General features: G+C 69.5%; 54 protein-coding genes and 1 tRNA gene (1 of these 55 running past the window's edge). 20 read left to right on the forward strand and 35 right to left on the reverse strand.

All coding sequences use genetic code 11. From position 1 onward, the window contains the following. From B0I29_RS08520 to mca, 3 genes are all read right to left on the reverse strand, one after another. Positions 1-2,452 carry the 5' portion of a putative bifunctional diguanylate cyclase/phosphodiesterase gene (locus B0I29_RS08520; RefSeq protein WP_245972345.1) on the reverse strand. Its footprint begins 53 nt before the window's first position, so 2,452 of the gene's 2,505 nt are visible here — the first part of the coding sequence; it begins with the start codon at positions 2,450-2,452; the stop codon falls past the left edge of the window. A 238-nt stretch (positions 2,453-2,690) separates the two neighbouring features. Further along, complete coding sequence (locus B0I29_RS08525) at positions 2,691-3,062, reverse strand: hypothetical protein (protein ID WP_375790629.1); 372 nt, start codon at positions 3,060-3,062, stop codon at positions 2,691-2,693. Further along, positions 3,059-3,940, reverse strand: a complete 882-nt coding sequence (gene mca / locus B0I29_RS08530) for a mycothiol conjugate amidase Mca (RefSeq protein WP_111648342.1) — start codon at positions 3,938-3,940, stop codon at positions 3,059-3,061. The genes B0I29_RS08525 and mca overlap by 4 nt, the downstream gene beginning before the upstream one ends. A gap of 111 nt (positions 3,941-4,051) precedes the next feature. Between mca and B0I29_RS08535 the strand changes: the two genes are divergently transcribed. Next, positions 4,052-4,471, forward strand: a complete 420-nt coding sequence (locus B0I29_RS08535; RefSeq protein WP_111648672.1) for a DUF4307 domain-containing protein — start codon at positions 4,052-4,054, stop codon at positions 4,469-4,471. Between the two features lie 154 nt (positions 4,472-4,625). Continuing rightward, a complete protein-coding gene (greA, locus tag B0I29_RS08540; protein WP_111648343.1) occupies positions 4,626-5,120 on the forward strand; it encodes a transcription elongation factor GreA in 495 nt (164 codons plus the stop codon). 74 nt (positions 5,121-5,194) lie between these two features. On the opposite strand, the gene ilvA is transcribed toward greA, so the two are convergent. The 3 genes from ilvA to B0I29_RS08555 are packed head-to-tail and all read right to left on the reverse strand — an operon-like array spanning position 5,195 to position 8,993. Then, positions 5,195-6,436, reverse strand: coding sequence for a threonine ammonia-lyase (ilvA, locus tag B0I29_RS08545; protein ID WP_111648344.1), 1,242 nt, complete (start codon positions 6,434-6,436; stop codon positions 5,195-5,197). A gap of 25 nt (positions 6,437-6,461) precedes the next feature. Further along, complete coding sequence (locus B0I29_RS08550; RefSeq protein WP_111648345.1) at positions 6,462-7,817, reverse strand: amidase; 1,356 nt, start codon at positions 7,815-7,817, stop codon at positions 6,462-6,464. Between the two features lie 24 nt (positions 7,818-7,841). Continuing rightward, positions 7,842-8,993 carry a cystathionine gamma-synthase gene (locus B0I29_RS08555; RefSeq protein WP_111648673.1) on the reverse strand — a complete coding sequence of 384 codons (1,152 nt, stop codon included), beginning with the start codon at positions 8,991-8,993 and terminating at the stop codon, positions 7,842-7,844. A 24-nt stretch (positions 8,994-9,017) separates the two neighbouring features. Between B0I29_RS08555 and B0I29_RS08560 the strand changes: the two genes are divergently transcribed. From B0I29_RS08560 to B0I29_RS08575, 4 genes are all read left to right on the forward strand, one after another. Further along, positions 9,018-9,464, forward strand: a complete 447-nt coding sequence (locus tag B0I29_RS08560) for an HIT family protein (RefSeq protein WP_111648674.1) — start codon at positions 9,018-9,020, stop codon at positions 9,462-9,464. Between the two features lie 2 nt (positions 9,465-9,466). Beyond that, positions 9,467-10,126, forward strand: coding sequence for a peptide-methionine (S)-S-oxide reductase MsrA (gene msrA, locus B0I29_RS08565; protein WP_111648346.1), 660 nt, complete (start codon positions 9,467-9,469; stop codon positions 10,124-10,126). Between the two features lie 73 nt (positions 10,127-10,199). Continuing rightward, positions 10,200-10,523 (forward strand): hypothetical protein, encoded by a 324-nt coding sequence (locus tag B0I29_RS08570; protein WP_111648347.1) that lies wholly within the window; start codon positions 10,200-10,202, stop codon positions 10,521-10,523. A gap of 10 nt (positions 10,524-10,533) precedes the next feature. Then, positions 10,534-11,187 (forward strand): nucleotidyl transferase AbiEii/AbiGii toxin family protein, encoded by a 654-nt coding sequence (locus B0I29_RS08575; RefSeq protein WP_111648348.1) that lies wholly within the window; start codon positions 10,534-10,536, stop codon positions 11,185-11,187. 82 nt (positions 11,188-11,269) lie between these two features. On the opposite strand, the gene B0I29_RS08580 is transcribed toward B0I29_RS08575, so the two are convergent. From B0I29_RS08580 to B0I29_RS08595, 4 genes are all read right to left on the reverse strand, one after another. Beyond that, positions 11,270-11,773 carry a GNAT family N-acetyltransferase gene (locus tag B0I29_RS08580; protein WP_111648349.1) on the reverse strand — a complete coding sequence of 168 codons (504 nt, stop codon included), beginning with the start codon at positions 11,771-11,773 and terminating at the stop codon, positions 11,270-11,272. Positions 11,774-11,855: 82 nt separating this feature from the next. Then, complete coding sequence (locus B0I29_RS08585) at positions 11,856-12,776, reverse strand: ribonuclease Z (protein ID WP_111648350.1); 921 nt, start codon at positions 12,774-12,776, stop codon at positions 11,856-11,858. 287 nt (positions 12,777-13,063) lie between these two features. Then, positions 13,064-13,981: a polyphosphate kinase 2 gene (ppk2, locus tag B0I29_RS08590; protein WP_245972347.1), complete on the reverse strand. Its 918-nt coding sequence runs from the start codon at positions 13,979-13,981 to the stop codon at positions 13,064-13,066. Positions 13,982-14,061: 80 nt separating this feature from the next. Beyond that, positions 14,062-15,501, reverse strand: a complete 1,440-nt coding sequence (locus tag B0I29_RS08595; protein WP_111648352.1) for a CYTH and CHAD domain-containing protein — start codon at positions 15,499-15,501, stop codon at positions 14,062-14,064. 91 nt (positions 15,502-15,592) lie between these two features. On the opposite strand from B0I29_RS08595, the gene B0I29_RS08600 reads away from it, so the two are divergent. Next, on the forward strand, positions 15,593-15,778 hold the full coding sequence (locus tag B0I29_RS08600; RefSeq protein ID WP_111648353.1) for a hypothetical protein: 186 nt from the start codon (positions 15,593-15,595) through the stop codon (positions 15,776-15,778). Positions 15,779-15,782: 4 nt separating this feature from the next. Here the strand turns inward: B0I29_RS08600 and B0I29_RS08605 are convergent, their stop codons facing one another. Beyond that, positions 15,783-16,097: a hypothetical protein gene (locus B0I29_RS08605; protein WP_111648354.1), complete on the reverse strand. Its 315-nt coding sequence runs from the start codon at positions 16,095-16,097 to the stop codon at positions 15,783-15,785. 165 nt (positions 16,098-16,262) lie between these two features. On the opposite strand from B0I29_RS08605, the gene B0I29_RS08610 reads away from it, so the two are divergent. Together B0I29_RS08610 and B0I29_RS08615 are read left to right on the forward strand one after the other, a co-directional pair. Beyond that, positions 16,263-16,880, forward strand: a complete 618-nt coding sequence (locus B0I29_RS08610; protein WP_111648355.1) for a permease-like cell division protein FtsX — start codon at positions 16,263-16,265, stop codon at positions 16,878-16,880. Positions 16,881-16,951: 71 nt separating this feature from the next. Continuing rightward, positions 16,952-17,443, forward strand: coding sequence for a SigE family RNA polymerase sigma factor (locus tag B0I29_RS08615; protein WP_245972349.1), 492 nt, complete (start codon positions 16,952-16,954; stop codon positions 17,441-17,443). 1,282 nt (positions 17,444-18,725) lie between these two features. Here B0I29_RS08615 and B0I29_RS08625 read toward each other — a convergent pair. Both B0I29_RS08625 and B0I29_RS08630 read right to left on the reverse strand, forming a co-directional pair. Then, positions 18,726-20,084: a cystathionine beta-synthase gene (locus B0I29_RS08625; RefSeq protein WP_111648356.1), complete on the reverse strand. Its 1,359-nt coding sequence runs from the start codon at positions 20,082-20,084 to the stop codon at positions 18,726-18,728. 3 nt (positions 20,085-20,087) lie between these two features. Beyond that, positions 20,088-20,432 (reverse strand): YkvA family protein, encoded by a 345-nt coding sequence (locus B0I29_RS08630; protein ID WP_111648357.1) that lies wholly within the window; start codon positions 20,430-20,432, stop codon positions 20,088-20,090. A gap of 146 nt (positions 20,433-20,578) precedes the next feature. On the opposite strand from B0I29_RS08630, the gene B0I29_RS08635 reads away from it, so the two are divergent. The 5 genes from B0I29_RS08635 (at position 20,579) to B0I29_RS08655 (ending at position 27,165) form a co-directional block, all read left to right on the forward strand. After that, a complete protein-coding gene (locus tag B0I29_RS08635; protein ID WP_111648358.1) occupies positions 20,579-21,610 on the forward strand; it encodes an SGNH/GDSL hydrolase family protein in 1,032 nt (343 codons plus the stop codon). 16 nt (positions 21,611-21,626) lie between these two features. Then, on the forward strand, positions 21,627-22,415 hold the full coding sequence (locus B0I29_RS08640; RefSeq protein WP_111648359.1) for an SGNH/GDSL hydrolase family protein: 789 nt from the start codon (positions 21,627-21,629) through the stop codon (positions 22,413-22,415). A 46-nt stretch (positions 22,416-22,461) separates the two neighbouring features. Then, positions 22,462-23,700, forward strand: a complete 1,239-nt coding sequence (locus B0I29_RS08645) for an acetyl-CoA C-acetyltransferase (RefSeq protein ID WP_111648677.1) — start codon at positions 22,462-22,464, stop codon at positions 23,698-23,700. Between the two features lie 160 nt (positions 23,701-23,860). After that, positions 23,861-26,497 carry a helix-turn-helix transcriptional regulator gene (locus B0I29_RS08650; protein ID WP_181557735.1) on the forward strand — a complete coding sequence of 879 codons (2,637 nt, stop codon included), beginning with the start codon at positions 23,861-23,863 and terminating at the stop codon, positions 26,495-26,497. A 152-nt stretch (positions 26,498-26,649) separates the two neighbouring features. Continuing rightward, a complete protein-coding gene (locus B0I29_RS08655) occupies positions 26,650-27,165 on the forward strand; it encodes a GNAT family N-acetyltransferase (protein WP_181557736.1) in 516 nt (171 codons plus the stop codon). A 401-nt stretch (positions 27,166-27,566) separates the two neighbouring features. Here B0I29_RS08655 and B0I29_RS08660 read toward each other — a convergent pair whose 3' ends face one another. The 18 genes from B0I29_RS08660 to eno all read right to left on the reverse strand — a co-directional run bounded on the left by B0I29_RS08660 (position 27,567) and on the right by eno (position 41,988). Continuing rightward, a complete protein-coding gene (locus B0I29_RS08660; protein ID WP_111648362.1) occupies positions 27,567-27,881 on the reverse strand; it encodes a hypothetical protein in 315 nt (104 codons plus the stop codon). Between the two features lie 83 nt (positions 27,882-27,964). Then, the gene (locus tag B0I29_RS08665) at positions 27,965-28,807 is read right to left on the reverse strand and encodes a Bax inhibitor-1/YccA family protein (RefSeq protein WP_111648363.1); all 843 of its coding nucleotides are present in this window, start codon (positions 28,805-28,807) and stop codon (positions 27,965-27,967) included. A gap of 197 nt (positions 28,808-29,004) precedes the next feature. Then, positions 29,005-29,087: transfer RNA gene (locus B0I29_RS08670), tRNA-Leu, on the reverse strand. A 48-nt stretch (positions 29,088-29,135) separates the two neighbouring features. Beyond that, positions 29,136-30,491, reverse strand: a complete 1,356-nt coding sequence (locus B0I29_RS08675) for an NAD(P)/FAD-dependent oxidoreductase (RefSeq protein ID WP_111648364.1) — start codon at positions 30,489-30,491, stop codon at positions 29,136-29,138. An 87-nt stretch (positions 30,492-30,578) separates the two neighbouring features. Continuing rightward, a complete protein-coding gene (locus B0I29_RS08680; RefSeq protein WP_111648365.1) occupies positions 30,579-31,142 on the reverse strand; it encodes a hypothetical protein in 564 nt (187 codons plus the stop codon). Position 31,143: 1 nt separating this feature from the next. After that, positions 31,144-32,454, reverse strand: a complete 1,311-nt coding sequence (locus B0I29_RS08685; RefSeq protein WP_111648366.1) for a DUF58 domain-containing protein — start codon at positions 32,452-32,454, stop codon at positions 31,144-31,146. Next, positions 32,447-33,442: an AAA family ATPase gene (locus B0I29_RS08690; protein ID WP_111648367.1), complete on the reverse strand. Its 996-nt coding sequence runs from the start codon at positions 33,440-33,442 to the stop codon at positions 32,447-32,449. The genes B0I29_RS08685 and B0I29_RS08690 overlap by 8 nt, the downstream gene beginning before the upstream one ends. A gap of 7 nt (positions 33,443-33,449) precedes the next feature. After that, positions 33,450-34,025 (reverse strand): hypothetical protein, encoded by a 576-nt coding sequence (locus B0I29_RS08695; protein WP_111648678.1) that lies wholly within the window; start codon positions 34,023-34,025, stop codon positions 33,450-33,452. Between the two features lie 61 nt (positions 34,026-34,086). Further along, a complete protein-coding gene (locus tag B0I29_RS08700; protein WP_111648368.1) occupies positions 34,087-34,788 on the reverse strand; it encodes a DUF4129 domain-containing protein in 702 nt (233 codons plus the stop codon). Between the two features lie 47 nt (positions 34,789-34,835). After that, positions 34,836-35,588, reverse strand: coding sequence for a uracil-DNA glycosylase (locus B0I29_RS08705; protein WP_111648369.1), 753 nt, complete (start codon positions 35,586-35,588; stop codon positions 34,836-34,838). 70 nt (positions 35,589-35,658) lie between these two features. Then, positions 35,659-36,474, reverse strand: a complete 816-nt coding sequence (locus B0I29_RS45650; RefSeq protein WP_181557737.1) for an LppU/SCO3897 family protein — start codon at positions 36,472-36,474, stop codon at positions 35,659-35,661. A 93-nt stretch (positions 36,475-36,567) separates the two neighbouring features. Continuing rightward, a complete protein-coding gene (locus B0I29_RS08715) occupies positions 36,568-37,584 on the reverse strand; it encodes an HAAS signaling domain-containing protein (protein WP_111648370.1) in 1,017 nt (338 codons plus the stop codon). Next, positions 37,581-37,910: a PadR family transcriptional regulator gene (locus B0I29_RS08720; RefSeq protein ID WP_111648371.1), complete on the reverse strand. Its 330-nt coding sequence runs from the start codon at positions 37,908-37,910 to the stop codon at positions 37,581-37,583. Before B0I29_RS08720 ends, B0I29_RS08715 begins: the two co-directional genes overlap by 4 nt. Positions 37,911-38,111: 201 nt before the next feature. Then, positions 38,112-39,020, reverse strand: coding sequence for a Ppx/GppA phosphatase family protein (locus B0I29_RS08725; protein ID WP_111648372.1), 909 nt, complete (start codon positions 39,018-39,020; stop codon positions 38,112-38,114). Positions 39,021-39,041: 21 nt separating this feature from the next. Then, complete coding sequence (locus tag B0I29_RS08730) at positions 39,042-39,539, reverse strand: amino-acid N-acetyltransferase (RefSeq protein WP_111648373.1); 498 nt, start codon at positions 39,537-39,539, stop codon at positions 39,042-39,044. Further along, entirely contained in the window at positions 39,529-40,047 is a 519-nt protein-coding gene (locus B0I29_RS08735; protein ID WP_111648374.1) for a DUF501 domain-containing protein, read from the reverse strand. The genes B0I29_RS08730 and B0I29_RS08735 overlap by 11 nt, the downstream gene beginning before the upstream one ends. Beyond that, positions 40,047-40,607 (reverse strand): FtsB family cell division protein, encoded by a 561-nt coding sequence (locus B0I29_RS08740; protein WP_111648375.1) that lies wholly within the window; start codon positions 40,605-40,607, stop codon positions 40,047-40,049. The genes B0I29_RS08735 and B0I29_RS08740 overlap by 1 nt, the downstream gene beginning before the upstream one ends. A 97-nt stretch (positions 40,608-40,704) precedes the next feature. Further along, entirely contained in the window at positions 40,705-41,988 is a 1,284-nt protein-coding gene (eno, locus tag B0I29_RS08745; RefSeq protein ID WP_111648376.1) for a phosphopyruvate hydratase, read from the reverse strand. 169 nt (positions 41,989-42,157) lie between these two features. Between eno and B0I29_RS08750 the strand changes: the two genes are divergently transcribed. Continuing rightward, on the forward strand, positions 42,158-42,790 hold the full coding sequence (locus B0I29_RS08750) for a hypothetical protein (protein ID WP_111648377.1): 633 nt from the start codon (positions 42,158-42,160) through the stop codon (positions 42,788-42,790). Between the two features lie 99 nt (positions 42,791-42,889). Continuing rightward, the gene (locus B0I29_RS08755) at positions 42,890-43,546 is read left to right on the forward strand and encodes a hypothetical protein (RefSeq protein ID WP_146616747.1); all 657 of its coding nucleotides are present in this window, start codon (positions 42,890-42,892) and stop codon (positions 43,544-43,546) included. 6 nt (positions 43,547-43,552) lie between these two features. On the opposite strand, the gene B0I29_RS08760 is transcribed toward B0I29_RS08755, so the two are convergent. The 4 genes from B0I29_RS08760 to mfd are packed head-to-tail and all read right to left on the reverse strand — an operon-like array spanning position 43,553 to position 50,529. After that, on the reverse strand, positions 43,553-45,169 hold the full coding sequence (locus tag B0I29_RS08760) for a DUF885 domain-containing protein (RefSeq protein WP_111648379.1): 1,617 nt from the start codon (positions 45,167-45,169) through the stop codon (positions 43,553-43,555). 10 nt (positions 45,170-45,179) lie between these two features. Further along, entirely contained in the window at positions 45,180-46,139 is a 960-nt protein-coding gene (locus B0I29_RS08765; RefSeq protein WP_111648380.1) for a nucleoside triphosphate pyrophosphohydrolase, read from the reverse strand. Further along, a complete protein-coding gene (locus tag B0I29_RS08770; protein ID WP_111648381.1) occupies positions 46,136-46,870 on the reverse strand; it encodes a hypothetical protein in 735 nt (244 codons plus the stop codon). The genes B0I29_RS08765 and B0I29_RS08770 overlap by 4 nt, the downstream gene beginning before the upstream one ends. A gap of 38 nt (positions 46,871-46,908) precedes the next feature. Further along, positions 46,909-50,529, reverse strand: a complete 3,621-nt coding sequence (gene mfd, locus B0I29_RS08775; protein WP_111648382.1) for a transcription-repair coupling factor — start codon at positions 50,527-50,529, stop codon at positions 46,909-46,911. A gap of 207 nt (positions 50,530-50,736) precedes the next feature. Here mfd and B0I29_RS08780 point away from each other — a divergent pair, with 207 nt between their 5' ends. The 4 genes from B0I29_RS08780 to B0I29_RS08795 are packed head-to-tail and all read left to right on the forward strand — an operon-like array spanning position 50,737 to position 57,317. Then, positions 50,737-52,551, forward strand: coding sequence for a hydrogenase maturation protein (locus B0I29_RS08780; RefSeq protein WP_111648383.1), 1,815 nt, complete (start codon positions 50,737-50,739; stop codon positions 52,549-52,551). A 3-nt stretch (positions 52,552-52,554) separates the two neighbouring features. Beyond that, a complete protein-coding gene (locus B0I29_RS08785; RefSeq protein WP_245972351.1) occupies positions 52,555-54,351 on the forward strand; it encodes a glycosyltransferase family 2 protein in 1,797 nt (598 codons plus the stop codon). Next, positions 54,348-56,297, forward strand: coding sequence for a radical copper oxidase GlxA (gene glxA / locus B0I29_RS08790; RefSeq protein ID WP_111648384.1), 1,950 nt, complete (start codon positions 54,348-54,350; stop codon positions 56,295-56,297). Before B0I29_RS08785 ends, glxA begins: the two co-directional genes overlap by 4 nt. A gap of 3 nt (positions 56,298-56,300) precedes the next feature. Next, entirely contained in the window at positions 56,301-57,317 is a 1,017-nt protein-coding gene (locus B0I29_RS08795; protein ID WP_111648385.1) for a glycoside hydrolase family 6 protein, read from the forward strand. The last annotated feature ends 23 nt before the right edge of the window (positions 57,318-57,340 follow it).

Genomic DNA, 57,340 nt, shown 5'->3' on the forward strand with positions numbered 1-57,340 from the left:
TGAGCTGCGTGAGCGCCTGAACGATCTTGTCGGCCGGCATCGGTTTGCAGAAGTGATAGCCCTGCGCGGTCGGGCAGCCCAGCTCGATCAGGGCGGCCCGCTGCTCGATCGTCTCGATGCCCTCGGCGACGACCCGGACGCCGAGACGCGCGCCCAGCTCGACCGCACCGCGTACGACGGCGCCGGCGGCCGGCTTGTCGATCATCTCGTCCACGAACGACCGGTCGATCTTGATTTCGTCGACCGGGATCCGGGTGACCGAGGCAAGCGACGAGAACCCGGTGCCGAAGTCGTCGAGCGACATCTGCACGCCGGAGGAACGCAGCCGGGCCAGCACCTCGTCGACGACCTCCTGCTCACTGACCGCGACCGACTCGGTGATCTCCAGTACGAGGCGGGAGGCCGGCGTCCGATGCCGGCGCAGCGCCTCGGTGACCTGGGCCGGGAACGTCGGGTCGGTGAGGCTGCGCGCCGACACGTTCACCGAGACCGGGATGTTGATGCCGTTCGCCGTCCAGTCGGCGGCCGCGGCGAGCGCCAGGTCGAGCACCCGCCGGGTGAACGGGATGAGCAGCTCGCTGCGTTCCACAGCGGGCAGGAAGGCGCCCGGCGAGAGCTGTCCGCGGCGCGGGTGCCGCCAGCGGACCAGCGCCTCCACACCGGTCGGCGCGGCGGTCACCAGGTCGACGGCGGGCTGCAGGTGCAGCACGATCTGGTCGTCGGCGGCGAACGCGTCCTGGAGCTCGGCGAGCAGCGCCAGGTGGTCGGTGCTGCTGGCGTCCTGACTGCTGTCGTACGTCCCGACGGTGAGACCCAGCTCCTTGGCCCGGCCGACCGCGAGCGAGGCCCGCCGGAGCAGCTCGCTCACCTCGATCCGGCCCGGCTGCTCGGCCACGACACCGACGGTCACCTCGACGGCGAGGCGTACCCCGGCGACCTCCATCGGCAGCCGAAGCTGCTCGACCAGTTCCCGGGCCCGGCGCAGGGCCGGCGGCATCGAGCCACCCACCCGCCCGGCCGGCTCGCCGAGCGCGGCCATTGCCGGGAGCAGCAGCGCGAACTCGTCGTCCCCGGTACGCGCGACCAGCTCAAGCGGCCGGGCCAGCTCGGTGAGCCGTTCCGCGACCAGCCGCAGCACCTCGTCGCCGCCGCGGTGCCCGAGAGTGCGGTTGACCTCGCGGAAGTCCACCACGTCGAGCAGCAGCAGGGCGACGTGCTGACCCCGGTCGACCGAGCGCAGCAGCAGGTCGCCCTGGTCGGCGAAGGCGGACCGGTTGATCAGCCCGGTGAGCCGGTCATGCACCCGATCGTGCGCGGCGCGGGCGTCCAGCTCGGCGATCCGCTGGTGCGCGGCGGCGTCGTGCAACGCCCCGGCCAGCGCTTCCCCGTACGCCACGATGGCCGCCTCGTCCTGCGGCACCGGCATGCTGGGCTCGCCGAGCCAGACGGTGAGCTCACCGACCGGGTGCCCGGCGACCGCCATGCTGCGGGTGATGGCCGGCCCGGATCGGGCGGCGGTGGTGTCGTTCTGCCCGGGGCCGTCCTGCGAGTACCGCCGGTGGCCGCTGCCGAGCCGCACCTCCAGCTCGGCGCGGCGGGCCCCGAAGACGTCCAGGGCGCCGCGCAGCCCGGCCCGGGCCACCTCGGCCTCACTGGCGCCGGGAAGACGGGCGGTGGCGGTCGCGAAGGCCTCCCACATCCGGCGTTCCTCGGCGGCACGCAGGTGGAACCGGTACGTCCGGTGCAGCAGCCAGAGCGCGGGCCCGAAGGCGAGCAGCCAGAGCGGCTCACGGACCAGGGCGAAGACCACGCCGAGCCCGACCAGCACGTTGCCGACGGACATCGGCAGCTTGGCGTAGAGAACCCGGGTGGCGATCCGGCCCGGCGCGGCGTCGCGATGCAGCACCAGCGTGAGCACGACCAGGCCGAACGTGATCAGCAGGTAGGTGGCGGCGCCGGCGACCAGGGCGAGTGGCAGCCGAGCGCCGCCGATCGGGGCGTCGCCGGCCAGCAGCGAGGTGACCAGGGCGGCGCCGGCGACGCCGAGGGTCATCGAAGCGACCAGGTGGACGATCTCGGCCACGTTGCGCAGGCCGGTGAACCAGGCGAGCAGCAGCCAGGCGGCTCCGGTGCCGGCCAGGGTCGCGGCGGGCAGCCAGCCGGCCGGCGCCACGACGAAGCCGACCACCACGGCCGCTTCGGCCCAGCTGACCGAGACCGCGTCCGGTCCGAGACGGAACCGGAGGCCGGCCAGCTGCGCGATGGCCGCGAGGACGGCCGCGACGCAGATGCCGTCGACGGCGGAGAGCGGCCGGCCGGCCGGGCGGCTCACCGGCTGCAGGACGCCGAGCACGACGGCGGCGATGGCGGCCACCACGACGGCGACGGTCAGCAGGCGCACCGGACGCGGGCGGGCCAGCCACGAGGGGTTGTGGAACTGCTCGGCGGTCACGAGACAGTCCCACACAGCGCGTGCACAGGAAGATGCACGTGCAGATGCTTCGCGGAGAGTTCGCGCCGGAAAGGTGTCATCTCGGCGCCCCCTTCCGCGCAGGGTCCAGGGGCCGTATGGCCCCCGGCGGAAGGCTAAATCAATACCGATGAACGCAACAGGGCTTGACGGACCCGAGACCGGCACACTCGGCCCGGACGGGTCGACACCACCGGGTCGGCGCCGGGTGCCCGCGCCGTCAGGCGCGGGCCGCTCCGCCACCTGAGGTGGTGTCACGTTTCTCGTCGTCCACGCCCGCCACCTCGGGTTCCTCCAAGGTCACCGGAGCAGCCGATCGACCCGCTTCGACGTCGCTCGCGGCCGCGGCGCCGGAACGCTCGAGATCAGCATCGAGACGGGCGATCTCCGCCACACGTTCGCGATCGACCGGAGGCGAGAAACTGTCGGGAAGCCGACGAATGCGCTTGTTCATGTTGCGGATCAGCAGAACCGTGGCGACACACATGAGGACGATGAGGAACAGCCCCATCGGTCCGGCCAAGCCGCCCGAACGGGTGTCACCGAAGTTGTTGACAGCGAAGACGTCCACAGCCTCAGCGTACTGCCTCAGTGGGCGTCGACTTTCTCCCGGATGCCCGCGAACAGGTCGGACTCCGGAATCGGGCTGTCCACCAGGGAGCGCGCCAGCTCGAAGTCCTCGGTCGGCCACACCTTCTGCTGCAGCTCCAGCGGGATCTTGAACCAGAACCCGTCCGGGTCGACCTGGGTGGCGTGGGCGCGCAGCGCGTCGTCCCGGATCGAGAAGTAATCACCGCACTCGATCCGGGTGGTGAGCTTGTCGCCGCGGTCCTGCCGGTCGGACGCTTTCTCCAGCCACTCCGTGTACGGCGACTCCAGCCCCGCCGCCAGCATCCCCTCGTGCAGCGCCAGCATCCGCGCCCGGGTCCAGCCGGAGTTGTAGTACAGCTTCGACGGCTGCCACGGCTCGCCCAGCTCCGGGTAGAGCCCCGGGTCGCCGGCCGCGTCGAAGGCGATCACCGACACCTTGTGGCACATGATGTGGTCGGGGTGCGGGTACCCGCCGTTCTCGTCGTACGTCGTCATGACCTGCGGCCGGAACTCGCGGATCAGCTTGATCAGCGGCTTGGCCGCCTCGTGCGGGTCCTGGAGGCCGAAGCAGCCATCGGGCAGCGGCGGCAGCGGGTCACCCTCGGGCAGCCCGGAGTCGACGAAGCCGAGCCAGGCCTGGTCGACGCCGAGGATCTCGCGCGCTTTCACCATCTCGGCTCGGCGGATGTTGGCGATGTCCGCGAGCACCTCGGGCCGGTCCATCTTCGGGTTGAGCACGCTGCCGCGCTCTCCGCCGGTACAGGTCGCGACGAGAACCTGGACCCCCTCGGCGACGTATTTCGCCATGGTGGCGGCGCCCTTGCTCGACTCGTCGTCGGGGTGGGCGTGCACGGTCATCAGGCGCAACTGCTCGGCCACGTTATTACCCTCTCGACCAGGCCTGCCGACGGCGGCCCAGGATCGGCTGCGAAGATGGACTCTGCCATTCTGGCCGATCCCACCGACAACAAACGCACGAGAGGTCGTCAGGTGAGCGAGACGCACGCCACAGCGCCGGTCTTCCCCGCAGGCCGTTACGGCCGCCGCCGGGAAGGTTCACGCCGCCGCTGGCTGCCGATCCTCGTCACCGTGCTGTTCGGCATCGGTGTGGTGGCCCTGTCGCTGCAGTACTACAACAAGTTCGGCGAGGGCGATTACGACCCGCAGATCATCGGCTGGAGCGACCCGACGCCCACCGAGCTGGTCATCCAGTTCCGGGTCCTGCTGCCGGACGACGGCAGTGCCAGCTGCATGCTGCGGGCCCGCGACTACGACGGCTTCGAGGTCGGCCGCCGCGAGGTCGTCGTGCAGGCTCCGCCCGGTGGCGGCTCGGCCGAGGTCAGCGAGTCGGTGCCGACCACCGCGCAGGCTTCCGTGGGCGACGTGATGGGCTGCCGCGCCGGCGGTTGATCCACAAGCTGACGCGATTTCACCTTCCGGGCGGCGCGCATACCGCTGGTAAGCTTGGTGATTCGCTGCGTTGAACATGCTGCTTTTCTCGCGGTGTGTCCTGACCCTGCCCAGTTCTCTCAAGAACTGCCCAGTACCAGCAAGGAGATCGACCGTGCCCAGTTCCGAGGCGCCGAAGACCTGGCTCTCCCAGGACGCTTACGACCGGCTCCAGGCCGAGCTCGACGAGTTGATCGCCAACCGGCCCGCTATAGCCGCGGAGATCAACGCTCGGCGCGAAGAGGGCGACCTCCGCGAGAACGGTGGCTACCACGCGGCCCGCGAGGAGCAGAGCCGCGAGGAGGGCCGGATCCTGTACCTCAAGGAGTTCCTGCGCAACTCCGAGGTGGGCGAGGCCCAGGTCGCCGACTCCGTCACGCCCGGCTCGGTCGTCACCATCTACTTCGACGACGACCAGGCCGACACCGAGACGTTCCTGCTCGGCTCGCGCGAGATCTCCTCCACGACCGACCTCACCGTGTACAGCCCGGAGTCGGCCCTCGGCAAGTCGATCCTGGGCGCCCGCTCCGGCCAGACCGTGACCTACACGGCCCCCAGCGGCGCCGACATCAAGGTCACCGTCGTCAAGTTCGGCGCCTTCGAGGGTTAAAAACCCCTACACGCTTCATCGGGCTCGCGGCGGGATTCCTCCTGCCGCGAGCCCATTTCTGTCCGCAACGGCGGTCAGGGAGTGGCGTCGGCCAGCAGGGCCACTCGGTAACCCGCGTCGCGCAGGGCGCTGATCAGCGCCGACGAGTGGGCCGGCCCGCGGGTCTCGACCGAGAGCGCCACCTCCACCTCGCCGAAGCTGAGCCGGGGGCTCTGCCGGGAGTGCGAGACGTCGACGATGTTCGCCCGCTGCTCGGCGATCTCCCCCAGCAGCCGGGCCAGCTGCCCCGGCCGGTCCGCGCAGCGCACCGCGAGCCGCAGGAACCGCCCGGCCGACGCCAGCCCGTGCTCGATCACCCGGAGCAGCAGCATCGGGTCGATGTTGCCGCCGGAGAGGATCGCCACCACCGGCCCGCCGCGCGGAGGCACATATGCCCCGGTCAGCAGGGCCGCGACAGCCGCCGCACCGGCCGGTTCCACCACGGTCTTGTGGCGTTCCAGCAGGATCAGCAGAGCCGCCGACAGATCCTCGTCGGAGACCGTGACGACCTCGTCGACCAGCTTCTCGACGTGCGCGAACGTGAGGTCGCCGGGACGCAGGACGGCGATGCCGTCCGCGATCGTCGCGCCTGCCGCAAGCTTCTGCGGCGCGCCGGCGGCAAGCGAGGGAGGGTACGCGGCCGCGCCACTGGCCTGGACCCCGATCACCCGGATGTCCGGGCGCAGCGCCTTGGCCGCCACCGCGATGCCGGAGATCAATCCGCCGCCGCCGACCGCCGTGATGATCGTGGCGGCGTCCGGGCACTGTTCCAGGATCTCCAGCGCCACCGTGCCCTGGCCGGCGATCACGTCGGGGTGGTCGAACGGGTGGATCAGGATCGCACCGGTGCTGCGGGCGAAGTCGTGTGCCGCTTCCAAGGCGTCGTCCACGCTGGTCCCGGCGTACTCGACCGCCGCGCCGTACCCCTTGGTGGCCGAGACCTTGGGCAGCGGCGCGCCCTCCGGCATGAAGACCGTGGCCCGGGTGCCGAGCAGGCCCGCCGCGAGCGCCACACCCTGCGCGTGGTTGCCGGCGGAGGCGGCGACCACGCCGCAGGCGCGCTCGTCATCGGAGAGCCGGGCGATCCGGGTGTACGCGCCGCGCACCTTGTACGACCCGGCACGCTGCTGGTTCTCACACTTGAGCCAGACCGGAACCCCGGTGATCTCGGTGAGCGGCCGGGAGGTGATCAGCGGCGTCGTCTTGGCCACGTCGGCCAGCAGTTCGCGGGCGGCTTCGACGTCGGAGAGGGAGAGCAGGTCCAGTGGTGCGGTCATGGGCACCAATCGTGCCACTGCCCTCTCAGACCAGGTTCTGCCGCTGCCAGGGGTTCTGAAGTTCGAACTGCCCGGCCACCGCGAGCAACAGCATCTCCGAGTCCGGCGGGCCCACGAGCTGGACCGCGAGCGGCAGCCCGTCCGGCCGGGAACCGACCGGCACCACGATCGCCGGCAGACCGGAGTAGTTCCACGGTGCCTGGTACGGCGCGTACGCCGCGTTGGCCTGCATGTTCTTCCACCAGGAGATGCCCGAGTACAGCACCGCGGGCGGCGGCGCGGTGGCCAGCGCCGGGGTGAGCAGCAGGTCGATCGAGCGGTCGGCGAAGAACCGGATGCACCGCTCGCGCCACGCGTCCCGCTGCGACTGGCGGACCAGACCGGCCCGCATCGCGGCCTTGCCGAGCGCGATGTGCCGCCGGGTACGCGGCTGCAGGTCCTCGACCGGCAACCCTTCCGAGTTCACATAAGCGCCGGCGAACCAGGTGGCGAGCACCCCGAGCGCCACACCCGCCGGGTACGTCGGGTCGGCGGTGACCGTGTCGTGTCCCGCCGCGGTGAGCAGTTTCGAGGCCGTGGTGACCGCGCCGACGTTCGGCTCATCCGGTTTCACGCCGGCGACCGGTGAGCGCAGCGAGATGCCGACCCGCAGCCGGCCCGGCTCCTTCAGCGTCTGCGGGGTCAGCCCGGCCAGCACCGAGAAGCCCAGGGCGGCGTCGGCGACCGTGCTGGTCAGCACGCCGTTCTCGACCAGGCCGAACCAGTCCTTGTCACCGAAGTCGACAGGCACCACGCCACGGCCCGGCTTGAGCCCGACCAGGCCGCAGCAGGCCGCCGGGATCCGGATCGAGCCGAGTCCGTCGTTGCCCTGCGCGATCGGCACGAGCCCGGCCGCCACCGCGGCCGCCGAGCCACCGGACGATCCGCCAGGGGTCCGCTCCAGGTCCCACGGGTTGCGAGCGGCGCCGCTCGCGTCGTCGCTGGTCGCCCAGAGACCCATCTCCGGCATTTTGGTCACCCCGACCACGACGGCGCCGGCTCCGCGCAGCCTCCGGACCACTTCGTGGTCCTCTTCAGCCACCTCAGGGGTACGCGCAGCAGCGCTGCCGTGCCACGTCGGAAGCCCGGCCACAGCGGTGTTCTCCTTGACCGCCACCGGCACACCGGCCAGCGGAAGGTTCGCCAGGTCCTCCTGGTCGTCAACCTTTTCCGCCTCGGTGATCGCCTCGACGCCACGAACCACCCGGAACGCGCCCAGCTCCGGATCGGAGATGGCGATCTGTTCCAGATGGTCGGCAACGACCTGGGTGGCACTCGCGTCGCCGCGGCGCACCGCACGTGCGATCTGTTTGGCGGTCGCTCCCACCCAGGTCGTCGTCATCGCGCAGATTCTCCAGCGTCGGTCTTATCCGAGTGCCTGCTCGAGGTCGGCGAGCAGATCGTCAACGGTTTCGATGCCGACAGACAGTCGCACGAGATCGGCGGGAACTTCAAGCGCTGAGCCCGCAGCCGACAGATGTGTCATCTGTCCCGGGTGCTCAATGAGCGATTCGACTCCACCGAGCGACTCCGCGAGCACGAAGAGCTTCGCCCGGTTGCAGATCTCGATCGCCTTCTCCGCACCGCCGGCCGCGCGGAACGACACCATGCCGCCGAACCGGCTCATCTGCTTGGCCGCGACCTCGTGCCCGGGGTGCGTGTCCAGACCCGGGTAGAGGACCTGGGACACGGCACGGTGCTCGCTCAGGTAACCGGCGATCCGCTCCGCGTTGTCACAGTGGCGGTCCATGCGTACCCCAAGGGTCTTGATCCCTCGAAGGGTGAGCCACGCGTCGAAGGGGCCGTTCACGCCGCCCATGGCGTTCTGGTGGAAGGCCAGCTCGTCACCGAACCCGGTGTCCGCGGTGATCAGCGCGCCGCCCACCACGTCGGAGTGCCCGCCGATGTACTTGGTCGTCGAGTGGATCACCACGTCGGCGCCGAGGGCGAGCGGCTGCTGCAGGTACGGCGAGGCGAACGTGTTGTCCACGGCGAGCAGCGCGTCGTACTCGTGCGCCAGGCCCGCCAGCAGCGGGATGTCGGCGATGTTGAGCAACGGGTTGGTCGGCGTCTCGGCCCAGATCAGCCGGGTGTGGCCGGGCCGGAACGCGGCACGCACCGCGTCGATGTCGTCCAGCGGCACGGCGGTCCAGTCGAGGCCCCACCGCTCCGCGACCTTCGCGAAGAGGCGGTACGTGCCGCCGTACGCGTCGTTCGGGATCACGACGTGGTCGCCCGGCCGGCAGACCGTACGCAAGAGGGTGTCCTCGGCCGCGAGACCGCTCGCGAAAGCGAGCCCGCGCCGTCCGCCCTCGATCGCCGCGAGGCACTCCTGGAGCGCGTCCCTGGTCGGGTTGCTGGATCGGCTGTACTCGTAACCCAGGCGAGGGGCGCCGACGGCGTCCTGGGCGTACGTGCTGGTCTGGTAGATCGGTGGCACTACCGCGCCGGTCCGCGGATCCGGATCCTGGCCGGCGTGGATGGCAAGGGTGTCGAACCCGTACTGGTTAGCCGTCATGTAGCGCAAGGCTAGTCTCACGTGGTGGCGGACTGCGTGTTCTGTGGCATCGTGGCGGGCACCGTCCCGGCATTCATTGTCGCCTCGGTCCCGGCCGGGGTGGCTTTCCTGGACATTCGCCCGGTTTTCAAGGGTCACGTCCTGGTTGTTCCACGGGCACACGTGGTGCAGCTGGCTGATTTGCCGGCCTCCGAGATACCCGGGTACTTCCGGTTTGTTCAGCTGCTCTCCGTCGCCGTTCCCGCCGCGCTCGGCAGTCAGGGCACCTTCGTCGCGATGAACAACATCGTCTCCCAGTCGGTGCCGCACCTGCACAGCCACGTCGTCCCGCGTACCAAGGGTGATGGTCTGCGTGGGTTTTTCTGGCCGCGCCACAAGTACGCGAGCGATGACGAGGCGGGTTCTTTCGCTTCCAAAGTTGGTAATGAATATCGGTCTCTCGACGTTGCAGAAGGTGGACGAAGGGAGTAACCGTGTTCCTGCGGTTCAAGAAGCTCGACCTGCCCACCGCCGACTCCGCCCTGCCGGGCCGCGACGCCGAGATCCAGGTCGCGTCGACCCACACCGTGCTGGGCACCCCGATGAAGGGCCCCTGGCCGGCCGGGTACGAGACCGCCGTCTTCGGGATGGGCTGTTTCTGGGGCGTGGAGCGCATCTTCTGGCAGCTGCCGGGGGTCCACTCGACCTCAGCCGGCTACGCCGGAGGCTTCACCACCAACCCCACCTATGAGGAGACCTGCTCCGGCACCACCGGGCACACCGAGGCGGTCCAGGTCGTCTACGACCCCAGCAAGATCTCGTACGAGGATCTGCTGAAGGCGTTCTGGGAGAACCACGACCCGACCCAGGGCATGCGCCAGGGCAACGACCGGGGCACCCAGTACCGGTCGGCGATCTACACGACCACCGAGGCGCAGGCGTCCGTGGCGCAGTCGTCGCGGGAGGCCTTCCAGCCGGTGGTGACAGCAGCCGGCCACGGCGCCATCACCACCGAGATCAAGCCGCTGACGAAGTACTACTACGCCGAGGACTACCACCAGCAGTACCTTTCAAGTGATAAAAACCCCAACGGGTACTGCAACCACGGACCGAACGGGATGACCTGCCCGATCGGTGTCGCTCGGACCAACTGATCCGACAGCACGGGACGGGCGCCTCTCCGGAGTCCGTCCCGTGTGACGATGGGGGAGAAGGAGGTGGCTGGAGATGCGCCGATACGCCAAACCCATCGTCGTCGCGGACGATCTCAACCTGTTGCGGGGACGGACGACCGGAGTCATAACCCTGCCGCGTCACCTCGACTGGTCCGGCGCGGCCGACTACGACCTCGACAGCCCTGGCCGGATCGTCGACCTCTACCGCACGGTCCTGATCGAGGCCACCAAACCGGACGATCTCCACAGCTTTCTTGATCGGACGGTCCTGGAAAGGCTATGGCCATCGATCTGGCTCCCGCCGGAACTACGCCGTGCGTGGGAACAGGGCTTCCCCGAGCTCCGGCGGACAGTGTCAGAGGCTCCTGCCGCGTAAGGTCGGCGGTATGGATCCCCGTCACCGCGAGCTGGCCGAGATCGCCCTTCGCGCGGCCGGAGGTGGTTACGGACTCGCGCTCGCCGGTGGCTATGCCGTTCGGGAGCACGGTATGGGTACCCGGCCGAGCGGTGACGTCGACCTGTTCACCGACTGGCAACGCCGCGCCGACTTCCCCGACGCCGCTGATCTCGTCATCCAGGCTCTGACCAACAACGGATTCGTGGTCCACGTCGACGCCCGGGCGGACACCTTCGCCCGGCTGCTGGTGTCCCGGCCCGACGAACCGAACACGGAACCGCAGAAGATGGAGCTTGCAGCCGACTGGCGCGCCCATCCACCGGTGACACTGAGCGTCGGCCCCGTCCTGCACCCAGACGACGCCGTCGGCAACAAGATGGCAGCGCTCTACGGCCGTGCACTCGCCCGCGACTTCCTCGACATCGATGCCGTACTCGCGAGCGGCCGTTACACGAGCGATCAGCTCCTCCGACTGATCGAGGCCGCCGATCCCGGTTTCGATCGCGCGACCTTCGCCGATGTCCTGGGAGCGGCAGACCAGATCAGTGAGGCCGCATTCGCTCCCTACGGCATCGACACGGAATCTCTCCGAATCCTGCGCCAACGATTCGCCGAGTGGCAAAAGGAACTACGGCAGGGATAACGCGCCCTCAGACCTGAACGACAAGCACCAGCAGTACCTGTCCGATCGGCGTGGCCCGCACCAGCTGACGCTCCAGACGGAATCAGAGGGGGTGTGAGTAGCGGAGGTGGGTCACCGGGTGGTCGTTTACCGTGTCGGCTCGGGAGACGCCGTCTGGGCTCCAGCCGCCGCGTTCGTAGAAGCGCCGCGCCACCTCGTTGCCCTCCAGGACCCACAGGACGGCCCGCTTCTCGCCGAAGGATTTCAGGTCGGTCAGGGCCTGGATCATCAGTAGGCGGCCGGCGCCGGTGCCCACCCTCGACGGGTCCAGGTGGATGGCGTACAGCTCGGCCGCGCCGGGAGTCTCGCTCGGGCCCACGTAGCTGAAGCCGATCAGGGCGCCGTTCTCCTCGGCGATCGTCATCCGGTGGGTGTCCTGCTCCCAGCGGTAACGCTCCACCCAGTAGTCGGACATCATCTGTGGGCCGCGGGCTTCGAACGAGGCGGGGTCGACCAGGTCGGCGTAGGCGGATGCCCGGGAACGATGGTGCAGCGCGCCGACGGCGGGCTGATCAGCTTCGGTCGCCGGGCGCAGAGACGCGGTCATGCTGCCGACCGTAGCCCGGCCCGCTCACCACCGGCACGGCCAGCCCCGCCCGCTCACCACCGGCACGGCCCGCCCGGCGCGCTCACGAACGGCGCGGCGGAAGTGGGACGCGCAGCAGGTCCTCGGCTATCACGATCGGGCCGTCGAACTCCTTGCGCGCCTCGTCCAGGAACCGGGTCGAGTCCTGGTAACGCTGCGAGAAATGCGTCAGAACCAGCTTTCGTACGCGTGACTCGCGCGCCACCGAAGCCGCTTGCCCAGCCGTCAGGTGGCCGACCTGGGCTGCCAACGCGGAGTCCTCGTCCAGGAACGTGGACTCGATCACCAGCATGTCCACGTCCTCGGCCAGTGCGTAGACGTTGTCGCACAGGCCGGTGTCCATGATGAAGGCGAAGCTCTGCCCGGGCCGGACCGTGCTGACCTGTTCCAGCGTGACCTCGCCCAGCCGGCCCGCGCGCTGGAGTTCTCCGACCGCCGGGCCGCTGATGCCGTGCTCGGCCAGCAGGGCGGGTAGCAGTCGCCGGGAATCCGGTTCAGCCAGGCGGTACCCGTACGCCTCGATCGAATGTCGAAGTGGCAGCGCCGTGAGGCGCCCCGCTGAGGTCTCCGCGACGAAGGCCGCGTCGCCATCAGAGCCGCTGCCGGCAGAGACCGGGGACGGCACGATCTCGGCGTTGTCCCAGTAGCTCGTGGCGTGCCGGAGCCGGTCGTAGAACTCCTGGCCGCCGGCCGGGTAGTGGACCGTGACCGGATGCGGCACCCGGTCCAGTGAGACGCGCTGCAGGATGCCGGGCAGGCCGAGGCTGTGATCGCCGTGGAAGTGCGTGATGCAGATCCGTTTGAGCGGGGTGACGGCCTGGCCGGCCATCAGCATCTGGCGCTGGGTGCCCTCGCCCGGGTCGAAGAGGATCACCTCGTCGTCCCAGCGCAGGAGGTATCCGTTGTGGTTGCGGTGCCGTGTCGGCACCTGGCTGGCGGTCCCGAGCACGAGTAGTTCACGCATCTCGGAACCCCCGGCGGAAATTAGGCGACCCCCGGGGGATCTTCCACGCTCGCGAACGAACGTGGTCCGGTCGGACAAGGCCGGATCCCCGGGGGTCGGATGGCTGTCTGTTACTCGCCGGGCCGTTGCCACACGGTCTCGACGTTCTCAAGACGAAGCTGTCGAGGACAGCGGCTAGCGGACAGCCACCTCACGAGTCCCGTTGCTATACAACTTCGGACCACCTCCCTTCACGTGTACGGTCACGTTAACCAAGGTCGGCGCCGTCCGCCAACGCTTTTAAATCACTAGAGGCGTGGGAATACACGAGGCGACATTTCGGTGCTCTCCACGACCAGCGAGGCGGGCCCGACGATCTCCGGATCCGGGCGGCCGACGATGTCCGGGTCCTTGCCGGTGTAGTCGAAACGGTTGAGCACGTGCCGCATCGCGGCGACCCGGGCGCGCTTCTTGTCGTTGCTCTTCACCACGGTCCACGGTGCGTCGGCGGTGTCCGTGTAGAAGAACATCGCCTCTTTCGCCTCGGTGTAGTCGTCCCACTTGTCCAGGGACTGCAGGTCCATCGGGGAGAGCTTCCACTGCCGGACCGGGTCGACCTGGCGGATCGCGAAGCGGGTCCGCTGCTCGCCCTGGGTCACCGAGAACCAGAACTTGACCAGGTTCACCCCGGACCGGACGAGCATCCGTTCCAGCTCCGGGGTCTGCCGCATGAACTCCAGGTACTCGGCTCGGGTGCAGAAACCCATCACCCGCTCGACGCCGGCCCGGTTGTACCAGGACCGATCGAAGAGCACGATCTCACCGGCGGACGGCAGGTGCTTGATGTACCGCTGGTAGTACCACTGGGTGCTTTCCTTCTCGTTCGGCTTCTCCAGGGCCACCACCCGGGAGCCGCGCGGGTTCAGGTGCTCCATGAAGCGCTTGATCGTGCCGCCCTTGCCGGCCGCGTCCCGCCCCTCGAAAAGGATCACCAGGCGTTCGCCGGTGTCCTTGCACCAGTTCTGCAGCTTCAGCAACTCGATCTGCAGCAGCCGCTTGTCATGGTCGTAGTCCAGGCGGGGCAACCGCTCTTCGTACGGGTAGTCCTCCCGCCACGTGTCGATCGGTGTGCCGTCCGCATTGATCAGACGCGGGTCGTCGTCCTCGTCGTCGACCACCCGGTAACCGCTCAGTTCGGCGATCGGACCCGCGTAGGGCTGCGTCATCGATTCCTCCGCATGCTCATGATCGTCATGCTCGGGACCGGCCTGTTCGGGATCAACCTGTTCCGGATGAACATCAGTGGTCATGTCTTCGCCAGCCAACGCCGCACCTTCTTGCGCCGTGACGCCCGCACCAGCGCGGGCACCTCCCGCAAGGTCTCCTTACCCACTTGTTCCTGCCGGCCGTACAGCACGCCGAAATAGAAGCTGTCCGGGCCGATCTCGTGCAGGACCTGGCGGGCGATCGTGGAGTCCTGGTGCGCGCCCAGGCCGTCCTGCAGGTCGGTCAACGCCTTCACCAGCTGTTTCGCTGGCTTGCCGTGCTCCGGTTGGATCACCTCGACGGCGTATCGAGCCTTCTTGTAGGTCTTGCGGGCGTCGTGCAGTTCCTCGTCGACACCGCTCTTGGTGGCCGCGTCGAGCTCCTCGTCGGCCTTGCGCAGGATCTTGCGGGTGCGCTCGGCCGGGTCGCCGCCGTTCTGCCGCGGGTGGTCGGCCAGGGTGTCGATGGCGTCCAGCAGAGCGAGGTAGCGGTCTGACTCGAGCGCCTCGGCCAGCTCGTCGAGGCCCTGCGCCACCCGATGCTCCAGGGCGGCGCGGATCCGCTGGGCGGCCGGCTCGAACTCCGGCCCGGACTCCTCGACACCGGCGAGCAGCTTGCCCTCCAGCACCTGCGGGTCGCGGACCGCACCCAGCATCCCGGCCAGCCAGCGCAGCTCGTCACTGGTCGCCGGTCCCTCTTCAGGAAACCAGCGTTTGTACGTCTTCAGCGTGCTGCGGAGCCGCCTGGTCGCCACGCGCATCTTGTGCACACCCTCGGCGTCGCCACGGCGGGCCGGTGGGTCGTACTCAAGGATGGCGTCGCGTTGCTCTCGTGCGTACCGAAGGACGGGGTTGACCTTGGTTTTGACCTTGGCCTTCTCCTTGGCCTCGGTCAGCCTCTCGGCCAGCGCGCGGGAGACCTTGGACGGGCCTGCGGCGAGGGTGGCGCCTGCAGCGAGAAGGGCCTGCTCAACGGCGTCGAGGACGGCGGCGTCACCGTCGACCAGCTCGACCTCGATCTCCTGCCAGGCGCTTTCCTGGCCCTCGGACTCGGCGTGCACCTGGTCCTGTGCGATCAGCGCGAGGGTGCGGCCCTCGCCGTCACGCAGTGGCGTCTCCACCCGGTGCGTGCGCAGGCGGCACACCGGGGCCAGCGGCGCGCGGCGGACCAGCCCGCGCACGATGCTGACGAGCTCGTCGGGAACGGCGTCACCCTCGTGCCCGGAAATCCGGTGTTCGGTACGCCCGGTGCCGTCCCCTGGCGTCTTCAGATGCCAGCCGGCGTCGTTGCCCCCGGCTCGGCGCCGAAGTGTCCGGCGATTTCTCATCAACCGGAGGTCGTCGGTGTCGAAATAGGTGGCGTCGAGATCATGTATCTCGGTGCCGTCCACGCCGGTGATGCCGGCCACCCCGGTCAGCTGCGGAAGTTCGAATGTCGCAGGGACGTCGTACTTGCGTTCGGTCTCGGTGGCGATCTCCACGCGTTAATGGTGCCCCGTTGCGGGCCCCTGACACAGTCAGGTCTCAGGTTCGAATGTCATCGTGGGAAATCCGGCTTGATTGGAGTGTTGTATGGAGAAGCCCGAGCGTCGCCCCGTCTCGCTGTCCGCGTCCCTTGCCGGTCTGCGCCTGATCGGTGCCGGCACCGTCCTCGGCCTGGCACTTACCATCCCCGCGTCGCCGGCTCAGGCCGACTCGCCCCGCCCGCAGCCCGGCCCGGTGGCGGAGCACGAGACGCCCGACTCCCCCGACGAGTGAGTCGTCAGCGCTGGTTGCGGAAATACTCCGCTCGCGCGTAGTTCGCGGTTGCCGCGCCGTAATACATGGTTGCCAGCGACACGTGGAAATTGTTGTTGGTGATCGCGTTCTTCGCGCTCGACGAAGCTGCCCAGCGGATCTCGGCATCGGTCTGATTGATCCCGCGGCGCGCGCAGCGCTGCCGGTTCATCTCCTTGCCGAGTTTCCAGCTCTCCAGCGACTTCTCGGCCTCGCGCATCATCGAGCGAGCCTGCTGGATCATGAACTCGGCCAGTTCCCAGGCGGCTCGCTCGTCCTCGTTGTGAAATCGGGGCGACATGATGACCTCCCGCTCTCCTCGGTAAGAGTGTGAGCGGGATGTCAGGACATGTCGATTCTTTTCGACCGGTGGCGTGAAATGTGGGGCGTGGACTTGCCATGTGACCGATTGCTGTCCCCAGCCTGTCTTTCAGGGGGAGAGAGTCGTCGATGACGGGAGCGGGTCGTGCCGGAGCATTTGAGGGAACTGTTCGATCGGGCGCTCGACGACGAGCCGCTGTTCCCGGACGGTGATTTCGCTCAGCAGACGATGGCTCAGGGCAGGGGGATCCGCCGCCGGCGTCGCGGCCTGGTGATCGGCGGGTCGGTGGCGGCGGCCGTTGTCGCCGTCGTGGCGGTCAGTTTTATCCCGGCGCTGAATCACGCCCCGGCGTTCAACCCCGCGGCGACGCCGGCCGGTCTGGCAGCGCAGGCGCCGGCCGCGACACTGGCGTTGATCGCGCAGGCCGAGCCGCAGTGCACCCTGCCGGCACCTGGCGACCCGACCGATGTCTGGATCTCTCTGCGGCCGGACATCACCGATCCGCAACGCTCGGCCCTCGCCGGGTCGCTGGGCTCCGACGCGCTCGTCCGGGAGATGACCTACGACAGCCCGGAGCAGGCGTACGAAAGATTCAAGGACCTGTGGCGCGACAGCCCGGAGTTCGTCGAAGCCATCGACGAGACGTCGTTGCCCAGCTCGTTCCGGCTCAAGCTGGTCGAGCCGGCCCGGTTCTCGGAATTCGTCGCGAAGTACGCCGAGCGCACCGGCGTCGAATACATCTCCGGCGGGGTGTGCCGGTGAAGCGGCCGGAGCGGGGTGTGCCCGTGAAGCGGCCGGAGCGGGGTGTGCTGATGAGGCGGTCGGAGCGGGCTGTGCGCGACGATGACTTCGCCGCGTTTGTGGCCGCCGCGACACCACGGCTGCGGCGTACCGCGTACCTGATGTGCCGGGACTGGCACCTGGCCCAGGATCTGACTCAGCTGACGCTGGCCCGGATGTACGCGTCCTGGGGCCGGATCTGGGGCACCGCCGACTTGGAGGCGTACAGCCGCCGGGTGCTGATGAACGCGGTCTTCGACCAGCGCAAGCGGCGCAGCAGCGGCGAGGTGGTCTCCGCCGACCTGCCGGAGCGCCCCGGCCACCCGGCGGAGGAGAGCGCGGAACTGCATGTCACGTTGATGCGTGCGTTGTCCACGCTGCCGGTACGGGACCAGGCCATCGTGGTGCTGCGGCACTGGGAGGATCAGAGCGTCGAGAAGGTCGCCGAGATTCTGGACGTCTCCGTCTCGGTGGTGAAGATGCAGAGCATGCGGGCGCTGGCCCGATTGAGGGACCTGCTGGGCGAGGACTTCGTCCGACAGTGAGGGGTCGGCGGTCGGCTTAGGCCGGGCCGCGCACGGTCCTGTGGGTCCTGGAGGGCAACGAGGTAACGCGGTGTGGTGGCAGCGCGTGACCAGGGCGCTCGTAAGGCACCAGTAGTCGACACGCCACGGGCGGCCGTGCCGGAAACTCGTGCGTTTGTGGTCGATCGGACGGCCGAACCGCACAAGATCCACGCGAGCCAAGCAAGCGTGTCGACTTCAGGTTCGATACGCACCCAAACTCGACACGGCCCGGCTGCCCGGCTGCCCTGCGAATGGGTGCGGCATGACGCGGTGCGACACGACGCGATACAACGCGGCACGGTGCGACGCGCGTGAGGGACACGCCTAGAGCGTGAGGGAACGCCCGGGCCGGCAGCGGAGCGCTCTCGCGTGAGGGACACGCCTGGAGCGTGAGGGGGCGCCGGGGCCGGTGGCGGGACGCGCCGGCGGGAGGGGCGTCAGGGGCTCGGAAGCACGGGACGTGTCGGCTGCGGTTGGGCGGCCTCGTTGGGCGTACCAAAGCAAAGGAAGAATGTGCGGGAGCACGTGACCTATGAATGCGGGGGAACCTGTGATCACGTGCTCCCGCCCACCGCCCCGCCCGAACCGGGTGCGCCTGGCCGGAGGCGCGGATCAGCGGAGGCGTGCTGATCCTTCCGAGCCGGTTCATTGGGCGGGCTTGGGCGCGGGATGCCGGAGCGCTGGCGGGGCGCCCCGGCGTCACCGCCGGTTGACGTCGGCCGGGCCGGGAAGCCGTTGCTTGCCGGGGGACGGTCAAGCTTTTTCGGCGACGTCCAAGTTGTCGGGTTACCTCCTATAGCGGTGCGAACCGGGGACGTTGTCCTCGAGTCCGCGGCCTGGCAGGGAACGCATGCTGTTCACGTCGTGTCGCAGGGTCCACGCTTCGCGCCATGGCCTTCTGGCCGCGGCGTCGGCGCGTTCCGCGAGACGGCGTGCCGAGCAGGGCCAACGCCAGCCGCACCAGACGCATGTGTCATCCACAGTGGACGCCATGTGGCGACCTAGCGTCTGTTGCGCGTCCCGCCATAACAGGCGGTCCACGATTTCGGCGGGCGCCGCCTCGTCGACGTCGACCATCCCCTGCCCCTTCATCCGGGTGTGGTTCATAGCTCCGTCACGACACATACAACCGCAGCGGACCATCTGCTGGTCGGACTGTGTGTGCGATTGCGGCGACTATCCGTGACGATCCATGTCCGGAAGACACAAAAAAGTCGCTGCGGGCCCGGAAAAGGGCCCGCAGCGACTGCGACAAGACCACTCAGGACAGATGAGCCAGCAGGTCCTGGCGGGTGAGAACCCCGGCGGGCTTGCCGTCCACCAGAACCATCGCGGCGTCGGATTTCTCCAGCAGACCGACCGCCTCGGCGACCGGCTCGCCGCCACCGATCATCGGCAGCGACTCGCCCATGTGGCGTTCGATCGTGTCGTGCAGGTGGGCCTGGCCGGTGAAGAGCGCGTCCAGAAGCGCCTTCTCCGAGATCGAGCCGGCCACCTCGCCGGTCACGACGGGCGGTTCGGCTTTCAGTACCGGGAGCTGCGAAACGCCGTACTCCCGCATGTAGTCGATCGCGTCGCGCACCGTCTCGGTCGGGTGCACGTGGATCAGCGGCGGGATCTCGGCGCCCTTGCCCGCGAGGGCGTCCGCCACGGTCGGCGTCTCCGACGACGTGTGCAGGAAGCCGTACCGCGCCATCCACTTGTCGTTGAAGATCTTCGAGAGGTAGCCGCGGCCACCGTCCGGCAGCAGCACCACGACCACGTCGTCCGGTCCTGCCTTGCGGGCCACCGCGAGCGCCGCCACCACGGCCATGCCGCAGGAGCCGCCGACGAGCAGGCCCTCCTCGCGGGCCAGCCGGCGGGTCATCTCGAACGAGTCCGAGTCGCTGACCTCGATGACCTCGTCCGTGACGCTCGTGTCGTACGCGCTCGGCCAGAAGTCCTCGCCGACGCCCTCCACAAGGTACGGCCGGCCGGTCCCGCCGGAGTAGACGGAGCCTTCCGGGTCGGCGCCGACGACGCGGACGTCGCCCTGCTCCTTGAGGTATCGCCCGACACCGGTGATCGTGCCGCCGGTGCCGACACCCGCCACGAAGTGGGTGATCTTGCCGCCGGTCTGCTCCCAGAGCTCCGGCCCGGTCTGCTCGTAGTGCGAGCGGGGGTTCGCCGGGTTGCTGTACTGATCCGGTTTCCAGGCGCCGGGAATGTCCCGGGTCAGCTGGTCGGACACGTTGTAGTAGGAACGCGGGTCCTCAGGCGCCACGGCGGTCGGGCAGACCACCACTTCGGCGCCGTACGCCCGCAGGACGTTCTGCTTGTCCTCGCTGACCTTGTCGGGGCAGACGAAAACGCACTTGTAACCCCGGAGCTGTGCCACGAGGGCCAGCCCGACTCCGGTGTTGCCACTGGTCGGTTCCACGATCGTGCCGCCGGGTTTGAGGAGGCCCGCCTTCTCGGCGTCCTCCACCATCCGCAGCGCGATCCGGTCCTTGACCGAGCCGCCGGGGTTCAAGTACTCGACCTTGGCCAGCACGGTGGCGCTGATGCCTTCGGTCACGCTGTTCAGCCGGACCAGCGGAGTGTTACCGATGATCTCGACGACGTTGTCGTAATAGCGCACAGTTCACTTTACGACCACGCGCGGGTTGGTCCGCTCCCACTCCAGGAAGCGATCCGTCTCGGCGAGCACGGCCCCGGCGAGCCAGGTGACCGCGACAGCGTCGTCGATCAGCCCGAACAGGAAGACGAACGCCTCCGGGACGGCGTCGATCGGCGACACCACATAGACCGTCGCGGCCGCCATCAGCGCCAGCCGCATGCCACCGTCGTACTCGCCCCGGCGTACCGCACCGAACATCCGGGGCAGCGCGCCGAGCCGCTGACCGACTGACGGTCCGCCACGGGCACCGGCGGTCAGCGCACGGGCGAGCGCAGTGAACGCCGCCGCACGTTTCAACGTCTTGGCCATCTTTGTTCCCCTCTCCGCCACTCCAGCATGACTTGGGCACGCCATGATTGCCTCTCGCCATCGCGAGTTAGCCTCAAGTACCCACTTTCGGTGCCGATCATGGACCAACACGAACCCTTCCCTGCGAGCCACAAGCGAGGGAAACGATGAGCTCGATCAATTTCCTCACCGCCGACGACTGGCGTCGGATCAAGCTGGCCGGCCGGATCGCCGGGCAGCTGACCGGCATGCTCGCCGGCCTCACCGCCGTCTCCGCCGGACTGCTGATGCGCCAGGCCGCCGAAGCCCGCCGGATCATCCCGATGGCCGAGGCGCCCCCGCCGCGCGGCGACGGCGTGTACGGCGCGAAGTTCGGCGGCAAACCGCTGAACCTGGTGATCCTCGGCGACTCGTCGGCGGCCGGTTACGGCGTGCACCGGCCCCGGGAGACCCCCGGCGCCCTGTTCGCGACAGGTGTCTCCCGCCGCCTGCACCGCCCGGTACGCCTGCATCGGCTGGCCGTCGTCGGCTCGATGTCGTCCGGCCTGCCGTACCAGGTGGACGCCGCCCTGGAGTACGAACCGGAGCTCGCCATCATCATGATCGGCGGGAACGACGTGACGCACGCTTCGGCCCGCGACTCGGCCGTCCGTCATCTGGGTGACACGGTGCGCCGGCTGCGCGACGCCGGCTGCAAGGTCGTCGTCGGCACCTGCCCGGACATCGGCGCCATCCAGCCGATCAAGCCGCCGCTGCGCTGGCTGGCCCGGCGCTGGAGCCGCCAGCTCGCCGCCGCGCAGACCATCGCGGTGGTACGCGAAGGCGGCCGGACCGTCTCGATCGGCAACCTGCTCGGCCCGATGTTCGAGGCGGACCCGGTGCGGATGTACAGCTCGGACCGTTTCCACCCGTCCGCCGAGGGGTACGCCCGAGCTGCGGCCGTGATGATGCCGACGGTGATGGCCGCCCTCGGCGAGGACGCGCGGACTCCGGTCGCGGAGAGCGTGCGGACACTGCCCGAGGCCGCGGACGCCGCGGTCCGGGCGCCGGGCACCGAGGTCAGCCCGGCCGGGCGATGGGCGCAGCTGCGGCGGCACCCATGGTTCGGCGAGCCACGCCACTGGTTCGGATCGAGGGCGGGCACGGTCAACCCGGTTCCGGCCGTAGGGTATACGCCAGAGGATCATCAAGTCGGCTGATGCAGGGAGGCGTGACATGGCTGGTCTGCCAAGACAAATAGGCAAGGCCGCGGCCACGAGCCTGTTGGCCGGCGCGGTGGGCGGTGCCGCCCTGATCGCCGGTGAGCTGCTCGCGGCCAAAGCCCGCCGTTACGCCAAACCCACGATGGGCCTCGCCTTGCGTACCTCGATGGGCCCGGCGACCGCGCCTCCGCTGCGGCTGGTGCTGCTCGGCGACTCGGCCGCGGTCGGCGTCGGCGTGGAGTGGCTGTCCGACACGGTCGGCGGCCAGCTGGCGCGTCTGCTGGCCGACGGCACACCGGAGTCCGGGCCGCGGCACGTGCTGCTCAGCAGCGTCGGTGTGGCCGGTTCGCGGTCCAGCGATCTCGCCACCCAGGTGGCCCGGGCGCTGCTCCACGACCGGCCGGACGTGGCGGTCGTGCTGATCGGGGCGTACGACGCGACGACCGGCCGTGCCCCCGAGGACGCCGCGATCCACCTGGGCCAGGCCGTCCGGCGTCTTCGCTCGGCCGGTGTGCAGGTCGTCGTCGGCACCTGCCCGGACCTGGGCGCGGTCCGCTCGATCGCGCCGCCGCTGCGGCAGATCGCCGGGCTGTTCGGCCGCCGGATGGCGAAATCGCAGGCCCGCGCGGTGACCGAGGCCGGTGGCACGGTGGTCGACCTGGCCGTCGAGACCGGCACGGTGTTCCGCGCGGACGCGGGGACGCTCTGTTACGACGGCTTTCACCCGTCCGCCGACGGCTATCGGGTGTGGGCACACGCGTTGTTTCCCGCGGTGTCCAAAGCCGCGATGACCGGCGTGTGACAAATTCGCACTTCCGACCATGTTACCGGCGAGTAAACTGTCCGGCATGCCGGAAGCTGTCATCGTTGCCACTGCCCGCTCCCCCATCGGCCGCGCCCACAAGGGCTCTCTGAAGGATCTGCGACCCGACGATCTCGCCACGACGATCGTCGACGCCGCGCTGAACAAGGTGCCGCAGCTGGACCGCACGCTGATCGAGGATCTCTACCTCGGCTGCGGTCTCCCCGGCGGCGAACAGGGCTTCAACATGGGCCGCGTGGTCGCCACCAAGCTGGGCCTGGACGGCCTGCCGGGCGCGACCATCACCCGTTACTGCTCGTCGTCGTTGCAGACCACCCGGATGGCATTCCACGCGATCAAGGCCGGCGAGGGTGACATCTTCATCTCGGCCGGCGTGGAGACGGTGTCCCGTTTCGCGCGCGGTTCCTCCGACGGGCTGCCGTCCGAGCTTCAAAAAGCAGTGGGCCCCTGGACCAACCCGTTCTTCGACGCGGCCCAGGCCCGCACGGTCGGCTCCGCCCAGAGTGGCCAGACCTGGCACGACCCGCGTGAGGACGGCGCGGTTCCGGACATCTACATCGGCATGGGTTACACCGCTGAGAACCTCGCGCAGATCAAGAACGTCACCCGCGAGGAGATGGACGAGTTCGGCGTACGCAGCCAGAACCTCGCCGAGAAGGCCATCGCCAACGGCTTCTGGGACCGCGAGATCACCCCGGTCACCCTGCCCGACGGCACCGTCGTGTCGAAGGACGACGGCCCCCGCGCCGGCGTCACCATCGACGCGGTCTCGCAGCTCAAGCCGGTTTTCCGCCCGGACGGCCGGGTCACCGCCGGCAACTGCTGCCCGCTCAACGACGGCGCCGCCGCGCTCGTCATCATGAGCGACACGAAGGCCCGCGAGCTCGGCATCACCCCGCTCGCCCGGATCCTCTCCACCGGCGTCACCGCGCTCTCCCCGGAGATCATGGGCCTCGGCCCGGTCGAGGCCTCCAAGCAGGCACTCAAGCGCGCCGGCCTGACCGTCGGCGACGTCGACCTCTTCGAGATCAACGAGGCGTTCGCAGCCCAGGTCATCCCGTCGTACAAGGACCTCGGCATCCCGCTGGACAAGCTCAACGTCAACGGTGGCGCGATCGCTGTCGGTCACCCCTTCGGCATGACCGGCGCCCGCATCACCGGCACCCTGCTCAACTCCCTCGACTTCCACGACAAGACCATCGGCCTCGAGACGATGTGCGTCGGCGGCGGCCAGGGTATGGCGCTGGTCATCGAGCGCCTGTAAAAATCAAGATCAAATTCAGGTCGCAGCGGGGTGGTGGGTACAGACCGTCGCTCCCGCCGAGGGCCCGGTGCGGATTCGCTTCGCTCTCCGCACCGGGCGACCTGAGTGATCGGTCTCGCTCTTTTCCTATCAGTGCTCGTGGTCACCTAGGGTGATCTCCGTGCCCGCCAGCCTGCTCGGACGTAACCGTGAACTCGGCGAGGTCCGGCGGCTGCTCGCGGCCGACATCCCGGCCGCCGTGGTCGTCGGTCTGCCCGGCGCCGGCAAGACCTCGGTCCTCACGGCCGTGGCTTTCGACAGCCCGCTCGTTCTCACCGCGACCTGCGCGCCCGGTGACCAGCAGATCCCTTTCGGACTTCTGGCCGACCTGATCTCGTCGGCACGCGGCCCCGCCGACCTGCTGGACCGGGTAGCCGCACCTTTTCCGCCGGATCCGTTACGCCTGCGACTGGACGTGCTGTCCTGGTTGGAATCGGTCACCCCGGCGCTGCTGATCGTCGACGACGCCCACTGGGGTGACGACAGCTCGCTCTCCGTGATCGGTTACCTGGCGCGCCGGCTGTCCGGCCTCGGCGTCTCCATCCTGGCCGCCGCCCGCGACGGCGAAGTCCCGGAACATCTGACCCGCATTCCCGCCGTACGCCTCTCCCCACTCGGCGAACCCGACGCCACCCGGCTGCTCCGCGAGGCCGGCCTCACCCTGGACCGGGCCGCCTCGGCGAAGGTCCTGGAGAAGGCGGCCGGCAACCCGCTCGCCCTGCTGGAGCTGGGCCGCGCGGTCGCGGCCGGCGACACGCTGCCGTCCAGTGTCGAGCTCGCCTTCGCCCAGCGGCTGACCGCGTTGCCCGCGCCGACCAGGGAAACGCTGCTGCTGGCCGCGGCCGGCGACGGCGACCTGCGGGTGCTCAGCCGGATCGAGGAACCCGACGTCCTGCTCGCCCGGCTGGCCCCGGCCGAGATCGCCGGGCTGGTGTCGGTCACCGGGCGTACCGTCTCGTTCCGGCATCCCCTCGCCCGCGCCGCCGCGCACTCCATCGCCACCACCGAGGAACGCACCCGCGCACACCGGCGGCTCGCGGCAGCCCACGTCGACGACCCCGAACGGCGGGTCCGGCACCTCGCCGAGGCGACGATCGTCGCGGACGAGGAGGTCGCCGCGGCACTGGAGGAGATCGCCGACCGGGCGTACCAGCGTGGGGCGAACACCGAGGCGGCCGGCGCGTACGTCAAAGCCGCCGATCTCAGCCCCGACTCCGGCCCCCGGGAAAGACGCTCGCTGCAGGCGGTCGTGACGGCCTCGGCCGGCGGGCTCTTCACGTGGGCCATCGAGCTGGCCAGGCCGCTCCGGGACCGCGCCGCCGATCCGTCGACCCGGGCGCTCGCCGGCCACACGATGGCGTACGCCATGGCACAGACGTCCCGGCAGCACGAGGCACGCCGGGTTCTCCGCGAGGCGCTGGAACAGCTGCTGGACCACGACGAGCACTGGGGCTGGGCGTCACTGACCACCCTCGCGGTACTCACCTTCCGCAGCGGCTCCGGCGTCCACGAGCTGCGCGAATGGCTGGACCGCTACGAGACGGCCGGCCACCGGTCCGACAGCTACCCGGAGATCACCGTCGCCTGCCGCGCCTGGGTCCGCGCCCTGGTAGACCCGCTGGTCCGGCCCGCCGACATCATCGAGCTGGTGCGGACCGCACCGGTTCCGGACTTCCCGGCCAGCATGACGGCCGAGCACGAGATGATCCTCGGCGCGGCGGCCTGGATCCTGGACGAGTCCGAAACGGCGCTGACCCGGCTCGGCCGCTCGATCGAGCTGCGCCGGGCCGACTCCCCGGCGAAAACCGTCAACTCCCTGATGACCATCGCCCAGATCCACATCGACGTCGGCGACTACGACGCCGGCGATCAGGCCGGCCGGATGCTCGCCGAGATCGCCGCCGCCGGCCGTCACCCGTACGCCGTCGAGCACGGCCTGGAACTGCGCGCCCGGGTCGCCGCGCTGCGCGGTCAGGCCGGCGCGGCCCGGGGCATGGCCGACCGGATCCTGCGCGACCTGGAGATCGGCGAGTTCGTGTCGGTGGAGAGGAATCTCCAGGTCACCCGCTCGTACCTGGCCTTCGCCGAACGTGACGCCCAGGGCGCCTGGGAGGCGCTGCGGTCACTTTTCGGCGAGTGCGGCGAGCCGGCGCACACGCACATCTCGTACCGCGAGCTGGCGCACTACGTCTCGACCGGGGTCCGGGCCGGGCTGCTCGACGAGCTCCGGCCCGTCGTCGCTCTCGCCGGTGACCGTCTGTCCACCGCCAGCCTCCGGCTCCGCCTCCAGCTGGCCCGGTCCCGCGCGCTGCTCGCCGGCGACGAGGCGGAACCCTTCCACCGCTACGCGACGACCGCCCCCGAGGCCGCACAGTGGCCGTTCGAGCTGTCCAGGGCCCACCTGGAGTACGGCGGCTGGCTTCGTCGCCGGCAGCGGCCCACCGATGCGCGTACCGAGCTGCAGGCCGCGCTCGCCGGCTTCGAACGTCTCGACACCCGGCCGTGGGCCGAACTGGCCGCCACCGAGCTGCGCGCGGCCGGCGGCGCGACGGCCGCTCCCCAGCCGGCCGCGTGGACCGAGCTGACCGGCCAGGAACGCGAGGTGGTCCGGCTGGCCGCCGCCGGCATGACGAACCGCGAGATCGGCGCATCCCTGTTCCTGTCACCACGAACCGTGTCGACGCACCTCTACAACGCCTTCCCGAAACTGGGCGTGACGGCGCGCAGCCAGCTCCGTGATCGGATCCGGGACCTCTGACAGGCTTCTGACCGGCAGTTACGTCAGCCGACGTATGCCGCCCGATACCCCGGATTTCGTACGGTTCTCAGGCGATGAACGAAAGGAACCTCATGCGCCGAACCGACATTCCGGGCTGCTCGTAACCAGCCTGTCCTCATAGGATTTCGCACGTGGAGATCATTGAGGTGAACCCCGGCCACGACGCGTTCAAGCCGGCCGCAGAACTCTTCGACGATTACCGGGTCCATTACGGCCAGCCGTCCTCCCCTGCCCGAACCCAGGACTGGCTGTCGGACCAGCTCACCACCGGCCGCCTGAGCCTGTCCGCGGCGATCCAGTCCGAGGCTGGCCAGTCCGAGGCGGGCCAGTCCGAGGCGGGCCAGTCCGAGGCGGGCCGCTCCGGGGTTCGGCCCGTCGGCTTGATCACCAGCGCGATCCAACCGGCGTCGCTGCGCTTGGGCGTGCTGTGGTTCGTACAGGATCTGTTCGTAAAGCCCGAGTCCCGCCGAGCGGGCGTCGCCCAATCCCTGCTGAACCACATCGTGGATCGCGCGGCGTCGGCGGGCGCGTTACGCGTCTCCCTGCGAACCGAGAGCGACAACATCCCGGCGCTGAAGCTCTACGCAGCAGCCGGCTTCACCCAGGTAAACGGCCTAACCACCCTGAACATCCCCCTACCCCACTAACCACCCCCGAAGTCGACCCGGGCGGACGGCGAACCGAGCGCTCCCGACCCGAGCCGACCCGCCCCGCCCCGCCCCGGATCTTGTGAGCTTTTGGCTCCAATGGCGGCGAAAGCTCACAAGATCCGCGAGCGAGGGCCGTCCTCACGCGTTTCGGGCGCGCGCTATTTCAGGGTTTGGCTGGTTTTGCGCACCGCGTTGGCCGCTCGGGTCAGCAGCTCGGGCGGCGGGCCTGCCGCCAGGATGTCGGTCGCCAGGACCCGAAACTGATCAGGCAGGACCAAGTCGTGGATGGGCAGGCCGGGGGCTCTCTCCGCCTGATCTTGTGAGGTTGTGGCTGGAGTGGCGGCGCAAGCTCACAAGATCCGCGAGCGAGGGCCGTCCTCACGCGTTTCGGGCGCGAGCTATTTCAGGGTTTGGCTGGTTTTGTTCACCGCGTTGGTTGCTCGGGTCAGCAGCTCGGGCGGGGGGCCTGCCGCCAGGATGTCGGTCGCCAGGACCCGGAGCTGGTCGGGCAGGACCAAGTCGTGGACGGGGGGCAGCTCGTGGGCCGGAACCTTTTCCGCCTCGGCGCCCAGCGCCGCCAACTGCTTGGCCAGGCCGTGGACCACCTGGGCGCGCGTCTGGCCCAGTGCGCCGGCCGGCAGTGACCAGCGGCGCTCCTCCCAGTGACGGACCTGGTTGAGCAGGCGATCGATCGACGCGGCGAAGTCAGACATCAGCCAGAGATTACCCCGGAACGGGACAACGCCCGGTCCGCGGGGAGGCGGGCCGGGCGTTGCTGGGGACGACGGACGAACCGTCAGTCGTCGCCGCCTTGCAGGAAACTGAGCAGACGCAGGATCTCGATGTAGAGCCAGACGAGGCCGACCAGGATCCCGAACGCGGCGGTCCAGGAGTAGCGCTGCGGAAGACCCATCCGCACGCCCTCCTCGATCTCGTTGAAGTTCAGGATGAAGCTCAGCGACGCGACCACGATGCAGACGATGCTGAAGATGATGCCGATGGCACCGTTGTCACGCAGGCCCGTGTTGACGCCGAAGAGCGCCAGCACGAAGTTGATCAGCATCATCGCGAAGAGGCCGGCCATGATCGAGATGATGGCGCGGGTGAACTTCGGCGTGGCCCGGATTACTCGGGCGCGGTACAGAATCGCCATCAGGAAGAAGACGCCGAATGTGGCGACCACCGCCTGGAGAACGATCCCGTCGTAACCCAGGATGTTCTGGAAGTACTTGCTCACCATGCCGACGAACACGCCCTCGATCACCGCGTACGCGATGACGAGCGCCGGGTTCGCGACCCGCATGAACGAGATGACCAGACCCAGCACGAGGCCGACCAGTGCGGCGCCGATCCAGGCCGCGCCGGTCGCCGAGGCGGGAATGACGTTCCACGCGACCACCGCGGAGATGCCGGTGAGTCCGAGCAGTGTGACGGTCTTGACCACGACGTCGTCGATGGTCATCGGTCGAACGGCAGGCGGAGAGGCGGGGTAGCCTGTCGCCGTCGGGTAGGGCTCGCCGTAACCCGGCTGACCGTAACCCGTCGGCTGCCCGGCCGGCCCGTATGGCCCGTACCCGGCCGCCCGCTCCCGCTCAGCCGCCTGGCCGAGGCGCGAGAGCACCGGGTTCGATGTCTTCACTGTTTCCAGCCTCCCTTAGAGGTCAGGGCACCATGCCTGTTGTTCAAGGGTACGGGGTGAACGCCCGAACCGTCGCCCACGGTCGCTGTGAGCAGACTGAGAACCCATGGTCAGATACGGATTCCCAGCGGGAAATGACGATACGACGGTCGTGACAATGACGAAAGGGATGCTCCACGTGGAGCATCCCTTTGCTGTGCCCGGGGCGGGTCTCGAACCCGCACGCCTTGTGAGGCAGCCGCTTTTAAGGCGGCCGTGTCTGCCATTCCACCACCCGGGCGGACCTGCGAACACCGTATCTGGTGCCGCCCGGATGGTGGAACCGGCCTCAGCGAGTGCCGGCAGAAACCTTGTCGGCGGCCGGGGTGACCGGCGGGGTCACCTCGACGAACTCCTCACGCGGGTGGTGGAGCTGGCCCAGGGCCACGGTCTCCCGCTTGAGAAGGAAGGCCAGCACCCAGTCGGCGAGCACCCGCACCTTGCGGTTCATCGACGGGATCCGGCTCACGTGGTAGAAGCGGTGCATGAGCCACGCCGGGTAGCCCTTGACCTTGATGCCGTACACGTGGGCGACGCCCTTGTTGATGCCGAGGCCCGCGACACCGCCGACGTGCTTGTGGCGGTATTCCTTCGGCGCGCCACCCAGGACGACCTGGCGGATGTTGTCGGCGAGCACGGTGGCCTGCCGGACCGCGTGCTGAGCGCTCGGCGAGCACCAGCCACCCGGGTTGGTCAGGTCGGGGACCTGGGCACAGTCACCCGCGGCCCAGGCGCCCTCGAGAACCTCACCGGTCTCGATGCTGGCGACCTGGAGGGTGGGCAGGCAGTTGACGTGCCCACGCGGGCCGAGCGGAAGGTCGGTCTGCTCCAGCATCGGCGACGGCTTGACGCCGGCCGTCCAGACCAGGGTCTCGGCGCGGAACGAGTCTCCGTCGGAGAGTTCGATCTGCCCGTCGACGCAGGACTTCAGGAAGGTCTCCAGGCGCAGGTCGATTCCCCGCTTGGAGAGCTGGCGAGCCGTGTAGGCACCCATCTCGGGGCCTACCTCGGGGAGGATCCGGTTGGATGCCTCGACCAGGATGAAGTGGACCTCTTTGGGGTCCAGCTCGGGGTAGTACTTCAACGCCTCGGCGACGACGTCCTGCATCTCGGCGAGTGCCTCGATGCCGGCGAAGCCACCACCGACGAAGACGAAGTTGAGCGAGGCCTTACGAACTTCCTCGTCCGGCGTCACGGCTGCGACGTCCAGGCGGTCGAGGATGTGGTTACGCAGGTAGATGGCCTCGCCGATGGTCTTCAGGCCGATGCCCATGTCACTCAGGCCGGGAATCGGCAGAGTGCGGGAGACGGAACCCGGAGCCACGATGATGTGGTCGTATTCCATCTCGAAGGCGGGCCCGTCGATCGGCTGGATCGTGACGGTCTTACGAGCGTGTTCGAGCTTCGTGACCTCACCAGAAACGATGCGGCACTTTTTGAGCTCCCGGCGCAGCGGCACCACAGCGTGTCGCGGCGAAATGTTACCGGCCGCTGCCTCAGGCAGGAACGGCTGGTAAGTCATGTGCGGAACAGGGTCGATCACGACGATCTCGGCCTGGTTCCGGTTCAGCTTCTTGGACAGGCGGAGGGCGGCGTAAAGGCCGACGTGACCTGCTCCAACGACGACTATGCGCGGCGGATTCACGCCCCTATTCTCGCGCGTGAGAGGCACTTCATGCGTTGTTCTGTGACGATCGCAACGGTGAAAGTCAAGTGTCGTAACTAACAGATTTCACTCGCGATGGGCCATACGTGCTAGGAGGATCGTCACAGCCGTCGCTCCGGCGAGCCCCACGAGGGTGGCCAGCTGGAAGGCACTCCCGCCCAGGTCGGCGGTAAGACCGAGGGCCAGGACGATCAGCACCGACGAGATCAGAATGACCACCGCGGCACGACCCAGCCAGGTTCCCGGCACGTCCAGGTTGACGATCGAGTCGATGGGCAGAACAGCGGCGAGCGCGGTCAGCGTGTGCGCCAGATAAAGCAGTGCGGCCAGAGCGAGCACCCGCCACAGCGCGATCCGGGAGTCGAAACCGGCCGTGTCCAGCAGCCAGCCGCCCACCGCCGTCAGTGCCACCGCGGTGCCGCCGCGCCCGGCCGGCGCGAGCGCGGGCCAGAGCGCGAGCAGCGCGATCAGGACGAAGTACCGGCTCACCAGCAACTGCGCCGGCCAGGCGACACCGAGCGCGAGCACACCGGTCAGAAACGCCGAACCCCGGATCATGATGGGTACGGGAGTAGCCCTGCTCAGCGTCTTGCGAAGGTGCCCGGCACGGGCCGTGATCCCGGTCAGCATGTCAGCCTCCCCTCGGCGCTGAGGCCATCCGGGCCACGTCACGCAGCACCAGGTCGAGGCTGCCGGCGCCGGCCCACTGCACCACCGGAACACCGTGCTCGCGCAGACGGCCGAGCACGTTCTCCCGTTCGATCCGCCAGAGCCGGGTCGCGGCCGGGGTCCACTGGTTGCGGACCGGCGGGGCGGCGTCCTTCGGCAGGGTGTCGACCGCGACCGTGTACCGGCCGGACTTGGTGAGCTGGGCGAGCATGTCGGCGGCCCGCGGGTCGACCAGCGGGCTGAGCACCACGACCAGCGCGGACGACGAGACGTGGTGCGCGGCGAGGAGGTTCTCGTACTGCTCGGTCTCGTCGGCCGGGTTGGGGCGGACGTCGAGCAGCCATTCCAGGACGGTCAGGTACTGGCGGCGGCCGGAGCCGGGACGCAGCCGGCGCGCGCCGGAGCCGTACTCCAGCAGTGAGACCCGGTCGCCTCGGTGCAGATAGTGCTCGGCGACAGCGGCGGCCGCGCGAACCGTGGTGTCCAGAACAGAGGAGCCTCCGCCTACGCCACCCGGCAGACCAACCTCGCCGAGCACGTCGAGCAGGAGCAGCACCTCGGCGTCGCGGTCCGACAGCGTGTACGCCACATGCAGGTCACGGGTACGCAGAGAGACCCGCCAGTCGATGCGGCGCAACCGGTCACCGGGCGCGAACTGGCGTACACCGGCCAGCTCACCACCCTCACCGGGCCGCCGGGAGCGGTGCGCGCCGACCAGACCGGCCGCGGCCGGCATCGCCTCGGTCGCGTTGAACGGCTCGGTGACCGGGTAGACGCGTACGCCCCGGGCCGGGGTGACGACCGGGCGGCAGGCGAGCAGCCCGCCGCAGGCCGCGGCCCGGGCTGCGGCCGGACCGACGTCCTGCCGACCCCAGCGCAGCGCCTCGCCGGTCAGGTCGATCGCGGCCCAGCCGTCCTGCGGCACGGTCAGCGCGAACGGCCGATCGGCGTGCTGCAGGCGTAGCCACGGCGAGGTACGCGTACGGACGACCACCAGGTCGTAACCGATCACGTCCGGGTTCGCCACGGTGAGCCCGGCCTCGACCTTGCCGCCCTCGACGACGTGCTCGATGTCAGCGGTGATCGTCACCTCGGGCACGGCTTTCGGGCGCCGATGCAGGTTGATCGCGGCGCCGATCGCGAACGGCGACGCGAGAAGCACCAGGTCGACGCGGCCGAGCGCCACCCCGAGCAGCAGGAGCAGGCCGGTGAGCAGCACCGTCCGCCCGAGTGCCCGGGTCGGCACCCACACTCCGGCGACGGGTTCAGTCATGCCGCGCGTAGGTGGGCAGCGCGCCGCTGGCCGGCGCCGGAACGGCGGAGAGCACCTCCTGGACGACGAACGACGGGTTCACCTGGCGCAGCCACATCTCCGGGCGCAGGGTGATCCGGTGTGCCAGAGCCGGTACGGCAACGTCCTTCACGTCTTCCGGCACCACGTAGTCACGGCCGGCCATCGCGGCGCGGGCGCGGGCCAGCAGCAGCAGCGCGAGCGAGCCACGCGGTGACGAGCCGACCAGCACGGCACCGTGCTCGCGGGTGGCCGAGGCGAGCGCCACGATGTACCGGCCGATCGAGTCCTCGACCGCGACCGATTCCAGGGCGGACTGCATGGCCTGCAGCGAACGGGAGTCCACCACCGGCGAGATGACGGCCTCTTCCTGACGGCGCGACATCCGCCGCTGGAGCACGTCCCACTCCTCCTCGGCGGTCGGGTAACCGAACGACACCCGGAGCAGGAAGCGGTCCAGCTGCGCTTCGGGCAGGGGGTACGTGCCTTCGTACTCGATCGGGTTCGCTGTAGCGAGCACGTGGAACGGCGGGTCCAGCCGGTAGGTGACGCCCTCGACCGAGACCTGCTTCTCCTGCATCGCCTCGAGCAGGGCGGACTGGGTTTTCGGCGGCGTCCGGTTGATCTCGTCGGCGAGCAGCATGTTCGTGAAGACCGGCCCGGCGCGGAACGCGAAGTCGCCCTTGCGCTGGTCGTAAAGGAAGGAGCCGGTGACGTCGGCGGGCAGCAGGTCCGGTGTGAACTGCAGACGGCGGAAGTCCAGGCCGAGCGCCTGCGCGAAGCAGCGGGCGGTAAGCGTCTTGCCGAGACCGGGCAGGTCCTCCAGCAGCACGTGCCCGCCGGCGAGGATGCCGGCCAGCACCAGTTCGAGCGAGTCCCGTTTGCCGACCACCACGGTGCCGACCGCGTCGAGGATCGCTCCGGATAGCCGCCCGACCTCGTACGGGGGAAGAGCCTGCGTCACCGGCACACCTTTCTCACAGTCGTTCCAACGCGTCTAGCAAAGTATCGACATCACGTGCCCGCAGGCCGTGCCGGCCGGGATCGGCCAGCGCCGTCCACAGCGGCTCGCCGAGCAACTCCTGGGCACGGCGCGGGTCGCTGGCCCGGGTGATGCCGTGCCGCAACCGCAGCCGTTCGTCGGTGAGCTCCGCGAGCACCGGCAGAACGTTACGCGCATACAGATCCGGGTCCGAGTGGGCCTGCTCCAGGTTTCGCTCCCACCGTTTCACTGAGGAACGCAACGCGTCAGGGGCAGGTTTCGCGTCCCGCCCGATCCGGGAGCGCAGCTTCGGCGCGGGCGGCGGCGAGACCGCGGACGCGGCCCAGACCACCAGGCGGAGCCCGATCAGCGCGGACACGAGCAGCAGCAGCGGGATGCTCACACCGCCGGCTCGCAGACCTGCGGTGATCACCACGGTGGCCAGGATCAGGACAGCGACCTCACCGATCAGCCGCGGGATCGGCGAGCGGCGTTTCTCAACCGGCGCGACCTCCTCGACGGGCTGCTGATATCCAGGCCCGAAGAGATCGTCAAGACTGCCGTCGCTCATGCCCGGCCCCCGAACCCCGAAGAACACCACAAAACCCACGGTATGAACTCGCTGCGCTCGCTCATACCGTCACCCCACCGAGATCCGCGCGGAGACGCTCCAGAGCGGACCTCGCCTGTTGCCGCATCTGATCGTCCACCGTGTGCGTGGCGTACCGCGCCTCCCGGTAGACCTCCAGCAGCGCCGCGAGCACCGCCGCGTCCACCCGCTGCTCGGCAAGCAGCCGGCCGACCAGGTCGGTGGGGCTGTCACCCGGGTGCCGGGGTGTGCCGGCCGCGGCGGCCGCGTCCTCCAGCCGCACCCAGCAGGCGATCACCGCGCGGCGCGGGTCACGGTCGGTGTCGGAGAGCTCCTCCAGGCCGGCGTCGAGCGCGGCCACCAGATCCTCGGCGGTGCGTGGCCGCCGCCGGGAGTCGAGCTTGCCGCTGCGCCGGCCACGCCGCCGCAGGAAGTCGTGCACGAGCGCCCAGGAGAGCAGCACGACCATGCAGACCACCACGAAGGCGAGCACGACGAGAGCTGCCTGCCCCGCCCAGCTCGGCAGATTACGGGCCGCTTCGGGCACGGCGGTGTTGACGGCGCTCGGCTCCGGCGCCGGCTCGGTCCGGGGCGGTAGCAGTGGTGGCGCCGTCGTGGTCGGTGTCGCTTCCGGAGTGATGTGGTCCAGCTGCGGCGAGGAACGTGTCGCAGCCAGCGAGATCACGAAGAGCAGTGTGACGACGGCGGCCAGCGGCCACCATCGGCGCAGTGCGGCGAGGTCCATGCGGGGGGCTCAGATCCGTGACTCGGGGATGGTCGTCAGAGCTCGAATCATGCCAGGCCCGCACGAGCCTTGGCACGGGCGAACACCTCGTCCAGCATCACGGGTGTCAGCCTCCCGGTGAAGGTGTTCTGCTGACTCACGTGGAAACACCCGATCAGGTCGGGCGCGCCGTCCAGCCTGACCTCGGCCCCGTGCCCGAATTTCGGACGGGGGACGGGCGGCCTCAACCCGTACACATCAATGAGAGCGGGCCACCACGCAGCCCAAGCGAAGGCACCCAGAGCGACGACCACCCGCAGTGTGGGTCTGATCAATTCCAGCTCTCGCCGCATCCAGGGCGCGCAGGTGTCGCGCTCCTCGGGCGTCGGTTTGTTGTCCGGCGGCGCGCAGCGGACCGCCGCGAAGATCCGGGTGTTGCGCAGCTCCAGGCCGTCGTCGATCGAGACGCTGGTCGGCTGGTTCGCGAGGCCGGCACGATGCAGCGCGGCGAAAAGCACGTCGCCAGAGCGGTCGCCGGTGAAGATCCGCCCGGTCCGGTTACCGCCGTGCGCAGCAGGCGCCAGACCGAGGATCGCGATCTCGGCACCCTCCGGCCCGAAACCGGGCAGCGGCCGCCCCCAGTACTCCTGATCACGGAAAGAGGCACGCTTCGTCGATGCGATTTCCGTGCGCCAGGTGACCAATCGCGGACAAGCGAAACAATCCGCGATCTCCGCGTCAAGCACGCTGAGTGAGGCGGCCTCGGCCGCCTTGGCGACAACGGCTTCTGGGGTACGCGCGGAAGCGCCGGACGGGAGCATCGGATCAGCACAGCATTCGCCGGTGATCGTCGTGTACCCGGGTCGGCGCTTCCGCGGTTGTTGCGTCTCGTCAGTTCGCTTTCAGGCAGAGCAGGTAGCCGTCGCCCTCTTCGCTGGCGATGATCGCGCCCTCGCCGCCCTCGGCCAGCTTCTCGTTGAAGGTGGCGTCGCACGCCGTGCTGTTCACGTCGGTGACCTTGTCGACCCGGCCGAGGACGGTGAACTTGGCGTCCGACGCGGAGCACTCGACGATCTTGGCCTTGACGTCGGTGGCCTGCTCGCCGAGGTTGTTCGCGACCGAGATGCAGTCGCCGGCCTTCGCCTCGGCGGTCGGGTCCTTCTTCAACAGCGCGCCGAGGCCGCCCTTGATCACCGCGATGATCACGAAGATCACGATGGCGCCGATGATGCCGAGCGCCTTCTTGCCCTTCTTCTTCTCCGGCTTCTGCTCGGGCGCGGGTGGGAAGGCGGGGGCGTCACCCTCGATCTTGCCCGCGAAGCCCTGCGCGTAACCGCCCTGCTGCGGCTCCTGGGGGTAACCGCCCTGCTGAGGCTGCTGGGGGTAACCACCCTGCTGCGGGTAGCCGCCCTGCTGGGGGTAACCGGGCGCGGCCGGCTGCTGGTAGCCGCCCTGCTGCGGGTAACCCTGCTGCTGGGGGTAACCACCCTGCTGGGGCTGCTGGGGGTAACCGCCTTGCTGGGGCTGCTGCGGGTATCCCTGCTGCGGCTGCTGAGGGTAACCACCCTGCTGGGGGTAGCCCTGCTGCGGCTGCTGCGGGTAGCCGGGCGTGCCACCCTGCTGCGGGTAACCCGCGGGCGGGTAACCGCCCCCGGGAGCGGACGGGTAGCCGCCGCCGGGCGGGGTCGGCACAACCGGGTCTGTCATGGGGTCTTCCTCTCGGGGGCACGGCCGAAAATCGGCCGTCGGCACGCGAGAATAGCGACCGCCACAGGGCTTGCGCGACCCCGTAACCAGGCTTTATTCACCGCTGGGTGAGGCGTTCGCAACACTTGGAGCGTCGGCCGGCTCGACAGTCGGCCCGGTGTCCGTTTTCGTGCGGTTCTCCGCGGTCGCCGCCGGGTCCGGCTTCTGTTCCAGCGGAGGCGTGCTCTCCGAGCCGTCCGGGGTCTCGCCGGGGAACGGCGCCTGGTCCGGGCAGAACGGGTAACCGAGTGAGCGGCTCGCACTCCAGTTGCCCGTCATCGGGTCGATGCAGCCCGGCTCGCCGAACCGGATCGGGTTGCCCCACTGGTCGTACAGCTGAGCGTTGCTCACCAGGTTGCCCTGGCCGTCGTAGACGAAGACGTCCTGCACGCTGCTGTACTGGTTGCTCACGTAGTCGCCGACGAAGGCGGTCTGCCGGGTCGAGTAGTCCATCTCGTAGAAGCCCACCACCGCGAAGATCGCCAGCGCGGCCGAGCTGCCGCGGAGCAGCAGGCGCGGCACCCGGCCGGCCGGCTCGCCACGACGGCCCAGCCAGATCGAGCCGAGGATCGCCACGACCAGGAACGTCATCGCGAACAGATCGATGCCGACGCCGCCGACCCGGGGCAGCAGGCCGATCGGGCCGTGGTTGTCGTCAAAGACGTAGGCGAACGCCATGGCGGCCAGGTAACCCCGCAACACCCACCATGCCGGGCGCAGCAGCACCAGGAATTCGCTCGCTCTCGCGTACCCAAGAAGTGGCCCGACCCGCACGTCGGTCCGCTTGATCGCCTCGCGTGCCCGGCCGCGGAGATGAGCGAAGCGCTCGCGGCCCGGAGGGCGCGGCGCGGAACCGTCCGCAAGCCCGGCGCTCGCGATCAGCTCCGCGGCATAGGCCGACGGCGAACCGAGACGCTCGACCAGCGTGCCGTCGCCCTCGGCGAGCACTTCCGCCAGATGCTCCGGCAGATCTTCCAGCAGCTCCTCGCGAGTCGTGGCCGGCAGACCCCCGAGCGCCTGCCGAACCTCCTCGACATAGCTGCCGATCTCGTCCTGTGCCGTCAGGTTCACGCCGTCCCCCGCTCGCGAAGCAGATCGTCCATGATCAATGCGAAGCCCTGCCAGACCTTGCCGGAGCGCTGCAACTCTTCACGGCCGGCCACGTTGAGGGCGTAGTACTTCCGGTGCGGACCCTCGTCGCTGGGCACGACGTAGCTGGTCAGCAGGCCGCTGTTGAAGAGCCGGCGCAGGGTCCCGTAGACCGAGGCGTCGCCGACATCCTCCAAGCCGGCCGCTCGCAGGCGTCGCAGAATGTCGTAGCCGTAACCGTCGTCGTCGCGGAGGACGGCAAGGACGGCAAGGTCAAGCACGCCCTTGAGAAGTTGCGTCGGATCCACGCGTGGCACACTACTGCGCAATCCGAAGTACCGTCAACAGCAGACTACCCATGCTGTCAGGCAGCCGGGTCGAACCGGGCGTGCGCTGGGCAGCCGAGGCCGTGTCGATTTACGAAAGATCCGAACCGGCCGGCTGTCACGGCTGCCTCAAGCTCCGTGCAAACAACCGTGAGAGCCAAACCCTGCACCCGAAACAACGGGTCAGGCGGCTTCTGCCAGGCCGAAAGCTATCCCATCCAAAATGTCGTGCTCGGAGGCGATCACCACGTCGTGCCCCGACCTCTCGACGATGATTTTTTCGATCAGGGCTCCGGCTCCGATCACGTCGGCTCTGCCTGGGTGCATCACGGGCAGAGCGCGGCGCTCCGCGACCGTCATCGCCAGCAGTGTGTCGGTCACCCTCGCCACGTCCGCGGCGGAGATCCTGCTGTGGTGGATGCGCTCTGAGTCGTACCCAGGGAGCTCTGAAGCGATAGCAGCGACGGTCGTGACCGTCCCGGCGAGGCCGACCAAAGTGATAGCTGGTGAGACGGCTGCCAGGGCGGTGTCGACGGCCTTGGTGATGTCGGCTGTGGCCGCCGCGATCTCGGCGGGGGTGGGCGGGTCGCTGTGCAGGTGGCGTTCGGTCATGCGGACGCAGCCGATGTCCATCGAGATGGCGTGTTCGACGGTTGCCGTGCCGGTGACGAATTCGGTGGAGCCGCCGCCGAGGTCGAAGACGAGGTACGGACCGGGGGCGTCGAGGCCCTGGACCGCGCCGAGGAAGGAGAGGGTCGCCTCCTCCTCGCCGGTGATCACTTCCGGGTCGATGCCGAGAACGCCGCGCACCATGTCACGAAATATCGCGGAATTTTCGGCGTCGCGCGTGGCTGACGTCGCGCACATCCGCACCCGGGTCACGCCCAGCTCGGCGATCTCAGCGGCATATCCCAGCAGTGCCTGCCGGGTTCGCTCGATCGCGGCGGGTGCGAGCAGCCCGGTCCGGTCGACGCCCTCCCCCAGCCGCACGATCTCCATCCGGCGGGCGACGTCGACCAGCTGACCGCCGGCCACATCAGCGATGAGCAGGCGAATCGCGTTGGTCCCGCAGTCGATAGCAGCAACTCTCACAAGACCCTCACAAAAAGATCTTCACAGATGCAGCAGCATCCGTGTGTTTCCCAACGTGTTCGGCTTGACGCGTTCCAGATCCAGGAACTCCGCGACACCCTCGTCATAAGAGCGCAGCAACTGCTCGTAAACCGAGTGCGGCACCGGCGCCCCATCGATCTCGGTAAACCCGAACGACCCGAAGAACCGGGTTTCGAACGTCAGACAGAAGACCCGGCGTACGCCCAGTTCCCGCGCCTGATCGAGCAACACCGAAACGATCCGGTGCCCGATCTTCTGCCCCCGTCGCGACGGATCGACAGCGACGGTCCGGATCTCGGCGAGGTCCTCCCACATGACGTGCAGGGCGCCGCATCCGGCCACCGTGCCGTCCTGCTCGTCGACCGCCACCCAGAACTCCTGGACGGCCTCATAGAGCGTGACCGTGGCCTTGCTGAGCAGCCGCCGGTCCGTGGTGTACGCGTCAACCAGGGCCCGGATGGCTCGCACATCCCCCGTGCGAGCGCGCCTAATGATCATCGGCGGAGAGCGCAGAACGCGAAACACAGGAACCACCGGACCAGTACGGCCCGATCGCATCCCGCACCTCGTCACCGAACGGATTCACTCCCGGCCCGGCGGCCAGCGCATGCCCGAGATGAACGTGCAGGCACTTCACCCGATCAGGCATGCCGCCCGCGGACACGCGCGCGATCTCCGGCACGTCCTCGATGGCGGTCCGCCGGTCCAGGTAGTCCTGATGCGCCTCGGCGTACCGTTTCGCCAGCTCAGGGTCCGTACTCAAGCGTTCTTGCATGTCACGCATCACGCCGGCCGACTCCAGCCTGCTGCACGCGGCCGTGGCGTGTGGACACGTCAGGTAATACAGCGTGGGAAACGGTGTGCCGTCGTCAAGACGCGGCGCGGTCTCCACCACGTCCGGATTGCCGCAGGGGCAGCGGTGCCCGATCGCGCGAGTGCCGCGCGGGGACCGGCCAAGCTGGGCGGCGACGATGTCGAGGTCTTCGGGGGTTGGTGCTTCAGCCATCAGTTCGCGGGCTCCGCATTCGCGGCTTGGACGCTGCTCCACAGCGTGTCGTACCAGCGGTCCGGAGCGGCCGCCGGCGTCTTCTCGTCGGCGTCGCGAGCGGCGCCCGCAGCATCGTAATAGACCAGCAGCGGCGTCTCACCGGGACGGACGTAGAAGTACTTCTCCCGAGCCTGGATGCGCAGGTACTCGTCGTCCTGCCACTTTTCCAGCTCCTTGGCGGTCGCGGCGATGTCGCCACGCTGCCGGTCCTGATCGTTTTCCATCTGCGCGATCTGCGTCTCCTGCTCAAGGTAGACACGCAGCGGATAGGTGTAAGCCAGCGCGAGAGCCACAAAAACCGCGATCAGGATGGTGGCCCGGCCGGTCAGCGCGCGCGGGCGAGGTGCGTCGGTGCGCTCGGCGGCTGCGCCGCCTTTCTCAGACCCGGACCCTTGGGTACGCCGAGACGACGGCACCCGGATCGGCCCGGTGTTACGGGTCCGCGAAGCCGTCGGGCGTCCGCCGGATCCGGGGCGACGGGTCGGGCCCTGCCCGCTCGGCAGGCGACGCTGCGTCATGTTTGCCCCTCCCCCCGCTCACCAAGATTTGTGGCGCCCGATCGAACCTACGTCGGCTGGCACGGGCGCCACAACTCCATGATCTGTCGCCGAGTCGTCAGCCGACGCGGTAACGCGGGAACGCGCCCGCACCGGCGTACCGGGCGGCGCTCTCCAGCTGCTCCTCGATGCGCAGGAGCTGGTTGTACTTGGCGACACGGTCCGAACGGGCCGGTGCGCCGGTCTTGATCTGGCCGCTGCCGACCGCCACCGCCAGGTCGGCGATGGTGACGTCCTCGGTCTCGCCGGACCGGTGCGACATCATGGTCTTGAAGCCGGCCCGGTGGGCCATGTCCACAGCGTCCAGGGTCTCGGTGAGCGAACCGATCTGGTTCACCTTCACGAGCACCGCGTTGCCGGCGCCCTCGGCGATGCCGCGGGCGATGCGCTGCGGGTTGGTGACGAACAGGTCGTCACCGACGATCTGGATCTTGTCGCCGAGCTCCGAGGTCATCGCGGTCCAGCCGGCCCAGTCGTCCTCGGACAGCGGGTCCTCGATCGAGACGATCGGGTAGTCGGCGGCGAGCTTCGCGTAGTACGCGATCATCTCGTCGGTCGACTTCGGCGAGCCCTCGAAGACGTACGCGCCGTCCTTGTAGAACTCGGTCGCCGCTACGTCCATCGCCAGCACGATGTCCGTACCCAGGTTGAAGCCGGCGGCCTGGACGGCCTCGGCGATCAGGTCCAGCGCGGCGGCGTTGGCCGGCAGGTTCGGCGCGAAGCCGCCCTCGTCGCCCAGGCCGGTCGAGAGGCCCTTCTTCTTCAGCACCGACTTGAGGGCGTGGTAGACCTCGGCGCCGGTCCGCAGCGCCTCGCGGAAGGTCGGCGCGCCGATCGGGGCGATCATGAATTCCTGCACGTCGACGTTCGAGTCGGCGTGGGCGCCACCGTTGACGATGTTCATCATCGGCACCGGCAGGACGGCGGCGTTCGGGCCACCGACGTAGCGGAACAGCGGCAGCTCGGCGGAGAGCGCCGCGGCCTTCGCGACGGCGAGCGACACGCCGAGAATCGCGTTGGCGCCCAGCTCCGACTTGGTGTCGGTGCCGTCCAGGTCGAGCATCTTCTGGTCGATCAGGCGCTGCTCGCTCGCCTCGTAACCGATCAGCTCGTCGGCGATCTTGTCTTCGATGTTGGCGACAGCCTTCTCGACACCCTTGCCGAGGTAGCGGCCCTTGTCGCCGTCGCGGAGCTCGAGCGCCTCGAACGCGCCGGTGGATGCACCGGAGGGCACCGCCGCGCGACCCACCGTGCCGTCGTCCAGGCCGACCTCGACCTCGACGGTGGGGTTGCCCCGGGAATCGAGGATCTCGCGGGCGACGATCGCTTCAATGGTGGCCATTAGTCGTGTCGCTCCCTAACAGTTGGGAATTCAGTTTCGGTCCGCGACCCTGCGGGCCGACCACGCACTTGAGCCTATCGAGTGAGGCGATGCGGCGTTCGCGGGGCCGGTCAACTTCGCACCCTGTTTACCTCAAACCCGCACCCGGCCTGCCGAACCTTTGGGCACTATGACCAGTGATCTCTTTCCCGCAGGCTTCCTCGCCGAGGGCTCGCGCATCGAGTTCGACAACGGCGAGGAACGCATCCCCGGTATCCGGGTCCTCCGTGCCTCCGACAAGGCCGCGACGCTGTCCATGGCCCTCGACGACGTGCCTCCGGCCGGCGCCACGGTGACCCTGCGCGGCCCGGCCGGTCCCCGCGGCCGATATGCCGTGCGCTGCTCGGTGACCAGCACCGACGAGAACCGTGTCGAGCTGCGGCCACTCGGCCCGCCCGAGCTGGAGCAGCTACGCCATTACGTGCGCGGCGGCGGTGGCGAGAGCGTGGTGCTGGTACGCCCGGGTGAGCGCGAGGCGATCGGCTGGGTGCACGACATCAGCGAGAGCTCGATCCGGGCGCACTTCACCGACATCGACCTGCGGCCCGGCGCCGAGATGACCCTGCGTGTCCAGCTCGCCGAGGACGTCGTGGAGTTCACGGCGATGGCCACCAAGGTCAGCGCGATCCGCCAGCGGGTGCCGGTCCGCGGGCCGCTCATCGTGGAGCTGGTGGCCGTCTTCGAGCAGGACGAACGGCAGGCCAAAATGATCCGCCGATATGTTCTGCGCCAGCAGGTGGCCCGGGCAAGGGAGACGGCCTGAAGCATTGCGAATGTGAATGCGAATCGAATGACGGCATTCGTGTCGGTTACGAGATAACTCGATTGCGCGTCGTCGATGAAGTGGGCGAGGGTGGAGGTCGTGCCCGCTTCCGTGAGATCAACATCTGTCGTGGTGATCGGTCTGCTCGGGCTCCTCGCCGGATGCGGAGGGCTCGATCAGGCCAACGCCGCCGGTGTCACCCAGGGTGACCTCGTCTCCGAGGTGGCCTCGCAACTGGCCACGCCCGGCCCCGAGCACACCGCGACCTATCGGCTGGCCGGCGGCGACACCGCGCGGGTGACCCGCAGCCTCACTCCGGACCGCACGGCGTACGCGTTTCCCGACGGCCGCCTGATCCGCACCCCGGCGGCCGTGACCCGCTGTGCCGGTGACGTCTGCACCGCCTCCGACCCGGATCCCGGCGCTGCGCTCCCGGCGGGGACCGGCCTGGTGACCGACGCCGAGGTCGTCGCGCTGCTGGAGGCGGCGGCGATCGACGCGGACCCGGAGGTCACCCAGACCGACACCACTCTCGCCGGACGGCACGCCACCTGCCTCGCGCTGACCGGTGTGCAGGCCGCCGAGTCGTCGTCGTTCGACGTGTGCGTGACCGTGGGCGGCACGCTAGCCAGTTTCCGCGGCCGGTTCGACGGTGCCGAGGTGGACGTGGTGCTCACCGAGTACGCCGATGAGGCCGACGAACGCGATTTCCAGGTCTCACCAGGCACGAAGCTGGTGGACCGCCGCTCGGAGTAAGAGCTCTCAGACCCCGAGCAGCGTGCGCAGGTGCCGCGGCGGCGGGGAGCCGTGCGCCAGCATCGCGTCGTGCCACGCTTTCGGCGTGGCGCCGAACGGCCGGGCCGCCGCGATGGCCGCGACCTCGCTGTAACCCACGAAGTACGTCGAGAGCTGGGTCGACGTGAGCAGCGCGCGCCGCCACTTGCCGGCCGCCTCGCCCTCCTCCTGGAAACCGCGCCCGGTCATCAGCTCCATCGCCTCCGCCTCGGTCAGGTCGTCGCAGTGGACGAGCTGGTCGATGACGGCGTTGAGGCTCATCCGCAACTGCATCTTGAGCTGCTGCAGCCGCACCGGGAGGCCGCCGAAGCCGAGGCCGACCATCGCCGACTCGGCGTAGACCGCCCAGCCCTCGACGAACGGCCCGGAGAGGCCGAGCGATCGGACCCGGGTGGCGGCCCGGAACCGGCGGGAGTGCGCGAGCTGCAGGAAGTGGCCGGGCATCGCCTCGTGGACGGTCAGGCCACGGATCATCTGGTCGTTGTACTCCCGGTAGAAGCTCTCCACCCGGTCGGCCGGCCAGTCCGCCGGGGCCGGCGAGATGCAGTAAAACGTGGGCACGTCGGCCGTCTCGAGCGGACCGGGCGGATCGCAGTAGGCCACCGCGACGCCCCGTGCGAACTCCGGCATCTCCTCGATCACGCAGGCGTCGTCGATCAGCGAGACGACGTCGTGCTCGCGGACGAACGCGGTCGCCTCGTCCATCGTCAGCTTCGCCAGCCCGACGATGGACTGGTTGTCGGGGTGCTCGGCGGCGATCGAGTCCAGCGCGCGGCGGACCGTGTCGTCGTCGGCCGGGCCGCCGACCAGCTCGGCCGCGGCCACCCGCAGCTCCTCGCCGACCCGGTCGAGGTTGGCCCGCGCCCGGGAGAGCACCTCGGACGCGGAGAGCTCGGTGTCCAGGGTGTGCCAGAGCCGCGCCTCCCACAGGCGGCGGCCCAGCCGGGGATCGCGGCCCGGCTCGCCGCTGTCGAGCCGCTCGCGCAGCCAGCCGTCGAACTCGCCGAGCGCGGCCAGCGCCGCGGCGGCCGCCGGCTCCACCCGGTCGCGCAGACCGGGCTCCTGAGCCAGCAGGGCGGGCACCTCGTCGCGGATCAGCGCGGCGGTGCCGGCGAACTGGCCGGCCGCCGTCTCGGCGTGGATGCGGGGCACGTCGCGCAGCACGGCACGGGCGGTGGCGAGCGCGTCAGGGATAGCGGTGAGCCGGCCGGTGAGGCTGGTCAGCCGCTGATCAGCCGGCGCGAACGGCCTGGCCAGCAGCGCGTGCAGCAGCGGGCCGGGGTTGTGCTCCAGAGGGTTCCACTCGTGCTCGCGGATCTCGGTCAGCTCGAACGCGGCACGCTCCACCATGGCGGCCAGGATCGCGTGGTCGACCTGGTCCTCCGGGTCGAGGCCGTCGGGATCGACGCCGCTGAGCGCGTCACCCGCGTCACGCAGCATCGCGACGCGGCCCGCCACGCCGTCTCCGGAGAGATCGGGCAGACGGTCGTCGAAGCGGTGGTCACCCGCGTAGGTCGCGGTTGCGGGATCGCTCTCCAGGAGAGCGTCGACGATGCGCTCGGCGAGCGGCACGAACTCAGCCATGCCGAGAAAACTACTCGGACGGACCGACATTTTCCGCCGCACGCACCGCGTCGGCGTATTCCAAAGCGGCCCTGCGCAGCTCGGCCTCCGGATCGAGACCTGCGGCACGCGCGTCGGCCACGACCTTCAAGAGCGAAGAACCAAGATCAAGAGCCTCGGGCAAGGGTACGGACAACGAGCCCCGCTCCACCCGATGCAGGATCTTGGCCGCCAGTGCGAGAGCGGGCTGACTGAGCGCGATCCCGTCCAGGACCGACTCCCGCTCCTTCTCCGCCTGCTTGATCCGCTCCCAGTTGGCGGTGATCTCCTCGATGTCCTGCACCTGCTCGCCGGCGAACACGTGCGGGTTGCGCCGGACCATCTTCTCGACCAGCCCACCGGCCACGTCGTCGATGCTCCAGCCGTGCCCATCCGGCTGCTCCTCGGCGAGCCGCGCGTGCAGCACCACCTGGAGCAGCACGTCACCGAGCTCCTCACGCAACGCTTCCGGGTCGTCCGACACGATCGCGTCGTACGCCTCGTAGCTCTCCTCCAGCAGGTAGGGCGCGAGCGTCTGATGCGTCTGCGCCCGTTTCCACGGGTCACCGCCGGGTGAGACGAGCCGGTCCATCACGGTGACCGCGTCGAGCAGCCGGGCGCCGGGCGGATCCCACGAGCCGTAGATCAGCTCCAGCTCGGCGAGCCCCGGCTCGCGGGCCAGCCGCAGACCGAGCTGCCGGGCGAACGTCTGGTCACCGGTCGGCCCGGCGAGCCAGACCGCGCCCGGACCGTCCCCGATGGCATCGAGCAGACCCTGCGCGTCGGTGTCCAGCACCGTCACCTCGACCCCCGCCACCCGCAGCGCCGCGGCCTGCTCACTCTCCGCGTGAGCAAAGACCGGGTACGCGCGAACCGCATCCCAGGCCTCGGCGGTGAGCAGCCCCGCGGGCAGCCGTGGCGACGTGACGAGAAGGAGGATCCTGCTGGTCAAGCGACGTCCACCACCAGCGGCTTGGCGTCCGGGTCACCGAACGGCACGCTGACGATCGGGAACGACCGCCCGCTGGCCTGATCGGTGTAGGAGTAGATGCCCAGCACCACGTCCTCGTACCGCGGGCTGATCTCCACGTCCAGCTCGCCGACCAGCGACTCCACCTCGTCGCGCAGCGTGAACGCGCCCTGGAGCTCCTTCTTGTCGGCGGCCTGCAGGCTCTTCTTGAACCCGGCGAAGTCCAGGTTGATCGCCTGGTTGTCGGCGAACTGCTGGTACACGCCGCGCAGGTCCTCGTCGCTGGGCTCGGCGGCGGCGGCGGAGACGCTCTGCAGCAGGTTCTGCCGCAGGACCAGGTTCTGCGTGTAGATCCGGGTCAGCTCGGCCGAGTCGGGCAGGCCGATCTGCTCGGCCACCTCGGCGTACGGCATGGTGGCCGGCAGGGTGACCTTCTGCTGTTTCGCGACCCGGTCGTAGAGCTCGTTGGTGAGCAGCAGGCCGACGATGTCGACGCGGGCGATCGGCATCCGCGCGGCCTGGCCGGCCGCGGCGCTGGTCACCAGCTCACTGGTCTCGTCCCAGATCTGCTGGACATGGTGCTCGGTGATGTGACCGCTCTGCCCGATGTAGACGGCGACGGCCGGCTGGGACCGGCAGCCGGAGAGCCCGCCGACGGCGAGAGAAGCGGCAACGACGACGGAGACGAGTGAGCGGGCACGCATCATGGTCATGACTGTCTCATGGTCAATGTGATCTAGGTCGCCCGCCCTCAGCGTGTCGCGCCGGCCGGAGCCGGAACATCGCCGAGGACGTCCTTGAGCAGCTGGGCGCACCACTCGAGCAGGGCCTGGTCGCGCAGCGGCTCGCCGCCCACCCGGCGGGTGCTCGGCCGGGGCACGCTGACCTGGTCGTTCACCGTCTTGTAGACCGAGTCCGGGTGGTACCGCTTGAGCCGCATCTGCTTCGAGTCCGGCAGCGGCAGCGGCGAGAACCGGATGTGCTTGCCCTGCATCGTCACGTCGGTCAGACCGTACGCCCGGGCCACCTGGCGGAACCGGGCCACCGCGATCAGGTTGGCGACCTGGGCCGGCGGCTCGCCGTACCGGTCGGTCATCTCGGCGACGACCTCGGTGAGGCGGGCGTCGTCGCGCGCCTCGGCCAGCTTGCGGTACATCTCCAGGCGCAGGCGCTCGACAGCGATGTACTCGGTGGGCAGGTGCGCGTCGATCGGCAGGTCGATCTTGACCTCGGGCTCCTCCTCCGGCCGCTCGCCCTTGAACTGGGCGACCGCCTCGCCGACCATCCGGACGTACAGGTCGAAGCCGACGCCCTCGATGTGGCCGGACTGCTCGCCGCCGAGCAGGTTGCCGGCGCCGCGGATCTCCAGGTCCTTCATCGCGACGTACATGCCGGCGCCGAGCTCGGTGTGCTGGGCGATGGTGGCGAGCCGCTCGTGCGCGTGCTCGGTGAGCGGTTTCTCCCGGGGGTAGAGGAAGTACGCGTACGCCCGCTCGCGCCCACGGCCGACCCGGCCGCGGATCTGGTGCAGCTGGGCCAGGCCGAGCAGGTCGGCGCGCTCGACGATCAGCGTGTTCGCGTTCGGGATGTCGATGCCGGACTCGACGATCGTGGTGCAGACCAGGACGTCGAACTCCTTCTCCCAGAAGCCGACCATCACCTTTTCCAGCTGCTCCTCGCTCATCTGGCCGTGCGCCACCGCGACCCGGGCCTCGGGGACCAGCTCACGCAGCTTGCGGGCCGCCCGATCGATCGACTCGACCCGGTTGTGCAGGTAGAAGACCTGACCGTCGCGGAGCAGCTCGCGGTGGATGGAGGCGGCCACCTGCTTGTCGTCCTGGGCGCCGACGTAGGTGAGCACCGGGTGCCGCTCCTCCGGCGGGGTGGCGATCGTCGACATCTCCCGGATGCCGGTGATCGCCATCTCCAGGGTCCGCGGGATCGGGGTGGCCGACATGGTCAGCACGTCCACCGAGGCCCGCAGCGCCTTGAGCTGTTCCTTGTGCTCGACGCCGAACCGCTGCTCCTCGTCCACGATGATCAGGCCGAGGTTCTTGAACCGGGTCGACTTGGCGAGCAGCCGGTGCGTGCCGATCACGATGTCGGCGGTGCCCTCGGCGGCGAGCTCCAGGGTCAGCGCCGCCTCTTTCGGCGTCTGGAACCGGGACAGCTGCTTGATCTGCACCGGGAACTGGCTCATCCGCTCGGTGAACGTGTTGAAGTGCTGCTGGGCGAGCAGCGTGGTCGGCACCAGCACGGCCACCTGCTTGCCGTCCTGCACCGCCTTGAACGCCGCGCGTACCGCGATCTCGGTCTTGCCGTAACCGACGTCGCCGCAGATCAGCCGGTCCATCGGGACCTGCAGTTCCATGTCGTGCTTGACCTCGATGATCGCGGCCATCTGGTCGGGGGTCTCGGTGTACGGGAAGGCGTCCTCCAGCTCCTGCTGCCACGGGGTGTCCGGGCCGAACGAGTGGCCCTGGGACGCCTGCCTGGCGGCGTATAGCTGGATCAGCTGGGCGGCGATCTCCTTGACCGCCTTCTTCGCACGGGCCTTGCTCTTCTGCCAGTCGGAGCCGCCCATCTTGTGCAGGCTGGGCGACTCGCCGCCGACGTACCGGGAGAGCTGGTCGAGCTGGTCGGTCGGCACGTAGAGGCGGTCGCCGGGCTGGCCGCGCTTGGAGGCGGCGTACTCGATGACCAGGTATTCCCGGTCGGCGCCGTTGACCGTGCGCTGCACCAGCTCGATGTAGCGCCCGATGCCGTGCTGCTCGTGCACCACGAAGTCGCCGGTCTTGAGCTCCAGGGGGTCGATCGTGTTGCGCCGCCGGGCCGGCATCTTGCGCATGTCCTTCGTGGACGCGCCGCGGCCGCCGGAGATGTCGTTACCGGTGATCACCGCGAGCCGGGACGCCTCGTCGACGAAACCGTGGTTGAGCCCGCCGCAGGTGACCAGCAGCTGGCCGTCCTCGATCGGTGTCGCGATCGAGTCGACCGGCGTCACGCCGAGGCCGGCGTCGCGGAGCAGCTCGGTGGCCCGCTGCGCGGTCCCCTTGCCCTCGAAGACCAGCGCGATCGCCCAGCCGGCCCGGGCCCACTCGGCCAGGTCACCGGCCAGTTTCGCGGTGTCGCCGTGATAGAGCGGTACCGGCTGCGCCGCGAGGGCGATCGCGTCACCGGCGTCCGGCGAGACCTCCACCGCCTCGGACGAGTCCTCCCACGGCAAGGACTCCGCCGCGGCCTCGGAGGAGACCAGGCCGAACGGCGACAGCGTCCACCAGGGCTGTTTCAAAGTCGCGGCGTGCGCCCGGATCTCGGCGAGCGTGCGGAAGGCCACCGCGCCCACGTCGATCGGTGCCTGGCCGCCGACGGCGGCCGCGGCCCAGGACGCTTCGAGAAACTCATCCGAGGTACGCGTGAGGTCGTGCGCCCGGGTCCGGATCCGCTCCGGGTCGCAGAGCAGCACGTGGGTGCCGGCCGGCATGCAGTCGATCAGCAGCTCCATGCTGTCGGTGCCGTGCAGCAGCGCCGGCGCCAGCGACTCCATGCCCTCGACCGGGATGCCCTCGGCCAGCTTGTCCAGGATCTCGGCGAGCTCGGGGTGCTCGGCCGCCAGCTCGGCCGCTTTCGCCCGGACGTCCGGAGTCAGCAGCAGCTCGCGGCAGGGCGGCGCCCAGAGCCGCTCCACCTTGTCGATGGTCCGCTGGTCAGCGACCGCGAAGGTGCGGATCTCCTCGACGTCGTCGCCCCAGAACTCGACCCGGGACGGGTGCTCGTCGGTGGGCGGGAAGACGTCCAGGATGCCGCCGCGAACAGCGAACTCACCACGCTTGGTGACCAGGTCGACCCGCGCGTACGCCATGTCGGACAGCCGGCGGGCCACGTCCTCCAGCTCGGCGCCGCGGCCGGTCACCAGCTCCACCGGCTCCAGGTCGCCGAGGCCCTTGAGCTGCGGCTGGAGCAGTGACCGGACCGGCGCCACGATGACCTGCAGCGGGTGCTCATCGGGGTGGGCGAGCCGGCGCAGCACGGCGAGTCGCTTGCCGACCGTGTCCGAGCGGGGTGAGAGCCGTTCGTGCGGCAGCGTCTCCCACGACGGGTAGACCGCGATCCGGTCGGCGTCGATCAGGCAGCCGAGCGCGTCGGCCAGGTCGTCGGCCTCCCGCGAGGTCGCGGTGACGGCGAGCACCGGGCGCTGCGCGCCGCCGGCCTCGGACGCGCCGGCCACTGTCGCCACCACGAACGGGCGAAGCGACGCCGGAGCGGTCAGATCCAGCGAGTCGGAGTCGACGAAACCCTTGCGCGCCAGGTCCCGGGCACGGGCCAGGCCACGGTCACGCAGGGCGGCAGGAATCAGACCGGCGAGCTGCATTGCGAGATCCCCCTGAGGGCACGACGAACGACCCCGAACGCCTGAAGGGGCGGGGGGTAACGCCTTCAGCTTAGTCCGACCCGCTGACACTTCCGGGACCGTGCGCCTTATCGCACAGCATGTCCGACTTGGGCGGCGAGGTGTCCGCGAGAGTCCCCACTGCTTTCGTGCCGATTGGCGGTGCCACTGCAAGGGGGAGAGGGCAACGTGCGGATTCTGCTGCTCGTGTCAGCGTTCAACGGCTTGAGCCAGCGGGTCTGGTGTGCCCTGCGTGAGGCGGGACACGAGGTCGGAGTGCTGCTGGCGACCAGCGACCGCGACGTCGTCGACGGGGTGACGGCCGTCAACCCGGACCTGGTCCTCTGCCCGTACCTCAAGGAACGGATCCCGGACCAGGTCTGGCAGCGGTGGCGGACCGTCGTGCTGCACCCGGGACCGGTCGGCGACCGCGGTCCGTCCTCACTCGACTGGGCGATCAGCGAGAGCGCGCCGTCCTGGGGTGTGACCGCCATCCAGGCCGTCGAGGAGCTGGACGGCGGGCCGATCTGGGCCACCCGGACGTTCCCGATGCCGGCCGCGGCGCCGCGCAAGTCGGCCCTTTACGCCGGCCCGGTCTCGGACGCCGCCATGGAGTGCGTCTTCGAGGTGGTGGCGAAAGCCGGCGACCCCAGCTTCGTCCCGGCGTCGGCGGAGGACACTCCGGCCCAGGCGCCCGGCGCGCGTCCCCGGCCGCCGATGCGGCAGGCCGACCGCGTCTTCGAGTGGTCGGAGCCGTCCGAGACGATCCTGCGGCGGATCCGGGCCAGCGACGGCTCCCCCGGGGTGCGGGCCATGATCGGCGGGCTCGATGCGTACGTCTACGACGCGCACCCGGGCATGACCCGTGGCGCCCGTCCCGGCCGGATCCTCAAGCGCCGCCAGGGCGCCGTGCTCGTGGCGACCGGCGACGGCAGCCTCTGGATCGGTCACCTGCGCCCGGCCGAGGACGGCGGGATCAAGCTGCCCGCCACGACCGCGCTCGGCGCCCGGTTGCACGGTGTGCCGCACTCGCAGGCCGGCCCGGCCGACGACCCGGAGACCCCGTACGCGTACCGCCAGGTCCGTTACCGGCGTACCGGCGCGGTCGGCTGGCTGAACTTCGACTTCTACAACGGTGCGATGGCGCCCGGGCACTCGCGGCGGCTGCTGGCCGGCCTGCGGCACGCGGTCGCGCAGGACACCCGTGCGCTGGTGTTGCGGGGCGGCACCGAGGCGTTCAGCAACGGCATCCACCTCAACGTGATCGAGGGATCGTCGGATCCGTCCGGCGCCGCGTGGGCGGCCATCCGGGCGATCAACGAGGTGTGCCGGGAGATCATCACGTGCACCCGCCAGGTGGTGGTGGCCGCGTACGCGGGCAGTGCCGGCGCCGGCGGGGTGATGCTCGGCCTGGGCGCGGACATCATCGCGGCCCGGGACGGGATCGTGCTCAACCCGTACTACGACATGGGTCTTTTCGGCTCCGAGCTGCACACCTTCTCGCTGCCGAGGCGGGTCGGCGCGGATGCCGCCCAGCGACTGATCGACGACCGCCTCCCGGTGAGCACCGCCGAAGCCGCCCGGATCGGGCTCGTCGACGAGGTCGGTCCGCGCCACCCTGAGGCGTACGCGGGCTGGCTCGCTGCCCTGGCCGAGAAGCACGGTGACGTGCGCGCCTCGCGCAAGCGACGCGCAGCGAAAGCGAGGCGGCTCGCCGCCGAACGGATCCCCCTGGATGTGTACGAGACCCGCGAGCTCGCCGAGATGAGCCGGGACATCTACACCGACCGTTCCGGATTCGCCGCGGCCCGCCACGCGTTCGTCCGCAAGCTCCAGCCGGAGGCGACGCCGAGGCATCTGCTCTTCGCGGCGAACGCCGGCGCCGTCACCGGCGGACCGGCCGTGAACAGCGGTCCGGTGACAGCCGGCCGGCAGCGGAACAATTCAGGCCCGGCCGTCGAACGACGTCCCGCCCTGCGCCCTTCGGTCCCGGTGTCGGCCTGACGGATGAGTTTGCTGCACACCCCGGATTCCGGGGCGAACAGTCCTGCCCACACCAAGAACAGCGTTCCCGCTCAGCGGCCGCCCACCGGCCGCGCGGTCATGCCGGACGACGAGCTCGGCAGCACCCTGCTGTTCAACGCGCAGTACGAGTACAGCGCGTACAGCGTCCTCGCCGGGCCGGCCGACCCGGAACCGCCGGACGACTACCGGGTCCAGATGCGCCGGATGGCTCGCCGCCGTCCGATCCGGACAGTCCTGATCACGCTGTTCGCGTTCGCTTTCGAGAGCACGTTCTTCGGATGGCTGCTCACCTCGATCGAGCTGCCCGACCAGCGGCTGCAGACGATGCTGTACGCCGCGACCCTGTTCATGATCGGCGCGACCGCGACGATCGAGCTGTTCCGTCTGGTCAACGTGGTGGCGCTCTGTTTCGCAACGCTCTGGGCCCGTGATCCGGCCCCGGTCGTGCCGGACACCGCCACCCGGGTCGCGTTCCTCACCACGATCGTGCCCGGCAAGGAGCCGATCGCGATGGTGGAGAAGACCCTGCGTGCGGCCCGGAAGATCCGGTACGGCGGCACGTTCGACGTGTGGCTGCTCGACGAGGGCGACGACCCGGTGGTCAAGCTCATGTGCAAGCGGCTGGGTGTGCGGCACTTCTCCCGGCGCGGGCGCGACGACTACAACACCCGCACCGGCGCGTTCAAGGCGAAGACCAAGCACGGCAACTACAACGCCTGGCTGGACGCGAACGGCGACGAGTACGACGTCTTCGTCTCGGTCGACCCGGACCACGTGCCGCAGCCGAACTTCTGCGAGCGGCTGCTCGGGTACTTCCGCGACCCGGACGTGGCGTTCGTTGTCGGACCGCAGATCTACGGCAACTACGACAACCTGGTGACCCGCTGGGCCGAGTCGCAGCAGTACCTGTTCCACTCGCTGCTGCAGCGGGCCGGCAACCGGCGCGGGATCGCCATGCTGGTCGGCACGAACAACGCGGTCCGGATCAAAGCATTGCAATCGATCGGCGGTCTCCAGGACTCGATCACCGAGGACATGGCGACCAGCCTGCGGATTCACGCGACCCGCAACCCGGCGAGCGGCAAACGCTGGCGCTCGGTCTACACCCCGGACGTGCTGGCCGTCGGCGAGGGACCGTCGTCCTGGACCGATTACTTCACCCAGCAGCACCGCTGGGCACAGGGCACCGACGAGGTGGCGGTACGCCGTTTCGCCCGGATCGTCTGGCACCTCGGACCCGCTCGGGCGCTGCACTACACGCTGCTGATGTCGTATTACCCGCTGACCGCGGCGGCCTGGTTGCTCGGCGCGCTGAACGCGGCCTGCTTCCTGCTGCTCGGCGCCAAGGGCGTGCAGGTGCCGCAGTCGGTCTGGCTGATGCTCTATGTGGACGCTGCGCTCTTCCAGGTCGGGCTCTACCTGTTCAACCGGCGGCACAACGTGAGCCCGCACGAAGGCTCCGGCTCATCCGGCCTCGCCGGGATGCTGGCGTCCACGTTGTGCACACCGGTGTACGTCTCGTCGTTCATCAGCGCGGTGCTGCGCCGGCGTTCCGGGTTCGTGGTCACGCCGAAAGGCGACTCGGCCAGCCCGGACCGGCTCGCCACGTTCGGGCCGGGCCTGCGCTGGGCCGGTCTCTACACCGCGCTGCTGGTCGTCGCGCCGTTCCTCGACAACGTCGACCCGGCCATGTACGCGTGGCCCGCCCTCAACCTCGTCATCTGCCTGGCACCCACCCTCATCTGGTTGATCAACCGTGCAAAGGAGCCGCCCGCATGAAGCCCCGCTCGCGTCCCACCCTCGTTCGCCGTCTGGTGAGCGGTCTGGCCACGCTGGTGGTGCTGGCAGTCGTCGTGGTGGCCAACCGGCCGATGGTCGCGGCCGGCTCCGAGGCGCTGCACACGTACCAGATCAACCGTCAGGCGTACAAAGAGAAGTTCGGGCATTGGGCTCGGCTCTCGGTGCCGCACGGGTTCCGGGTCAACGCCATCCACGCCGCGCTGCTGCACACCGGCAAGGTGCTGATCGTCGCGGGCAGCGGCAACAACCGGGACGCGTTCGAGGAGGAGTCGTTCCGGACAGTGATCTACGACCCGGCCTCCGAGAAGTTCACCGAGGTGGAGACGCCGACCGACGTCTTCTGCGCCGGTCACACGTTCCTGCCGAACGGCAATCTGCTGATCGCCGGCGGTACGAAGTCGTACGAGGTGCTCGAAGCCGACGTCGAGCACCCGGCCGGCGTCATGAAGATCAAGAACGAGTCCCCGGACGGCGGGCCCCGCGAGTTCGCGAAGGGAACGCCGCTGGTCTCGGCCACCGGGTACGTCTACCGGACCCGTACCGATGTGACAGTTCCGGCCGCGAAGAAGATGACGCACGGTGGCACCACGATGGTCCACGCCGGTGAGGCCGAGGTCTGGGTGGACGCCGTGATCAAGGGTGACCGCGCGATCGTCCGCGAGCCGGCCCAGTACACCCTCCAGGGGCTGTCCGGCACCGACGCCCGCAACCTGTACGGCGTCGCCGACAAGATCACCCGGGAGAAGCAGGAGTACGGCGGCGACAAGACGTCGTACGAGTTCGACCCGGTCCAGGAGAAGTACGTCCGCACCGGGGACATGAGCGACCATCGCTGGTACCCGACCCTGGTCGGGCTCACCGGCGGCGACATCCTCGCCGTCTCCGGCCTGGACGAGTTCGGCCGGATCCTGCCCGGCCGCAACGAGCGGTACCTGCCGCGGGAGAAGCGCTGGGTGGCCGCGCCCGAGTTGAAGCGGTACTTCCCCACCTATCCGGGCCTGCACCTGATGGCCGACGGGAAGGTCTTCTACTCCGGTTCCAACTCCGGGTACGGCTCGGACACCGAGGGCCGCACGCCGGGGATCTGGGACGTGAAGCGCAACAGGTTCCGTGAGGTGCCCGGCCTGCGTGACCCGCGGATGACCGAGACAAGCTCGTCGGTGATGCTGCCGCCGGCACAGGACCAGAAGGTGATGCTGCTCGGCGGGGGTGGAATCGGCGAGTCGGAGGAGTCCACGGGGCGTACCGCGATCGTTGATCTGGATGTGAAGTCGCCCGCGTACCTGCCCGGCCCGGACCTGCCGCGGCCCGCCCGGTACCTGTCCACGGTCGTGCTGCCCGACGACACCGTGCTCACCACCGGCGGATCCTCCGGCTATCGGGGCGGGAAGTACCGGGGGCGTGAGCGCAGCGACCTGTTCAACTCGCAGATCTACCGGCCGGCCGACAACGCGTTCGTCACGACTGCCGAATCCACAGTGGGCCGCAATTACCACTCCGAGGCGATCCTGCTGCCGGACGGCCGGGTGATCACCATGGGTGGCGACCCGCTCTACGACCGGACCGGCAAGAACGCCGGAACGTTCGAGCAGCGCATCGAGGTGTTCAGCCCGCCGTACCTCTTCGGCGGCAAACGACCGGTCGTGACCGGCGGCCCGGCGGAGCTCACCCGCGGCGGAAAGGCCCGGTTCAGCACGCCGGACACCGCCCGGATCGCCACGGCCCGGCTGCTCAAGCCGAGCTCGGTCACCCACGTGACCGATACCGATCAGCGGTCCGTCGCGCTCCCCCTGAAGCGCTCGGCCGCCGCCGTGGAGGTGACCGTTCCGGAAAAGGCCGGTTTGGTGCCCTCTGGGTGGTACATGCTGTTCCTCGTGGACGACAAGGGTGTGCCGTCGGTGGCTCGCTGGGTGCGGGTGCGCTGATTCATGCCCCGGCACCTCAAGGTGACCGGTCGTCGCCGCCGTGCCGCGATGATCGCCGCTCTGGCGCTGGTGGCGACCGGGGTCCTGCTCAAGGACCGTGAACCGGCGCCGGCGGTCCGGGTACCGGAGGCGGCGACCATCGGCACCCCGCCGCTCTACGTCGACCCGCAGGGCGCCGCCGCCACCTACGTCCACCGGCTGGAACGAGCCGGCCGGCGGGCCGACGCGGCGATCATCCGGCGGATCGCGGACCGGCCGGCCGCCACCTGGTTCACCGACTCGGCGCCGGGATATGCCGACCGGGCCCGGCGGCTCGTCGTCGCCGCGACCCAGGCCGGCCGGACGCCGGTGCTCGCCCTCTACTACATCCCGCAGCGGGACTGCTCGAATCACTCCCGGGGTGGCGCGAGCAGCGCTGACGCGTACAAAAGATGGGTCTCGGCCTTGACCCTCGCGATGCGCAACACGCGCGCGCTGGTGATCCTCGAACCGGACGCGGTCGCCCACACGGTTCGCGGCTGCCTCAAAGGGAAGGCTGCTCAGCAGCGTCTCGCGCTGCTGAGCTGGGCGGTCGCGACGCTGCGCACCCAGCCCGGCGTGCGCGTCTACCTCGACGCCGGCAACCCCGGATGGGTCCCGGCCGCGCGCATCGCTCCCGCTCTGCGCAGCGCCGGCGCGATGCGCGCGCACGGACTCGCGCTCAACGTCGCCAACTTCCAGACCACAACCGACAATCTCGGGTACGGGAATGAGCTCTCCCGTCTGCTCGGCGGCCGGCACTTCGTGGTCGACACGAGCCGCAACGGCGCCGGACCGCTGAAACGGGGCAGCGCCGAACGACGCTGGTGCAATCCGCCCGGCCGCCGGTTGGGCGCCGCTCCGACGATGAACACCGGGCACCCGCTCGTTGACGCGTACCTCTGGGTGAAACGGCCTGGAGAGTCGGACGGCGCCTGTGGCGCCGGAGCCCCGCGCGCAGGTCAGTGGTACCCGGCGTATGCCTTCGCACTTGCCAGGTGATGGCACGAGCCCGAACCACGCAT

It is taken from the genome of Actinoplanes lutulentus, assembly GCF_003259845.1.
Taxonomy (GTDB): Bacteria; Actinomycetota; Actinomycetes; order Mycobacteriales; family Micromonosporaceae; genus Actinoplanes; species Actinoplanes lutulentus.

Bases quoted from the DNA above. Each gene is read 5' to 3' on its own strand.
- B0I29_RS45650 (WP_181557737.1), bottom strand. From the start codon at position 36,474: ATGACAGACCCGGTTGTGCCGACCCCGCCCGGCGGCGGCTACCCGTCC.
- B0I29_RS08680 (WP_111648365.1), bottom strand. From the start codon at position 31,142: ATGCTGACCGGGATCACGGCCCGTGCCGGGCACCTTCGCAAGACGCTG.
- B0I29_RS08645 (WP_111648677.1), top strand. From the start codon at position 22,462: ATGCCGGAAGCTGTCATCGTTGCCACTGCCCGCTCCCCCATCGGCCGC.
- B0I29_RS08705 (WP_111648369.1), bottom strand. From the start codon at position 35,588: ATGCTCCCGTCCGGCGCTTCCGCGCGTACCCCAGAAGCCGTTGTCGCC.
- B0I29_RS08550 (WP_111648345.1), bottom strand. From the start codon at position 7,817: ATGACGACGACCTGGGTGGGAGCGACCGCCAAACAGATCGCACGTGCG.
- B0I29_RS08580 (WP_111648349.1), bottom strand. From the start codon at position 11,773: ATGACCGCGTCTCTGCGCCCGGCGACCGAAGCTGATCAGCCCGCCGTC.
- B0I29_RS08600 (WP_111648353.1), top strand. From the start codon at position 15,593: ATGGAGAAGCCCGAGCGTCGCCCCGTCTCGCTGTCCGCGTCCCTTGCC.
- B0I29_RS08700 (WP_111648368.1), bottom strand. From the start codon at position 34,788: ATGGACCTCGCCGCACTGCGCCGATGGTGGCCGCTGGCCGCCGTCGTC.
- B0I29_RS08795 (WP_111648385.1), top strand. From the start codon at position 56,301: ATGCCCCGGCACCTCAAGGTGACCGGTCGTCGCCGCCGTGCCGCGATG.
- B0I29_RS08770 (WP_111648381.1), bottom strand. From the start codon at position 46,870: ATGACCATGATGCGTGCCCGCTCACTCGTCTCCGTCGTCGTTGCCGCT.
- B0I29_RS08785 (WP_245972351.1), top strand. From the start codon at position 52,555: ATGAGTTTGCTGCACACCCCGGATTCCGGGGCGAACAGTCCTGCCCAC.
- B0I29_RS08740 (WP_111648375.1), bottom strand. From the start codon at position 40,607: ATGACGCAGCGTCGCCTGCCGAGCGGGCAGGGCCCGACCCGTCGCCCC.
- B0I29_RS08605 (WP_111648354.1), bottom strand. From the start codon at position 16,097: ATGTCGCCCCGATTTCACAACGAGGACGAGCGAGCCGCCTGGGAACTG.
- ppk2 (WP_245972347.1), bottom strand. From the start codon at position 13,981: ATGACGCAGCCCTACGCGGGTCCGATCGCCGAACTGAGCGGTTACCGG.
- glxA (WP_111648384.1), top strand. From the start codon at position 54,348: ATGAAGCCCCGCTCGCGTCCCACCCTCGTTCGCCGTCTGGTGAGCGGT.
- B0I29_RS08575 (WP_111648348.1), top strand. From the start codon at position 10,534: ATGGATCCCCGTCACCGCGAGCTGGCCGAGATCGCCCTTCGCGCGGCC.
- B0I29_RS08635 (WP_111648358.1), top strand. From the start codon at position 20,579: ATGAGCTCGATCAATTTCCTCACCGCCGACGACTGGCGTCGGATCAAG.
- mfd (WP_111648382.1), bottom strand. From the start codon at position 50,529: ATGCAGCTCGCCGGTCTGATTCCTGCCGCCCTGCGTGACCGTGGCCTG.
- B0I29_RS08570 (WP_111648347.1), top strand. From the start codon at position 10,200: ATGCGCCGATACGCCAAACCCATCGTCGTCGCGGACGATCTCAACCTG.
- B0I29_RS08640 (WP_111648359.1), top strand. From the start codon at position 21,627: ATGGCTGGTCTGCCAAGACAAATAGGCAAGGCCGCGGCCACGAGCCTG.
- B0I29_RS08585 (WP_111648350.1), bottom strand. From the start codon at position 12,776: ATGCGTGAACTACTCGTGCTCGGGACCGCCAGCCAGGTGCCGACACGG.
- B0I29_RS08760 (WP_111648379.1), bottom strand. From the start codon at position 45,169: ATGGCTGAGTTCGTGCCGCTCGCCGAGCGCATCGTCGACGCTCTCCTG.
- B0I29_RS08750 (WP_111648377.1), top strand. From the start codon at position 42,158: ATGACCAGTGATCTCTTTCCCGCAGGCTTCCTCGCCGAGGGCTCGCGC.
- B0I29_RS08660 (WP_111648362.1), bottom strand. From the start codon at position 27,881: ATGTCTGACTTCGCCGCGTCGATCGATCGCCTGCTCAACCAGGTCCGT.
- B0I29_RS08730 (WP_111648373.1), bottom strand. From the start codon at position 39,539: ATGATCATTAGGCGCGCTCGCACGGGGGATGTGCGAGCCATCCGGGCC.
- B0I29_RS08555 (WP_111648673.1), bottom strand. From the start codon at position 8,993: ATGACGGCTAACCAGTACGGGTTCGACACCCTTGCCATCCACGCCGGC.
- ilvA (WP_111648344.1), bottom strand. From the start codon at position 6,436: ATGACCGCACCACTGGACCTGCTCTCCCTCTCCGACGTCGAAGCCGCC.
- B0I29_RS08630 (WP_111648357.1), bottom strand. From the start codon at position 20,432: ATGGCCAAGACGTTGAAACGTGCGGCGGCGTTCACTGCGCTCGCCCGT.
- B0I29_RS08685 (WP_111648366.1), bottom strand. From the start codon at position 32,454: ATGACTGAACCCGTCGCCGGAGTGTGGGTGCCGACCCGGGCACTCGGG.
- B0I29_RS08695 (WP_111648678.1), bottom strand. From the start codon at position 34,025: ATGAGCGACGGCAGTCTTGACGATCTCTTCGGGCCTGGATATCAGCAG.
- eno (WP_111648376.1), bottom strand. From the start codon at position 41,988: ATGGCCACCATTGAAGCGATCGTCGCCCGCGAGATCCTCGATTCCCGG.
- B0I29_RS08735 (WP_111648374.1), bottom strand. From the start codon at position 40,047: ATGGCTGAAGCACCAACCCCCGAAGACCTCGACATCGTCGCCGCCCAG.